This window comes from Pseudodesulfovibrio nedwellii (genome assembly GCF_027923765.1).
Classification (GTDB): Bacteria; Desulfobacterota; Desulfovibrionia; order Desulfovibrionales; family Desulfovibrionaceae; genus Pseudodesulfovibrio; species Pseudodesulfovibrio nedwellii.
Map to the genome: position 1 here is coordinate 230,687 of NZ_AP026709.1, position 52,232 is coordinate 282,918.

General features: G+C 49.1%; 67 protein-coding genes, 1 tRNA gene and 1 pseudogene (2 of these 69 running past the window's edge). 31 read left to right on the forward strand and 38 right to left on the reverse strand.

The window, feature by feature from the left end:
* Positions 1–472, reverse strand: the 5' portion of a protein-coding gene (locus SYK_RS01030) for a hypothetical protein (RefSeq protein ID WP_281761773.1). It extends 26 nt beyond the left edge of the window; 472 of the gene's 498 nt are visible here — the first part of the coding sequence; its start codon is at positions 470–472; its stop codon lies beyond the left edge, outside the window.
* 260 nt (positions 473–732) lie between these two features.
* On the opposite strand from SYK_RS01030, the gene SYK_RS01035 reads away from it, so the two are divergent.
* The 3 genes from SYK_RS01035 (at position 733) to SYK_RS01045 (ending at position 2,857) form a co-directional block, all read left to right on the forward strand.
* Complete coding sequence (locus SYK_RS01035; protein WP_281761774.1) at positions 733–1,185, forward strand: superoxide dismutase [Ni]; 453 nt, start codon at positions 733–735, stop codon at positions 1,183–1,185.
* 332 nt (positions 1,186–1,517) lie between these two features.
* Complete coding sequence (locus tag SYK_RS01040; protein ID WP_281761775.1) at positions 1,518–2,309, forward strand: NifB/NifX family molybdenum-iron cluster-binding protein; 792 nt, start codon at positions 1,518–1,520, stop codon at positions 2,307–2,309.
* A complete protein-coding gene (locus SYK_RS01045; protein WP_281761776.1) occupies positions 2,306–2,857 on the forward strand; it encodes a permease in 552 nt (183 codons plus the stop codon). Before SYK_RS01040 ends, SYK_RS01045 begins: the two co-directional genes overlap by 4 nt.
* 477 nt (positions 2,858–3,334) lie before the next feature.
* Here SYK_RS01045 and SYK_RS01050 read toward each other — a convergent pair whose 3' ends face one another.
* Together SYK_RS01050 and SYK_RS01055 are read right to left on the reverse strand one after the other, a co-directional pair.
* Positions 3,335–4,711 (reverse strand): sensor histidine kinase, encoded by a 1,377-nt coding sequence (locus SYK_RS01050; RefSeq protein ID WP_281761777.1) that lies wholly within the window; start codon positions 4,709–4,711, stop codon positions 3,335–3,337.
* Positions 4,708–5,415 carry a response regulator transcription factor gene (locus tag SYK_RS01055; RefSeq protein ID WP_281761778.1) on the reverse strand — a complete coding sequence of 236 codons (708 nt, stop codon included), beginning with the start codon at positions 5,413–5,415 and terminating at the stop codon, positions 4,708–4,710. The genes SYK_RS01050 and SYK_RS01055 overlap by 4 nt, the downstream gene beginning before the upstream one ends.
* 257 nt (positions 5,416–5,672) lie before the next feature.
* On the opposite strand from SYK_RS01055, the gene SYK_RS01060 reads away from it, so the two are divergent.
* Genes SYK_RS01060 through SYK_RS01070 form a run of 3 tightly spaced genes read left to right on the forward strand, consistent with a single transcriptional unit; the run spans position 5,673 to position 11,471 of the window.
* Entirely contained in the window at positions 5,673–7,022 is a 1,350-nt protein-coding gene (locus SYK_RS01060) for an efflux transporter outer membrane subunit (RefSeq protein ID WP_281761779.1), read from the forward strand.
* 2 nt (positions 7,023–7,024) lie between these two features.
* Positions 7,025–8,317, forward strand: coding sequence for an efflux RND transporter periplasmic adaptor subunit (locus SYK_RS01065; RefSeq protein WP_281761780.1), 1,293 nt, complete (start codon positions 7,025–7,027; stop codon positions 8,315–8,317).
* Positions 8,310–11,471, forward strand: coding sequence for an efflux RND transporter permease subunit (locus SYK_RS01070; RefSeq protein WP_281761781.1), 3,162 nt, complete (start codon positions 8,310–8,312; stop codon positions 11,469–11,471). Before SYK_RS01065 ends, SYK_RS01070 begins: the two co-directional genes overlap by 8 nt.
* A gap of 393 nt (positions 11,472–11,864) precedes the next feature.
* Here SYK_RS01070 and SYK_RS01075 read toward each other — a convergent pair whose 3' ends face one another.
* Positions 11,865–11,987: a hypothetical protein gene (locus SYK_RS01075; protein WP_281761782.1), complete on the reverse strand. Its 123-nt coding sequence runs from the start codon at positions 11,985–11,987 to the stop codon at positions 11,865–11,867.
* A 723-nt stretch (positions 11,988–12,710) separates the two neighbouring features.
* Between SYK_RS01075 and SYK_RS01080 the strand changes: the two genes are divergently transcribed.
* Genes SYK_RS01080 through SYK_RS01110 form a run of 7 tightly spaced genes read left to right on the forward strand, consistent with a single transcriptional unit; the run spans position 12,711 to position 18,784 of the window.
* Positions 12,711–13,865 carry a GGDEF domain-containing protein gene (locus SYK_RS01080; RefSeq protein WP_281761783.1) on the forward strand — a complete coding sequence of 385 codons (1,155 nt, stop codon included), beginning with the start codon at positions 12,711–12,713 and terminating at the stop codon, positions 13,863–13,865.
* Positions 13,862–15,070, forward strand: a complete 1,209-nt coding sequence (locus SYK_RS01085; RefSeq protein ID WP_281761784.1) for a PP2C family protein-serine/threonine phosphatase — start codon at positions 13,862–13,864, stop codon at positions 15,068–15,070. Before SYK_RS01080 ends, SYK_RS01085 begins: the two co-directional genes overlap by 4 nt.
* Positions 15,051–15,605 carry a SiaB family protein kinase gene (locus SYK_RS01090; RefSeq protein WP_281761785.1) on the forward strand — a complete coding sequence of 185 codons (555 nt, stop codon included), beginning with the start codon at positions 15,051–15,053 and terminating at the stop codon, positions 15,603–15,605. Before SYK_RS01085 ends, SYK_RS01090 begins: the two co-directional genes overlap by 20 nt.
* 10 nt (positions 15,606–15,615) lie before the next feature.
* Positions 15,616–16,002, forward strand: a complete 387-nt coding sequence (locus SYK_RS01095) for a DUF1987 domain-containing protein (protein ID WP_281761786.1) — start codon at positions 15,616–15,618, stop codon at positions 16,000–16,002.
* Between the two features lie 10 nt (positions 16,003–16,012).
* Entirely contained in the window at positions 16,013–16,993 is a 981-nt protein-coding gene (locus tag SYK_RS01100) for an AAA family ATPase (RefSeq protein WP_281761787.1), read from the forward strand.
* A 6-nt stretch (positions 16,994–16,999) separates the two neighbouring features.
* Positions 17,000–18,307, forward strand: a complete 1,308-nt coding sequence (locus SYK_RS01105; protein ID WP_281761788.1) for a DUF2201 family putative metallopeptidase — start codon at positions 17,000–17,002, stop codon at positions 18,305–18,307.
* Between the two features lie 15 nt (positions 18,308–18,322).
* Entirely contained in the window at positions 18,323–18,784 is a 462-nt protein-coding gene (locus SYK_RS01110; protein WP_281761789.1) for a hypothetical protein, read from the forward strand.
* On the opposite strand, the gene SYK_RS01115 is transcribed toward SYK_RS01110, so the two are convergent.
* From SYK_RS01115 to SYK_RS01150, 8 genes are all read right to left on the reverse strand, one after another.
* Positions 18,781–19,428 carry an ATP-binding cassette domain-containing protein gene (locus SYK_RS01115; RefSeq protein ID WP_281761790.1) on the reverse strand — a complete coding sequence of 216 codons (648 nt, stop codon included), beginning with the start codon at positions 19,426–19,428 and terminating at the stop codon, positions 18,781–18,783. The two genes, SYK_RS01110 and SYK_RS01115, sit on opposite strands and share 4 nt — an antisense overlap.
* Complete coding sequence (locus SYK_RS01120; protein ID WP_281761791.1) at positions 19,425–20,180, reverse strand: ABC transporter permease; 756 nt, start codon at positions 20,178–20,180, stop codon at positions 19,425–19,427. Before SYK_RS01120 ends, SYK_RS01115 begins: the two co-directional genes overlap by 4 nt.
* Positions 20,177–21,169, reverse strand: coding sequence for an ABC transporter substrate-binding protein (locus tag SYK_RS01125; protein ID WP_281761792.1), 993 nt, complete (start codon positions 21,167–21,169; stop codon positions 20,177–20,179). The genes SYK_RS01120 and SYK_RS01125 overlap by 4 nt, the downstream gene beginning before the upstream one ends.
* A gap of 9 nt (positions 21,170–21,178) precedes the next feature.
* Positions 21,179–23,176, reverse strand: coding sequence for a TonB-dependent receptor plug domain-containing protein (locus SYK_RS01130; RefSeq protein ID WP_281761793.1), 1,998 nt, complete (start codon positions 23,174–23,176; stop codon positions 21,179–21,181).
* Positions 23,177–23,197: 21 nt separating this feature from the next.
* The gene (locus SYK_RS01135; RefSeq protein WP_281761794.1) at positions 23,198–24,073 is read right to left on the reverse strand and encodes an ABC transporter substrate-binding protein; all 876 of its coding nucleotides are present in this window, start codon (positions 24,071–24,073) and stop codon (positions 23,198–23,200) included.
* Positions 24,070–24,828 (reverse strand): ATP-binding cassette domain-containing protein, encoded by a 759-nt coding sequence (locus SYK_RS01140; protein WP_281761795.1) that lies wholly within the window; start codon positions 24,826–24,828, stop codon positions 24,070–24,072. Before SYK_RS01140 ends, SYK_RS01135 begins: the two co-directional genes overlap by 4 nt.
* Complete coding sequence (locus SYK_RS01145; protein WP_281761796.1) at positions 24,825–25,526, reverse strand: GTP-binding protein; 702 nt, start codon at positions 25,524–25,526, stop codon at positions 24,825–24,827. The genes SYK_RS01140 and SYK_RS01145 overlap by 4 nt, the downstream gene beginning before the upstream one ends.
* Positions 25,527–25,672: 146 nt before the next feature.
* The gene (locus SYK_RS01150) at positions 25,673–26,563 is read right to left on the reverse strand and encodes a helix-turn-helix domain-containing protein (RefSeq protein ID WP_281761797.1); all 891 of its coding nucleotides are present in this window, start codon (positions 26,561–26,563) and stop codon (positions 25,673–25,675) included.
* A gap of 363 nt (positions 26,564–26,926) precedes the next feature.
* Between SYK_RS01150 and SYK_RS01155 the strand changes: the two genes are divergently transcribed.
* The 11 genes and pseudogenes from SYK_RS01155 to SYK_RS01205 form a co-directional block, all read left to right on the forward strand.
* A complete protein-coding gene (locus SYK_RS01155; protein WP_281761798.1) occupies positions 26,927–27,271 on the forward strand; it encodes a hypothetical protein in 345 nt (114 codons plus the stop codon).
* Between the two features lie 334 nt (positions 27,272–27,605).
* Positions 27,606–27,965, forward strand: a complete 360-nt coding sequence (locus SYK_RS01160; protein WP_281761799.1) for a hypothetical protein — start codon at positions 27,606–27,608, stop codon at positions 27,963–27,965.
* The gene (locus tag SYK_RS01165) at positions 27,966–28,265 is read left to right on the forward strand and encodes a DUF4198 domain-containing protein (protein WP_281761800.1); all 300 of its coding nucleotides are present in this window, start codon (positions 27,966–27,968) and stop codon (positions 28,263–28,265) included. It begins immediately after the preceding gene.
* A gap of 53 nt (positions 28,266–28,318) precedes the next feature.
* Complete coding sequence (locus tag SYK_RS01170) at positions 28,319–28,489, forward strand: hypothetical protein (RefSeq protein ID WP_281761801.1); 171 nt, start codon at positions 28,319–28,321, stop codon at positions 28,487–28,489.
* 538 nt (positions 28,490–29,027) lie between these two features.
* The gene (locus tag SYK_RS01175; RefSeq protein ID WP_281761802.1) at positions 29,028–29,783 is read left to right on the forward strand and encodes a DUF3450 domain-containing protein; all 756 of its coding nucleotides are present in this window, start codon (positions 29,028–29,030) and stop codon (positions 29,781–29,783) included.
* Positions 29,780–31,204, forward strand: coding sequence for a MotA/TolQ/ExbB proton channel family protein (locus SYK_RS01180; RefSeq protein ID WP_281761803.1), 1,425 nt, complete (start codon positions 29,780–29,782; stop codon positions 31,202–31,204). Before SYK_RS01175 ends, SYK_RS01180 begins: the two co-directional genes overlap by 4 nt.
* The gene (locus SYK_RS01185) at positions 31,191–31,811 is read left to right on the forward strand and encodes a MotA/TolQ/ExbB proton channel family protein (protein WP_281761804.1); all 621 of its coding nucleotides are present in this window, start codon (positions 31,191–31,193) and stop codon (positions 31,809–31,811) included. Before SYK_RS01180 ends, SYK_RS01185 begins: the two co-directional genes overlap by 14 nt.
* Before the next feature lie 8 nt (positions 31,812–31,819).
* Entirely contained in the window at positions 31,820–32,230 is a 411-nt protein-coding gene (locus tag SYK_RS01190; RefSeq protein WP_281761805.1) for an ExbD/TolR family protein, read from the forward strand.
* Positions 32,230–32,889, forward strand: a complete 660-nt coding sequence (locus tag SYK_RS01195; protein ID WP_281761806.1) for an energy transducer TonB — start codon at positions 32,230–32,232, stop codon at positions 32,887–32,889. The genes SYK_RS01190 and SYK_RS01195 overlap by 1 nt, the downstream gene beginning before the upstream one ends.
* On the forward strand, positions 32,886–34,058 hold the full coding sequence (locus SYK_RS01200; protein ID WP_281761807.1) for a tetratricopeptide repeat protein: 1,173 nt from the start codon (positions 32,886–32,888) through the stop codon (positions 34,056–34,058). The genes SYK_RS01195 and SYK_RS01200 overlap by 4 nt, the downstream gene beginning before the upstream one ends.
* Before the next feature lie 107 nt (positions 34,059–34,165).
* A pseudogene (locus SYK_RS01205) lies at positions 34,166–34,530 on the forward strand (transposase); the annotation flags it as partial.
* A gap of 231 nt (positions 34,531–34,761) precedes the next feature.
* On the opposite strand, the gene SYK_RS01210 reads toward SYK_RS01205, so the two are convergent.
* From SYK_RS01210 to SYK_RS01250, 9 genes are all read right to left on the reverse strand, one after another.
* Entirely contained in the window at positions 34,762–36,123 is a 1,362-nt protein-coding gene (locus SYK_RS01210) for a tyrosine-type recombinase/integrase (RefSeq protein WP_281761808.1), read from the reverse strand.
* A 15-nt stretch (positions 36,124–36,138) separates the two neighbouring features.
* Positions 36,139–36,432: a hypothetical protein gene (locus SYK_RS01215; RefSeq protein WP_281761809.1), complete on the reverse strand. Its 294-nt coding sequence runs from the start codon at positions 36,430–36,432 to the stop codon at positions 36,139–36,141.
* A 258-nt stretch (positions 36,433–36,690) separates the two neighbouring features.
* Positions 36,691–36,855, reverse strand: a complete 165-nt coding sequence (locus SYK_RS01220) for a hypothetical protein (RefSeq protein ID WP_281761810.1) — start codon at positions 36,853–36,855, stop codon at positions 36,691–36,693.
* A gap of 24 nt (positions 36,856–36,879) precedes the next feature.
* Positions 36,880–37,185: a hypothetical protein gene (locus tag SYK_RS01225; RefSeq protein ID WP_281761811.1), complete on the reverse strand. Its 306-nt coding sequence runs from the start codon at positions 37,183–37,185 to the stop codon at positions 36,880–36,882.
* Positions 37,186–37,325: 140 nt separating this feature from the next.
* Positions 37,326–37,532, reverse strand: coding sequence for a hypothetical protein (locus SYK_RS01230; protein WP_281761812.1), 207 nt, complete (start codon positions 37,530–37,532; stop codon positions 37,326–37,328).
* A complete protein-coding gene (locus SYK_RS01235) occupies positions 37,525–37,866 on the reverse strand; it encodes a hypothetical protein (RefSeq protein WP_281761813.1) in 342 nt (113 codons plus the stop codon). Before SYK_RS01235 ends, SYK_RS01230 begins: the two co-directional genes overlap by 8 nt.
* A gap of 16 nt (positions 37,867–37,882) precedes the next feature.
* Complete coding sequence (locus SYK_RS01240; RefSeq protein WP_281761814.1) at positions 37,883–38,362, reverse strand: class I SAM-dependent methyltransferase; 480 nt, start codon at positions 38,360–38,362, stop codon at positions 37,883–37,885.
* 25 nt (positions 38,363–38,387) lie between these two features.
* The gene (locus tag SYK_RS01245; RefSeq protein WP_281761815.1) at positions 38,388–38,606 is read right to left on the reverse strand and encodes a hypothetical protein; all 219 of its coding nucleotides are present in this window, start codon (positions 38,604–38,606) and stop codon (positions 38,388–38,390) included.
* A 32-nt stretch (positions 38,607–38,638) separates the two neighbouring features.
* The gene (locus SYK_RS01250; RefSeq protein ID WP_281761816.1) at positions 38,639–38,887 is read right to left on the reverse strand and encodes a hypothetical protein; all 249 of its coding nucleotides are present in this window, start codon (positions 38,885–38,887) and stop codon (positions 38,639–38,641) included.
* Between the two features lie 59 nt (positions 38,888–38,946).
* Between SYK_RS01250 and SYK_RS01255 the strand changes: the two genes are divergently transcribed.
* Complete coding sequence (locus tag SYK_RS01255; RefSeq protein ID WP_281761817.1) at positions 38,947–39,315, forward strand: hypothetical protein; 369 nt, start codon at positions 38,947–38,949, stop codon at positions 39,313–39,315.
* 29 nt (positions 39,316–39,344) lie between these two features.
* On the opposite strand, the gene SYK_RS01260 is transcribed toward SYK_RS01255, so the two are convergent.
* The 14 genes from SYK_RS01260 to SYK_RS01325 all read right to left on the reverse strand — a co-directional run bounded on the left by SYK_RS01260 (position 39,345) and on the right by SYK_RS01325 (position 47,187).
* Complete coding sequence (locus SYK_RS01260) at positions 39,345–40,286, reverse strand: phosphoadenosine phosphosulfate reductase family protein (protein WP_281761818.1); 942 nt, start codon at positions 40,284–40,286, stop codon at positions 39,345–39,347.
* Between the two features lie 386 nt (positions 40,287–40,672).
* Entirely contained in the window at positions 40,673–41,362 is a 690-nt protein-coding gene (locus SYK_RS01265; RefSeq protein WP_281761819.1) for a hypothetical protein, read from the reverse strand.
* A complete protein-coding gene (locus SYK_RS01270; RefSeq protein WP_281761820.1) occupies positions 41,355–41,627 on the reverse strand; it encodes a hypothetical protein in 273 nt (90 codons plus the stop codon). The genes SYK_RS01265 and SYK_RS01270 overlap by 8 nt, the downstream gene beginning before the upstream one ends.
* A 275-nt stretch (positions 41,628–41,902) precedes the next feature.
* On the reverse strand, positions 41,903–42,073 hold the full coding sequence (locus SYK_RS01275) for a hypothetical protein (protein WP_281761821.1): 171 nt from the start codon (positions 42,071–42,073) through the stop codon (positions 41,903–41,905).
* Between the two features lie 114 nt (positions 42,074–42,187).
* Positions 42,188–42,553 (reverse strand): hypothetical protein, encoded by a 366-nt coding sequence (locus SYK_RS01280; RefSeq protein WP_281761822.1) that lies wholly within the window; start codon positions 42,551–42,553, stop codon positions 42,188–42,190.
* Entirely contained in the window at positions 42,550–43,038 is a 489-nt protein-coding gene (locus SYK_RS01285) for a hypothetical protein (RefSeq protein WP_281761823.1), read from the reverse strand. The genes SYK_RS01280 and SYK_RS01285 overlap by 4 nt, the downstream gene beginning before the upstream one ends.
* A 2-nt stretch (positions 43,039–43,040) precedes the next feature.
* Positions 43,041–43,220 (reverse strand): hypothetical protein, encoded by a 180-nt coding sequence (locus SYK_RS01290; protein WP_281761824.1) that lies wholly within the window; start codon positions 43,218–43,220, stop codon positions 43,041–43,043.
* Between the two features lie 71 nt (positions 43,221–43,291).
* Positions 43,292–44,326 (reverse strand): phage recombination protein Bet, encoded by a 1,035-nt coding sequence (gene bet, locus SYK_RS17740; protein WP_281761825.1) that lies wholly within the window; start codon positions 44,324–44,326, stop codon positions 43,292–43,294.
* A gap of 12 nt (positions 44,327–44,338) precedes the next feature.
* The gene (locus SYK_RS01300; protein ID WP_281761826.1) at positions 44,339–45,265 is read right to left on the reverse strand and encodes a DUF1351 domain-containing protein; all 927 of its coding nucleotides are present in this window, start codon (positions 45,263–45,265) and stop codon (positions 44,339–44,341) included.
* Positions 45,266–45,277: 12 nt separating this feature from the next.
* On the reverse strand, positions 45,278–45,910 hold the full coding sequence (locus tag SYK_RS01305; RefSeq protein ID WP_281761827.1) for a YqaJ viral recombinase family protein: 633 nt from the start codon (positions 45,908–45,910) through the stop codon (positions 45,278–45,280).
* A gap of 11 nt (positions 45,911–45,921) precedes the next feature.
* Positions 45,922–46,185, reverse strand: coding sequence for a hypothetical protein (locus SYK_RS01310; RefSeq protein ID WP_281761828.1), 264 nt, complete (start codon positions 46,183–46,185; stop codon positions 45,922–45,924).
* A 76-nt stretch (positions 46,186–46,261) separates the two neighbouring features.
* On the reverse strand, positions 46,262–46,756 hold the full coding sequence (locus SYK_RS01315) for an AP2/ERF family transcription factor (RefSeq protein WP_281761829.1): 495 nt from the start codon (positions 46,754–46,756) through the stop codon (positions 46,262–46,264).
* Positions 46,757–46,789: 33 nt separating this feature from the next.
* Complete coding sequence (locus tag SYK_RS01320; protein ID WP_281761830.1) at positions 46,790–47,053, reverse strand: hypothetical protein; 264 nt, start codon at positions 47,051–47,053, stop codon at positions 46,790–46,792.
* 43 nt (positions 47,054–47,096) lie between these two features.
* Positions 47,097–47,187 (reverse strand) — tRNA-Ser (locus SYK_RS01325).
* Positions 47,188–47,494: 307 nt separating this feature from the next.
* On the opposite strand from SYK_RS01325, the gene SYK_RS01330 reads away from it, so the two are divergent.
* The gene (locus SYK_RS01330; RefSeq protein WP_281761831.1) at positions 47,495–47,737 is read left to right on the forward strand and encodes a hypothetical protein; all 243 of its coding nucleotides are present in this window, start codon (positions 47,495–47,497) and stop codon (positions 47,735–47,737) included.
* 37 nt (positions 47,738–47,774) lie between these two features.
* On the opposite strand, the gene SYK_RS01335 is transcribed toward SYK_RS01330, so the two are convergent.
* The gene (locus tag SYK_RS01335; protein ID WP_281761832.1) at positions 47,775–48,692 is read right to left on the reverse strand and encodes an LAPAL motif-containing putative phage structural protein; all 918 of its coding nucleotides are present in this window, start codon (positions 48,690–48,692) and stop codon (positions 47,775–47,777) included.
* 49 nt (positions 48,693–48,741) lie between these two features.
* The gene (locus SYK_RS01340; protein WP_281761833.1) at positions 48,742–49,458 is read right to left on the reverse strand and encodes an XRE family transcriptional regulator; all 717 of its coding nucleotides are present in this window, start codon (positions 49,456–49,458) and stop codon (positions 48,742–48,744) included.
* Positions 49,459–49,542: 84 nt separating this feature from the next.
* On the opposite strand from SYK_RS01340, the gene SYK_RS01345 reads away from it, so the two are divergent.
* Positions 49,543–49,743, forward strand: coding sequence for a hypothetical protein (locus SYK_RS01345; protein WP_281761834.1), 201 nt, complete (start codon positions 49,543–49,545; stop codon positions 49,741–49,743).
* 2 nt (positions 49,744–49,745) lie between these two features.
* Here SYK_RS01345 and SYK_RS01350 read toward each other — a convergent pair whose 3' ends face one another.
* Positions 49,746–50,015 carry a hypothetical protein gene (locus SYK_RS01350; protein WP_281761835.1) on the reverse strand — a complete coding sequence of 90 codons (270 nt, stop codon included), beginning with the start codon at positions 50,013–50,015 and terminating at the stop codon, positions 49,746–49,748.
* 62 nt (positions 50,016–50,077) lie between these two features.
* Here SYK_RS01350 and SYK_RS01355 point away from each other — a divergent pair, with 62 nt between their 5' ends.
* The 4 genes from SYK_RS01355 to SYK_RS01370 all read left to right on the forward strand — a co-directional run.
* On the forward strand, positions 50,078–50,512 hold the full coding sequence (locus SYK_RS01355) for a phage regulatory CII family protein (RefSeq protein WP_281761836.1): 435 nt from the start codon (positions 50,078–50,080) through the stop codon (positions 50,510–50,512).
* Between the two features lie 81 nt (positions 50,513–50,593).
* Positions 50,594–51,619: a hypothetical protein gene (locus SYK_RS01360; protein ID WP_281761837.1), complete on the forward strand. Its 1,026-nt coding sequence runs from the start codon at positions 50,594–50,596 to the stop codon at positions 51,617–51,619.
* Complete coding sequence (locus SYK_RS01365) at positions 51,591–51,881, forward strand: hypothetical protein (protein ID WP_281761838.1); 291 nt, start codon at positions 51,591–51,593, stop codon at positions 51,879–51,881. Before SYK_RS01360 ends, SYK_RS01365 begins: the two co-directional genes overlap by 29 nt.
* A 199-nt stretch (positions 51,882–52,080) precedes the next feature.
* Positions 52,081–52,232: the beginning of a VRR-NUC domain-containing protein gene (locus SYK_RS01370; RefSeq protein WP_281761839.1), read on the forward strand. 349 nt of this gene lie beyond the right edge of the window; 152 of the gene's 501 nt are visible here — the first part of the coding sequence; the start codon lies at positions 52,081–52,083; its stop codon lies off the right edge, out of view.

The window sequence follows — 52,232 nt, forward strand, 5'->3', positions numbered from 1 at the left end:
CTTGTTGTCGTTGCCGCTCCTTTCCTGCTCGGTAAATTGCCATCATTGCGTACGCCTGTCGCGTGTTGATCGCACCATTTGCCATCATGTTTTCAAGGACAAAGGCGAGTTTTCGTTCATCCGGAGATACATCAAGAGTCTCATCCCAGGCGATAGCGGACACGGCTCGACCTTCACCTTTTTTGTCATGATAGTCTCCATGGTAGCCGCCGCGGACATCAGCCTGTTCCTCTGCTACATCAGCTTCAAATTGAGCTTGGTATGAAGCGTGGTTTGTAATGCCGTTGGAGTATGGGGCGTATGTGTCTATTGCTCCAAAAGAGGCTCCACAACCGGAATTTGCGTCTCGTTCAAAGGCTCCTGTTCCCCCTCCGCCCCCTCCGTATGCCCAGACAAAGGACGCAGAGAATACCATGGCTGTCACAAGGAGGAAAAGAGGCAGTCCTTGAGTCCGAGGTTTGGATGCACGCATAAACTTCTCCTTTTAAAAAGTGAATAATGGATCATGGGTGTGCGCGGCGAAGAAACGTAAAGGTGAGAAAACCCAAGTTACACTATCATTATTAAGAGATTTTCACCAGTGGGGGTATGGAATTATGCATGAGGCAGCATGAAAGGGGGGGCGTTTGTTTGAGCGTGAATGAAATTATGACTTTGAAACTGGACGCATTCACGACAAATCCGTATAAAATAGTGTTTAGGTGTAATAACTTTGTTCAAGGAGATTCGAGTATGAGAATTGTACAAATGGTGGGGATGTGCGTTGTTGTCTGTCTCTCTGTCATGATTCTCCCTCGACAAGCGCAGACCCATTGTCAGGTACCATGCGGTATTTATGACGATAATGCGCGTGTCGTTGCCATGATGGAAGATGTGACGACAGTTCGTAAAGCCGTGACCATGCTTAATGAGTTGGTCGCAAAGACTGACGTTCAATCAAAACAGCAGTTCACTCGTTGGGTCATGAACAAGGAAACTCATTCACAGAGAATAATCAGCGCGATAGCAGATTATTTTTTGACCCAGCGCGTCAAACCCGATCAAAAAGATTATGTTGAGCGTTTAAAAAAACATCATGCCGTCATTGTGGCCGCCATGAAAGTCAAACAGAACGCCACCATGGAACCTGTCGATGTTCTGGAAAAGTGTGTGAAAGCATTGTTGGAGTATTATCCCGAAAAGTAATTTTCAGACGATTTTAAAAATATAAAAAGGGGTTTGTGACGGTTGAGTCGCAAATCCCTTTTTGAGGTGTGCAGACCTTATGGTCGCGAATGAACATACCAACGATGATAATATACTTCGTGATGTGTGTGGGACGTTTCGTGTGACAATAATGCTGGATATGAGCGTGATATATTGGGTTATGGAGTGTCGTAGATGGTTGTTTCTGAGTATCATGGGGAGAAAATGGATTTATTCATGGGCTTACGGGGCTTTGTTTTTATTAAGACACCCCTTGAAATAGATGAATCTGTAAAGTAGCTCTTTGGCAACAACGAGGAATTGGAGTTAGAATGAAAATTGCTGTTCCGAGCACGCTTCCCAATTTGGATGGTCTCGTCGAATGCAAGTTGGGTACTGCAGCCTATTTATTAGTGGTAGATACCGAGGATATGTCTTTCGAGGTGGTGGAAGGCCCTCCTCGTTCTTCCGGAGCAGGGGCAGGGCTCATGATTTTGACGCAGGTGGTCAACATGGGCGTGCAGGTCGTTCTTGTGGAATATATTGCTCAAAATATTATCGGGGTTTTAAAAAAACAAGGTATTAAAGTCGTTCCTTCAGTATCCGGCCCTGTTGCTGAGGCGATAGCTACGTATATGCAGTCGCGATCGTCCTTGGGTGAGAAGGAAGAGACAACGGATGGCGAAGACGCCGTTTCCAAGCAGGTCGTATGGATTGAAGCTTTGCGTAAGGGAGGACAGCAGTTCTCTACACTTTTGCCCCGCCTTGTGGGGGTAATTTTGCTTTTAGGGTTGTTTCGTGGGTTTGTCTCGGAACAAACGCTGCTTTCGTTGTTTTCGAACTCGCCGTTGTATGACGCTGTGTGTGGAGCTTCCATTGGAAGTTTGTTGGCTGGGAATCCCGTGAATAGTTATATCATTGGGAAAAGCTTGTTGAGTGCGGGCGTGGGAGTCGCCGGGGCAGCGGCTTTGATGTTTGCCTGGGTCAATGTTGGAATCATTCAACTCCCGGCTGAAGTGGCGGCCCTCGGCATGCGTTTTGCTCTGGTGCGCAATATCGCTGGGTTTATTCTGGCTATTCTCATGTCGTTACTTTTCCTCCTGTTGGAAGGGGGCGTAGTATGAGCCAGAATTCCATTTTCCCTTTTTCTTTGCCCTCAATGGCCGTCATGAGACCGTGGTTATTTCCTTTGGGAGTTAGCTTGCTCTATGGCCTCGGTTTTCTTTTAGAACCAGAAAACACAGAGCACTCATTACATATCTGTGTAGACATGTTTCAGCAGTTGACGTTGCCCATGCTTTTCGCCGTTGTCATGATGGTGGTCTTTAATAGATTCCTGTCCCCAGCTGTGGTCGCTCGTTTTTTAGGGCGCAGTGCTGGTGCCAAGGGGGTCGTGCTGTCTTCTTTGGCTGGAATCTTATCCATGGGACCAGTCTATGCGTGGTATCCGCTTTTTAAAACGTTGCGGGATAAAGGCGCATCGGTTTTCCACGTTGCCAATTTTGTCGGCTGCCGTTCCATCAAACCGGCATTGCTTCCCATTGTGGTAAGCTCTTTTGGCTGGCGATTTACCATACTCTTTCTCTTGATGAGCTTCGTTATAGCTTTGAGTGTAGCCTGCATCGTGAGTCTGGTTTGCACTGATCATGAGAAAAAGGAATCTGTGAGATGAAATATCTTTAAAGGCGTATGAATCGAAGGAGAAAGAATTTCCCTTATCTGCATAATTTTTCAATATACGCCGTAATAGGGCGTCGCATGAGAACAATTAAAAATAAAAAAGAAAAGGGACTTACGAAAAAATCGTAAGTGCCTTGATTTATCTGGTTGGGATGAGAGGATTTGAACCTCCGATCTCTGCGTCCCGAAGACTGAGGGAGGCTCGTTGTACTTTGAAATTGTTGGATTAGTTTTGTAGTAGTCCTCCCCTTTTGATAATTGTCTTTTAAAAGGAATCGTGAGAGGGGACCGTTTCTTATTAATTTTGGAGTAAAAAAGGTGGGGTTATAGGGAAGGGATTTGACTGTGAAGTTCTGTCCCAGAGAAAGAGCTAAATCTTCATGCTTACTGTTTTATACCAATTGTGTTGAAAATATATTTAACGGCGTGCCACATCAAAAAAGTGTGTGTCGCAGAAAAAAGAAAGCGGTTAACCTGCGGGCAACGTAATTGTCATGTGGAAGCCGGTTTCATTGCTGGCAGCCTGCATGGTTCCTTTGTGTTCTTCGACGATTTTTCGAGCAAAGGCCAGGCCGAGACCGGTGCCTTCCACCGTATCATATCCAAGTCTTTTGAATGGGATGAAAATCGTTTCAAGTTCATTTTTCGAGAGTTGCGGATACGGGTTAGAAATCTTTACGTTAACCGTTTTTTCGTCAGACGTGCAATTGATGGTGATGTCACTATGAGCAGGGCTGTATTTTATAGCGTTGGCAAGGACATTGCCCACGACCATGGTGATATTTTCCCGGTTGCATAGAAGGGGCGTGATTTCAGTTTCGTTGGAAATGATTGAAAGACTTTTTTCATTGATTTGTGGCTGTAGCATTTCCACAATCTGCTTGACCATGTTGGGGATATTAACTGTATCGATACGTGGTGATGCCTTTTGTAAATCAAGTTTGGAAAGTTTGAGAATCTTGTCGATAAGTCCATCCATGTGGTCGATTTCCTGCTCCATCTTGTGAACGTGTTTTTTGATACCGTCTGTTCGTCCCGAAGCCATGCGTTCTTCAATGATCTGTTGGGATATACGAATACGGGCCAGTGGGCTACGTAGTTCGTGAGACAGGTTGGCGGTCAGTTCGCGGCTACCTCTGACTATTTTATCGAGACTGTTGGCCATATGGTTGAACGCCTTGGCCAGTGTGCCTACTTCATCTTTTCGATTGTCGGCCACACGGGGCGAAAAATCACCTTGGGCGATGAGTTCGGCGGATGCTGTCAATTTGTTAATGGGTAGGGTGATCATTCGGGAGACCGGAATGAGCAGGAGTGCGGCAATACCAGACATGAGCAGCAGGCCATGCATGAGCCATACTTCTTCTTTGCGTTTTTTCCATTCATGGAGAATGTGAATAGACAAAGGCTGCATGGCTGATTCGATTGTGCCTACCATATATAGCAATTTTTCGTCTTCGTTTCCCATGAGGTAAAGAGAGTTTCCATTGGAAGTGGTTGTTTCAAATTCTGTCTCTTCTGTTGCGATGAGGGTCACTTTTTTAGGGGAAGGAGCATTGATGACGGTGCCTTGTGCATCCGTCAGCCATGCCTGACCGTTGAAAGAGCCGGCAAAGATATCCAGTACCGAAGCAAGTCGTTGTTGTAATTGTGGCGTCATGCTTTTTGTATCACCTATTTCAAGTAGGATGAGCCTTTTGAAGGCCTCAGTGCGTTCGTCGGCATGTCGAGCGAAGGGTGGGCGGATTTTTCCCAGATGCATCAATATGGCGATGGTCAGGATGGCTGTGCCGAGAACCGCGATAAACGCGAAGAATATTTTGAGATAGAGTCGACTGATCTTCATATTTCTCCCATGAACATATATCCGGTGCCCCAGACTGTCTTGATCCGTTTGGCGTGGGTCTCATATTGTTTGAGCAGGGCGCGTAGTTTGCTGATGTGAACGTCTATGCTGCGGTCATACGCCGTGAAGTCTTTGTCCCAAACCATGTCCATGAGTTGGTCGCGGGTCAGGGCTGTGTCCACTTTACTCATAAGGGCCTTGAGCAGTCGAAACTCTGTAGGGGCCAATTCCAGTTCGTCGGCTTCCACCATGAGTGTTTGGCGAGAGATATTCAGGATAAGCCCTCCTGCGGAAATCGTGGGAGGGGTGGTCTTGGCATTGGTGATCGCACTTGCGTCGTAGCGGCGGAGTACGGCCTTGATGCGGGCCAATAATTCACGGGGGTTGAATGGCTTTGCAATGTAGTCGTCAGCGCCTAGCTCCAGGCCAACAATGCGGTCTGTATCTTCTCCCTTGGCGGTGAGCATGATGACGGGCGTGTCGGATGTCATCCGAAGTTCTCGTAAAACTTCCAGGCCATTTTTCCCAGGCATCATGACATCCAGAATGATCACGCACGGGGAGAGCGTTTTCACAGTCTCTACAGCTTTTACGCCGGAGGGAAGGGTGTGCACAGTGAAATCGTATTCTTCGAGATATTCCACGACGAGCTCGCGAAGTCTTTCATCGTCATCGATAATCAGAACTGGTCCTTTTGCGTCCATGCTTTTTTCTAGTCCGTAAGTTGTACGTTTGGAAAGGGGCCGTGAAGAAGTTTTACATCCTTTAACATCTTTTATCATAAGCTTTATACTTTCTCCATTTTTGTGCCGTAAGCAGTGGGTAACGAAAATACTTTTGGAGAAATGCCTTGAAAGAAATTCGATCAATATCAAAAACGGCAATTGCGGTGCTTTTGACTGCAATTGTGGCCTTTATGGTGGGATGTTCCCCATTTCGACCAGATCCGCGAGTTGAGCCGATGGCTCCATTGCCGGAATCTTTTGCTTTGTATTCCGATTCTGAACAGTTGAGCGGTAAGTGGTGGGAGTCCTTTGGCTGCGAAGAATTGAATGGCATGGTGGAAGACGCTCTGGTTGCTAATTTTGATGTTTTAATTGCCTGGGCACGACTCAAGCAGGCAGGGGCCACGGCTATTCAGTCTCGAGCTGACAAGTATCCGACTTTGAATGTGACGGGAGATTATTCTCATTCGAGTTCGTATACCAAGAAGGCGACGGACAAGGAAACCACCTCTGATACGCATAGTGTCGGTTTGCAGGCAGGATATGAATTGGACCTTTGGGGTCGGATCGAAGCCGAATCCCAGTCTGGCAATCTCGATTATTTGGCGAGTCGTGAAGATTTGAGCACCGCGGCCATGACCGTGGCTGGAGAAGTGGTCTCGCGCTGGGTTGAGATTCAAACTGAGCGGCAAAAGAAAAGAATACTGACTGAACAAGTTAAGACTAACGAGACATATCTTGAGCTTATCGAATTACGTTTTCGAAATTCTCTTGCCACAGCTCTGGACATCTATCAACAACGGCAAACTTTAGCGAAAGTGACTGCCCAGATTCCGCCGGTGGAGTCAAAGGAGCAACTGTTGCTTCACGAATTGGCGCTGCTCATGGGCAAGCCTGCCGGGGCTGTCACCGTAGCTGATGCCGATTTACCCGAGATGGCCGATTTGCCAGGCCTTGGATTACCTGCCGATCTTTTGGCCAATCGTCCTGATGTCAGGTCCGCAGGTTTTGCGCTTCAGTCGGCTGACTGGTCGGTGACGGCAGCAAAGGCCAATCGTCTGCCTTCCTTGAGCCTGACGGGTACCGCTGAATATACCGGTGCACAGTTGGGAACTCTTTTTGATAATTGGATGCTTTCCTTGGCCACCTCGGTGGTGGGGCCGATCTTTGATGGTGGTTCCCGGAAAGCTGAAGTGGAAAAACAGCAGGGTATTGTTGACGAGCGTCTGGCCTCGTATCGAGAGACCGTCTACACGGCGTTCAAGGAAGTCGAAGACGCTCTGGTGAAGGAAAAATGGCAAAAGCAGTATATTACGGCGCGTTTGGCCCAGTTGGAAGCGGCCAAAACGAGTTTGAGTGAAGCCGTTTCCCGGTATGCACAAGGGTTGGATGATTATCTGCCGGTCCTGAGCGCTTTGTTGTCCGTGCAGGAACTGGAAGTTTCCATTGCGGACGAACGGACCGATCTTGTTCTCTACCGCGTAGCCTTGCATCGGGCTCTTGGCGGTAGCTGGACCGACTCCTTGATCACTCCTGATGCAAATAACCAAAAGACAAATGACATCAACGTTAGCAACGAGGGATAATTATGCGTACTTTACTCATCAAGGCACGGGCTATCTTCGGTCTCAAGGTCATTATTCCGGTTTGTGTTGTTATACTTGCTGCAGCCGGTGCGTATGCAACAGTGGTGACAGCTCCTAAAGCAAAGAAACGACCTCCTGTCTTTATTGCTCCTGCTGTAGACACCAAGGTTATTTCCTGTGGAACGTATCGGGTTTGGCTTCCAGTCATGGGGACGGTGACCGCTGCCCGATCCATCACGCTTGAAGCGCGAGTTTCTGGTGAAGTCGAATCAATCAGTTCAATTTTTACACCCGGCGGTTATTTTGAAAAGGGAGAGCAGATTCTTACCATCAGCCCAGAGGATTATCAGCTTGCGCTTCGTGAAGTGCAGGCTGAAGTTACGACTGCCGAGTATGATCTGAAGGTTGAGCAAGGGTATCAGACCGTGTCTGCCCGGGAGTGGAAATTACTCAGTGGTTCCACAAAAGGAACTGAAGCCGAATCCGAACTTGCCTTGAGAAAACCGCATTTGGCTAAAGCTCAGGCTGAATTGCAAGCGGCCCAAGCCAAGCTTCGTCAGGCGATGCTTGATTTGGAACGTACCAAAATTTCTGCGCCGTTTTCCGCCATGGTTCAAGAAAAGAGTGTTGACATCGGAGCTATGATTTCTCCTCAGGAATCCCTTGCTACACTTGTTGGGACCGATGAATTCTGGATCGAGGCGTCTGTGCCGGTGGATCGTTTGCATTGGATCAATATTCCGTCCGCCGGAACCGTGGATGGCTCCAAGGCTCGAATCTCCTCGGGCAGCGGCGTCGGTCTGTCGGTTCGTGAAGGGCAGGTGGTTCGTTTATTGCCTTCTCTGGAGAGCGAAGGGCGAATGGCCCGCCTCTTGATATCGGTTAAGGACCCGTTGAATATTGCGGGGCGACCAAACGTCAAGCCGCTTCTTTTGGGGAGTTATGTTTCTGTTGAAATCGATGGTGGTGTGTTGGAAAACGTGATGACTATTCCGCGTTCAGCCTATCATGACAATGATAAGGTTTGGATTATGACCGAAGCCAATACTCTTGAGATCCGGTCGCTGAAATCCGTATGGCGAGATGAGGGAACCATTGTTGTTGCCGAAGGGCTCGTACCAGGTGAAGTCGTTGTAACTTCAGCGCTTTCGACTCCGTTGCAGGGGATGAGACTGCGGAGTATCTCGACGGCAGTGGATACCAATGTCGTTGAAAAGCCAAACCGTGTCGGTGTTGATGCCGGCAAGGGCAAAGGCCCGGGCAAGGGACAAGGCGGAGGAATGAACAATGGTTAACAATGTTCAGAAACATAAGGGTCCTATCGGTTGGATGGCGGGGAATTCGGTTGCCGCCAATCTGCTTATGGTGGTGCTTCTTGTCGGTGGTCTTGTGTTCGGTTTGCAGATGAAGCAGGAAGTCTTCCCCGAGTTCTCCTTGGATACGGTTTCGGTGAGTGTCTCGTACCCTGGAGCAAGTCCTGAAGAGGTAGAGCAGGGAGTCATACTGGCTGTGGAAGAAGCCGTGCAGGGGCTGGAAGGCGTGAAGGAAGTGACGTCAACGGCATCTGAAGGTGCTGGCAATGTTGTTGTCGAGGCACTTGATGGAACAAATTTGCAAACGCTCGCTCAGGATATCAAGACTGAAGTGGATAGAATCTCTTCTTTTCCTGAAGAAGCCGAGGACCCAGTGATTGCCGAAGCCTCTATGAAACGGCAAGTTCTCACTGTGATGGTTTATGGCGATCAGGACGATACCGTTCTGCGAAGCCTGGCAGAAGAGTTGCGGACGACATTAATCACTGACCCCGGAGTGACTCAGGTTGATCTGAATGAGGTTAGCGATCTTCAGATTTCTATCGAAGTGTCGCAGGAAAAATTGCGCGCTCACAACTTGACGCTCACCGAAGTGGCCAGCCGTCTGCGTGAAGCCTCTGTGGATATGCCGGGAGGAGGCATCAAAGCCGGTTCTGGGGAAATTCTTGTGCGCATGAAAGAGCGGCGTGATTATGGACAGGATTTTGCTCGGACGCCCATTGTCACAGGGAGCGATGGTACACAGGTTTTATTGGAGGACATTGGTACGGTTGTCGATGGATTTGCCGATAATGATATTATCACGACATATAATGGTCAGCCTGCCGTTCGCCTAGATGTCTATCGGGTGGGAGATCAAACTCCTATTTCCGTCTCCGAGGCCGTACACAATGGCGTAGAGGCGTTTTCGACTCGGCTACCCGGTAATGTTTCCTTGAAAATTCTCGATGATAGTTCGGAAGTATTCAGTCAGCGTATGGATTTGCTTTTGAAGAATGGATACATGGGGCTGGGTTTGGTCTTTGTTTTTCTTGCTTTGTTTCTTGAAAGGCGACTCGCTTTTTGGGTCGCTATGGGTATTCCCATTTCCTTTTTCGGATGTTTTTTGATTCTGCCGTTTTTTGACATCAGTATTAATATGATCACCATGTTCGCTTTTCTTATTTCACTTGGAATTGTGGTCGATGACGCTATCGTGGTCGGTGAGAATGTATTTACCATGCGGCAGCAGGGGATGCCACCGCTTAAAGCCGCCATTGAGGGGGCCCGTCGCATAGCCATGCCGGTGACTTTTAGCGTATTGACGAACATTGTAGCTTTCATGCCTTTACTGTTTTTACCCGGGATTATGGGCAAGATATATTGGTCTATCCCCATTGTAGTCATTAGTGTTTTTGTTGTTTCCTTGGTTGAAAGTCTGTTTGTCTTGCCCGCGCATCTTGGTCATTTGAGAGATGGGCATCGCAGTCGTATCATGCGGTGGATTGATAGGTATCAGCAGCGAATTGCAGATGGGCTCCTTCGATTTATTAATAGGATATATAGGCCCATTCTCGACGTTTGTGTGCAGTGGCGCTATTTGACCATGGCTGTGGGCGTTGGTTTGCTCGTTTTGACGGGTGCATATGTCGCCAGTGGCAGGCTTGGGTTTACACTTATGCCCAAAGTGGAATCCGATTATGCTTTCGTGACTGCTGAGTTGCCGTATGGATCTTCGGCAGCCAAGTCAGAGGTTGTTCGAGACCGCCTCATTGCCGCCGCTCGTGTGGTGGCGGACAATAACGGTGGTGGTAGCTTGGTCGAGGGCATGGATTCCAAAATTGGTGGTGCCGGGCGTGATATTTCAGGCAGTCATGTTGTTAAGCTGAAAGTCTATTTAACCGCTGCGGACGTGCGTCCCATTTCTACGGATGAATTCGTGGAGCAATGGCGCAAGGAAACCGGAGAAATAGTCGGTTTGGAGGCCATTTCTTTTGAATCTGATCGTGGTGGGCCTGGGTCGGGGAGCTCGTTGGAATTTGAATTGAGTCATTCGGATGTCACCGTGCTTGAGTCTGCCGCCGCAGAACTCGCGGCGGGATTGTCCTATTACCCGCGGGTTAAGGATGTTGATGACGGCTTTTCGCCGGGCAAGGAACAACTCGACTTTACACTCACTCCCACAGGAAAAAGCCTTGGCTTGACCGCTCAGGGGGTGGCTGATCAGGTGCGCGCTGCCTATTATGGTGTGGAAGTTTTGCGTCAGCAACGTGGTCGCAACGAAATTAAGGTTGTTGTTCGTCGCCCTGAAAGCGAACGTATTTCCGAGTTTGATTTTGAAGAGCTGATGATTATGGCGTCCTCAGGCAGTGAAATTCTGTTGCGGGAAGCGGTGAATATTGAGCGAGGTCGAGCGTATACGGTTATTAAACGCCGTGATGGCCGCCGGGTTTTGTCGGTATCTGCGGACGTGAGTCCTCGTAATCAGTCTACGCAGGTTATGAATAGCGTATTTAAAGAAATCATTCCTGACCTCAAGGCTAAATATCCGGGCTTGTCCTGTGTAATGGATGGCAAACAAGCAGATATGACCGAGTCCACTGAGAGTTTGATGGTGGGGCTGCTTATGGCCATGCTGTGCATCTATGCTCTGCTGGCGATCCCCTTCAAGAGTTATGTACAGCCATTAATAATAATGATTTGTATTCCCTTCGGGGCGGTCGGTGCCGTTTTTGGTCATGTGATCATGGGGTATTCCATCAGTCTGATGAGCCTGCTCGGTATCGTGGCTTTGTCTGGTGTGGTAGTTAATGATTCGTTGGTTTTTATTGACTATGCCAACCGTATGCGTAGTGACGGACAGTGTGCCCATGATGCTGTGATGTCAGCCGGAACAGCTCGTTTTAGAGCTATTCTGTTGACTACATTGACCACTTTTGGCGGTTTGGCCCCCATGATTCTTGAAACGTCAAGACAGGCTCGGTTCCTTATTCCCATGGCATTGTCGTTGGGTTTTGGTATTTTGTTTGCCACAGGGATTACTCTGATTCTTGTTCCGTCCATGTATATGATTCTGGAAGACTTCAAGCAGAAGCTTTCCCGATTTTTTTCCCGGCGGGAGGCAGAACGTCTGGATTCTGTAGAAGATGGTATCTGATGGCGTTTGATGTGTTGAAAGATTGATTCCACAAAAAAAGGATTCCAAATGGATATTTGGAATCCTTTTTTTGTGCCTGGGAAGCGATTTCGAGATGATGTCCGCTATGAGGAGCGTTTTGTGTTTAATAATGTTTTTGTCATGGTTGTGTGTGACACCTGCCATGTTCAACACGGCAGGCGGCGCGGCGGGATTCTCACGGATAGAGAAATCGGCCATGGCTAGATATTTTTGCCCTTCGGCAACCAGCATGGACGATTAGGCAGTGGGCGTGGTTCGCGAGACTGCGTCCACGCTCGCCATGGGCACCTCAAAGTGGCAGCCGTGGAAATGCACGGCGTAATGGCCGCGGAAAACACCCGATAGCCAAAGCAAGAGGCAACAGCGACTTGGTCAAGGCAAAGGCATGAGTGTACCTGCCGCCTTGTTGGTGTCAGTTGTCTGCTGACTGATTTTTTTGAGCGGTGCCGTGATTATGGCGATGGACATAGATGCCATGACGCTGAGAATTTCCATGGAGTCAGAATAGCCCTATGAAAATTTTAGTTCAGGAATTTGTGGGAAGGGTAACGTCTTTGAGCTGAACTAATTGCGCCTGTATTCGTTTGAAGGCCTGGCTGCATGTCCCCGTGTATGCTTGAAGCGGAGCAGGGCGCTCTTATTGTTTTTTAGAAGTTTTCGGTAATCCAAAGTGAGCGAGCAATCCATCCCTGACAGGTTGGCGCACAGAGAATCATCAGAAGTGAAGGTCCCTAGGACCATCCGTGGCGTGTAAAGCTGGAAAGCGAGCTGTTCTTCATATTTGGACGATGTCGTTTGGTCTTTAGGGTGCAAATTCCACCTTAAAGTGTGGCCAGTTTTTAAACCCACTTCTGCCACCTTTACCTACCCATTCTTATTTCACCGAATGTACCATTAATAAACTATTGATTTTGTGGTTGACAATTGAAGGCCACCTTAATATTCGTTGAAAACGATTTTCAATATCATTAATTTGCGATAGCAAGCATGGCTGTATGAGGTGTCAAATAATGATTTCAGACGGAAGTATGGAAACCGTACAGAATGATACGCAGTTAAGGATTTTTCAAAGGGTAAAGGCGCGAGTTCGCCTTGAGTCTAAGCAGATGATTAAAGTTGCATCGGTAGCAGTTCTTTTTATGGTGATAATACATGGGGCCATAATCATTATGCCGGTGAATTAATATGACCGTGATAAACAAATTATACGATTGTAGTATGGAAAAAGAAGGTTTTCAGAAAGAAGAGCGAGTACTTCATCTGGCGATGAAGTCGCTTGAACGAAACGAAAGTCAGGGCCAGAGCAGCGATCCCGCATTTACCGCATTGGTGAAAGGGTACAACAAGCTTTTGCGACAGAGTAGGCGGTTAATTTCAATGGGTGATCGGATGCAGCAGTCTCTTACTGAGGTCAATCGTAACCTTGAGATCAGTGAAGAGAGGTATCGTGGGATATTTGAAAATGTGACTGAAGGTGTATTCAGGTGTGGTTCAGCCGGTGAAATAGTTGAAGCCAACTCGGCCATGGCGGTGATGTTTGGGTATTCCAGTCCTGTAAATTTCTTGGGAGTCGTTAACAACATCCGCGATTTGTTTTGTCATGAAATTGATTTTTCTCGTTACATGAGCCTTTTGGTCTCAGGAGAGGTGCACCGTATGGAGGCCAAAGTGTCAGGCCTGGATGGTGTGGTCTTGTGGGCGGAAATAAGTGCATGCGTAATGCGTGAAGAGAGTGAAGTCATCTCGTGTGGTGGTGTTGTCGGAATACTGGCCGATGTCACCGAACGTAAGCATATGACGGAAGAGATGTGCCGTTTGGCGAGGACAGATAGCCTTACAGGGTTGTGGAATCGAGGGTACTTCATGGAGTTGGCATTGCGTGAAGTCGCTCGTAGTAAGCGAAGCAACAAGTTATCCTTATTGATTGTTGATGCAGACTACTTCAAGGGTGTCAACGACGCGTATGGTCATGATGTAGGAGATAAAGCCCTTGTCGCCATGAGTCGTGCTCTTCTTGATTCTGTTCGAGAAGTGGATGTGGTGGGGCGATTAGGTGGTGAAGAGTTCGTCGTCCTTTTGCCGGATGCCACAGCGAGCGATGCTTGTTGTGTGGCAGAACGTATACTGGAAGGGGTTCGACAAATCGTCGTTGATTCGGTTGATAATCATATATCCATGACTGTGAGTGTCGGGGTGGCTTCAATGGAAGACATTGGAGACACTTTAGATGGATTGCTCAAATTTGCTGATATTGCGCTTTACGCAGCCAAAAAAAATGGTCGCGATAGAGCGGAAGTGTATCGCCGATCAAGTTGTTCTTGCAATGTGGAGCCCCCTGTTTTTGCTGGAGAGAGCAAAGGGGACGTGAAATGAACTTAAAACTCAGTAGGATCAAAGTGAGGCTCAATTGGAGCGTGGAGCGCAAGATGATTGTCCTGCTGTTTTTACCTATCGTTGTTTTTCCACTTGTCATGTTTGTTTTGGTTCACTCTCAAAGTGCTGGGGTTACGACGAATTTTCTTGTTGGACAGGTTGTTCTTTCCATAATTCTGCTTGTGCCTTTTTCGAAGTGGATGAGCCATGTCATTGCTTTAAGGAATATTAAGGAACTCAATGAGCAATGCCAACTCCTTCAGCAAGGGAATTATGATCAGCTTAATTTGCCTGATATAGGTGCCGACGGGCATGACTTTCTTGAACTCAGAAGAAACATGCACAGGATGGGGCACGCCATTGCCATTCGAGAGCAGAAATTACAAAGAGCCATAGCAGATCTTGCGGCTGCTCATAGACAGATTGAAGAAAGTTTGGCTTGTGCCAGCCTGATACAGACTTCTTTTCTCCCTAGTCAGGTAAATTTGTATGATTATATCCCGAATCATTTTCTTGTTTGGGACCAGCGGGATACCGTGGGTGGGGATGCTTACTGGTTGAAGCGCACGGAGAAAGGTTTTTTTCTTGGGGTCATCGATTGCACCGGACACGGCGTGCCTGGGGCGTTTATGACACTTATCGTTATTTCTTTGCTGGAAAAAGCCTCGGCGGATCGGACTGTCAGTCCTGCAGCAATTCTTGGCCGAATGAATCTTCTTATTAAGGATGCGCTTGGGCAGAACGATCAGGATGCGAAATCCGACGATGGTATGGATTGCGCGTTGTGTCACGTTGATATCTCTGGTCGTTCCGTCACTTTCGCTGGTGCGAATTCTCCTCTGTATGTTTTGGGAGATGAGGGGGCCAAGTGCATCAAAGGAGAGCGTTGTGGCCTTGGATACGTCCGGTCGCCTCGGGAATTTGTTTTTACGGATGTTGTTATCCCGTTTACCGGCCGCACACGGTTTTATCTCATTTCGGATGGATATGTTGATCAGGTTGGTTTTGAGAAAGGATTTTCTTTTGGGCGGCGGCGGTTCATGTCGTTCATAGAGAAAAAGTGGGAAGCTCCGATTGCGGGGCAAGGTCATGAACTCATGCAGACATTGGGGAAGTTTCAGGGGAGCGAACCCCGTCGGGATGATGTGACTGTTTTGGGTTTTGAATTCAAAGGGGAAGATCTAAATGAGAACGAATTTATTTAAATATTACGAAGAAATGAAACAAGAAGGTGTGATTCTATATTTTAATGGTCCTGTCTCTCAGTCTATCGTGGAAGGGTTGGCCGAACTTATGCGGTCCAAAATGCGTGCAGAGGATGCGGGGATGGGGTCAGTACAGCGTGTTTTTGCTGTCTTGGTCGAGCAGATGCAAAATATCGTACGGTATTCATCCGAGCGACAAGAGGACAATATGAATCAACAAGGAGAGATCGCCCATGGTCAGATTGTCGTTGGCCGTGAGGAGAATGATCGTTTCTTCGTGGCATGTGGGAATAAGGTGAATTCTGCTGATTGTGAAGAGCTTTCAGAGTATATTCAGACGCTTCGTTCAATGAGCAAGAGTGAGTTGAAAGTTTATTACAGGGAGCGCAGGAAAGGCCCTGATTGTGTCACGAATAAAGGTGCCGGACTGGGGTTTGTCGAGATGGCGCGTAAGGCATCTTCTCCTATGGATTTCGATATTGTCCCATTGGATGGCGAGACCTCATTTTTTTCTATGAAAGTCGTGACACAATAGGAGCTTAGATATGACGAAATATTGCGTTGAGGCGACCAATTCGTCGCCACATATTCGTTTTGATCCTGATGAGATGTCCTTTGAGATCAAAGGAGAATCCTATCCGGAAAATTGCTGGGCTTTTTATAGTCCGATGTTTGAGTGGCTAGAGGGTTTCTTTGATTCCATCAATGGCGATCGTGTCGAGATTGATATGGAGATTATTTATTTTAACTCTTCCTCTTCTAAAACTTTTATGGATTTTTTTGAGATGCTTGATGGCTATGCCGAAAAGGGTAGAAATATCGTTGTGAACTGGCGATATCATGAAGAAAATGAGTCAGCCATGGAGTGCGGTGAAGAGTTTATGGGAGACGTTGAACAGATCAAATTTAACCTTGTCGAATTCGCTAATTAGCGGGGAATATATGAATCCAAAGCAAATTAAGTCTTCTTTGAAGACCCTTATTTCCTTGAAACAGCCTGTCTTTATCTGGGGAGCTCCTGGTGTCGGTAAAAGTCAGGTGATCGCACAGGTTGCAGAAGAGATGAAACGTCAATTGACTGATGTCCGTGCCGTACTGTTGGATCCCGTGGATCTTCGTGGATTGCCATCGGTAAAAAACAATGTGGCCCATTGGAGTCCCCCTTCATTCTTGCCGACAGAAGGTGAAGGCGTCCTCTTCCTTGATGAATTGAACGCTGCACCTCCATTGGTGCAGGCTGCCTGTTATCAATTGGTTCTTGATCGTAAGGTCGGTGAGTATTCATTGCCAGATGGTTGGACCGTGGTTGCAGCTGGCAACCGGGAGACTGATCGTGCAGTGACTCACCGTATGCCTTCTGCTTTGGCGAATAGATTCGTGCACCTTGATTTTTCCGTCGACGTGGACATTTGGCTTGAATGGGCCGAAGGGCAGGGGTTCTCTGAAGAAGTCCTTTCATTCATCAGGTTCAGGCCAAACCTTTTGCATAATTTTGATCCCAAACAGAATGAAAAAGCATTCCCTTCACCAAGATCATGGGAATTCGCTGCCCGTATACTTGCAGCGGCTCCGGCCCCGGAGGTGGAGTTGAGTTTGTTAAAGGGAACAGTTGGTCCGGGTGCGGCTGCTGAGTTTGAAGGATTTGTTCGTATGTTCAGGCAACTACCTGATCCAGACGTTGTCATAGACCAACCTCGCATGGCAGATGTCCCGGAAGAACCTGCAACTTTATATGCATTGTGTGAGGCTTTGGCAAAAAGAGCCGGAGAGGAAACAGCGGAGAGCATCGTTACATATGCTTCCAGATTGCCTTCGGAGTTTGGTGTCCTTTTAGTCAGAGATGCTGCGAAAAAGCATAGAGGCATCGTGGAAACACCAGCTTTTTCGAATTGGGCTACTGCAAATTCGGATGTTCTTTTTTAGGTGATCATGAATACAGCTCGAAAAAAACTCTTGAAAGCTCGTACAAATTTATTGTTGGAGCAGCCCTTTTTCGGTTCGTTGTGTTTGCGCATGGAACCGAAAGAGGATCGGCATTGTGCAACAGCTTGGACCGATGGTCGAACCCTAGGCTACAATCCTGCTTATGTCGCCGGACTGCGTGATGAGCAGGTGCAGGGGCTCATGGCGCATACGGTCATGCATCCAGCCTGTCAGCATCACACCCGGCGGAACGGGCGTAGTCACGATCTGTGGAATATGGCTTGTGACCATGCTATAAATTGGATTTTGCTGGATGCCGGTATTCAATTGCCACCCAAATATTTGGATGCCCCAGCCTTTCATGGTCTGAGTGCCGATGAAATCTATGCTGAACTTCATTCTCATAAGGCAGAAGAGGATCGTCCTTTTTTGTCGGACGGAGAAGGAGAGTCGGATGGCGAAGTGGAATGGGATGGGCTTGAAGGGAAGGCTGGAGATGGCGAAGATTTGGGAGAAGGGTCCGAATCCGGGGCCGGTGAAAGTGACGGCGATGGTTCCATGGAAGAAGGCATGGAAGGTGATGATACCGAAGAGTCAGGGAACGACCAGTCTGGTGATCCCGGAGGGAGTGGTGAAGTTCGTGACGGCGAGCGGGAACTAGAGGGTGGAGCCTCTGACGAATCCGGTACGGATGAATCGTGGGAGCTGGCTCTTGCACAAGCGGCTCAGACTGCGCGGGAGATTGGTGATCTGCCAGGGAATCTCGCACGCCTTGTGGATGATGTGTTGAATCCAAAGCTTGATTGGCAGGAATTGCTTTCGCGGTACATTTGTGACCGTGCTCGGGACGACTATAGTTGGACCCCGCCAAATAAACGTTTTTTATATCTGGATGTGATTCTTCCGTCATTGTCACATCAAAAGCTGCCCGAGGTTGTTTTGGTTTTTGATACTTCGGGTAGTGTGACCGAACCTGAGATGAATCAGTTCGCTGCGGAAGTCTCCGGCATTCTGGAATCCTTCGATACTAATATTCATGTTGTGTATTGCGATGCACAAGTCACGGGATCGGATTTTTTCGGGCGGGTTGATTTGCCATTGAATCTCGCTCCTGAAGGTGGAGGCGGTACGGACTATCGTCCAGCGTTTCAGTGGGTGGAGCAGGAAGGGATCGACCCGGTGTGCTTGGTTTACCTGACAGATTTGGAGTGCATACGTTACCCCGAGAATGAACCGGAATATCCCGTTTTATGGGCGCAAATCGGCCAAGGGGGCAAGGTTCCTCCTTTTGGCGATATTATTGACATTATTTGATGATAAGGAGGCAAGATGAAGATTGAATGGACTGTGCAAAAAAAAAGGGGCAACCATCGCCCTGTACTGAAGTATTCTATCGAATTGGAATCGTTTGAAGTGGATTTGGCCGTTCCTCATGTGGTCGTAGACGCTGCCATTGCCCGGCCACCTTCTTCTTGGCGTTCGTTTTGTTACCCAGGTGAAGATGAACGAGGTAATGGGACACTTGAATGGTATCGGCTTATGACCCCATCGCATAAAATGGGAAGAATCTCAGAATCCCTGACGCTGCCTTGGCGTGGGCAATCAAATGATTTTGTTGATGTAAAGGCCGCTTTTGAACGTCTTCGACATAGTTTTGAAACGATGTTGAAGAATGCTTATGAAAGTGCTCCTTTGCAGATTGTTGAAAATTTGGATTTGTCCGAAGGAACGCGTAAGCATATTGCCAGTGGTGTCGCATCTGCGAGAATATTGTCAGCAGTAGGATTTTAGTTTTGCATTGTGGCTGAAAGGAGTGGGCCTACGGATGTGGTGGCCCTATTGAGACAATGGGTGATTGGGGCTGTCGTGATTTGAATAGTACGGCAGTTGAACGTTTCGAGTTGGCGGGTTTGGTGGCTGACAAGCAATATGGCACTGCCGTTGGCTCGTTGATTCTCAATGAGGTGTGCGACTTTTTCTTGCCATTCTTCATCCAGAAAGGCGAATGGTTCATCAAGTAAAAGGATGAGTGGATTGATGGCAAAGGCTCGGGCCAGGCTAAGACGCCGCCGCATGCCTCCACTCATTTTCGGAGGTTTCATGTCTGGTGACAGTTCAAAGAATTTCAACCATTGTTCGGCAACGTCCCGAGTGTTTGACATGCGAGAATGCAAAACAAGTTCTATATTGCTTTGCGCCGTAAGCCAGGGGATCAATATGTCATCCTGAAATGCACATCCAATAGTTTTGCTTCCATGGTGAATTGCTCCTGAATCTGGTGTTGTCAATTTGGCACCGATTTCGAGCAGGGTTGTTTTGCCTATACCAGAGGGGCCACATAGGCAGGTTGCCTCTCCTGTGCCGATCGTTAGAGAAAAGTTGCGAATGATGGGTGTGCCGCCTATCTCTTTGGATACGTTTTTGAATTGTATCATGCTTTTTCTCGAATTTTGCCGGTGAATGTTTCTGCGGATGCTCGCAAGGGGGCGATGATCGCCAATTCCAGTGTGACGCCAAGGATAATGACAATGCAGGCCCATGCAAAGAGTCGTGGTATTTCGAGCATGCGGTAAGACCAGAATATTTGTGCGCCTATTCCTGTGGATGAACCAAGAAATTCAGCAACCGCCGTTACTTTCCAACTGGCTGCAGCCGCATAGGATATGCTGGCCAGAAGGTATGGGGCCAGGCCTGGAAGAAGTATTTTTATCAATACGTGAAAGCGTGAGATTCGATAAAGTCTGGCCATGTCGAACAGGCGTCTGTCAATGGTAAGACATCCTTGGGCAACATTGGCAAAGAGTGGTGGAAAGACTGTTGCGAAAACAACGGCCACGGGAACTGTCGAGCCTGTGCCGACCCAGACCATAAGCAATGTGATCCATACTATGGGCGGGCAGGACTGAAGGCCCGCCACCAGAGGATTTATCAGTCGCATGACCATGGGGTTGCTGCCAGCAGCAACACCGAGGATCAACGCGCAAACAAAGGCTGCTGTTAATCCGGCTACCCCTCGAGCCACAGTGATGGCGAGAGTAAGCCATGTCTGGGGTTTTAGACCCATGTGCGCCAATTCCGTGCCGACCTGCATGGGAGACGGCAGGAGGAGGTTGCCGAAAAACATGGAGCAGAGCCACCAGCTAGTGACGGCGATGATCAGTGACGCCAGAAGAGGAAGTCCTCTCACGATGCACCTCCGAAAAATGCCTCGGGAAGGCTGATGTCTTTGGCGGTCATTTTTTTGTCCGAGAAGACAATATTCAAGTAGTCGAGAATGAGGGCTTTTGATTCTCTGGCCGAACGAACTTGAATGATGTCGCGTTCAAGGGATGATAAAATCATTTGTCGGGGAATGAATTTCTCGAATTCCTTTGGAAGCGTATCCAGTCCGGTTGCGGGATTCTTTTTGAGACTGGTTTCCTGATGTTTCAGGGCCTTTTCAATCTGTTCTGCAAGCATGGGATGCTGTTTCAGGGTCTCGGTATTTACGGCGACACCAGCGATCGGAAGCATTGCGGGCTTGCCGGTGAGCAAGCCGTATTCTTCTTCAATGCTTGCCACAATGTGCAGGTGGGGAGCCTTTTTTAAAAGGACAGTGACCAACGGCTCTGGCAGGATCAATAAGTCAACTTTTTTTTGCATTGCCATGAGCGAGAGTTGTTTCGGCTCATATGGGGCATAAGAAAAGCTGGGTAGGCCATACCCTTCCAGCGCACGCATGATTGCCACGCCTGGTGAATGTGGCGGGGCTGATGCTATTTCACTTCTTTTGGAAAGTTGGGAGATGTCTTTGAAAGAACGAATATCCTCGCGACTGGAGAGAAGATAAAATTTCTTCCATCCTGTGACGCTAACCAGTCGGATTGGTGCGCCTCGCATCGCTGCCTGGGCAAAACCGTCGATATGTCCAACCCAGATGTCTCCTTTGCCGGACAGGAGTAAGCCGCGTAGGTCATCAAGATTCTTCCAATAATGTATCTCTGGTGTAAAATTGAGTTTTCCTTCTGCCAAAGCTTTCCAAAGGGGCATTTGTGGTGTGGTGGCCTGTCCTGTGGTGTAGACGGAAAGGACCGTCCGCCCCGGTGTGGGGGCGGACGGAGTGTCGTTCAGGGTCAGATGCAGGCCGCCCCAGACCGCCAGTACGATAAGTGCGGTCAAGGCGAGTATCTTTTGCAACAGGGCCTCCTAGAATGCGATTTGGTAGTTGATTGCGGCACTGATGCCAGGTTCAAGAAGTTCAACCCCACGTGAGTTGGCAAGGTAGTTCTGATATTTTTTGTCGAAGATATTGTTCACCGAAAGTGAAACGCTGTTGTCGATTTTACCCATCGTAAAATCGTAGCCGGCGGCGGTGTTGCACGTTATCCAACCGTCAGAGCGTTCGGTCCCATGGGGAACTTCACTTTGACGAAGCGCCCATGGTGTTTCCAGGCGAGCCCAGAATCCATTCCCCATGGTATACCGGATACCACCGAGACCATTGATGGGGGCTACGCTTCGCAAAGCTTCTTTGTTTTCAAGGTCACGCCCGTTGGCAAAGGCTATGTTGCCGTAGAGATCCCAGTGTTCGGCAAATCGCCAGTTTGCATCCATTTCGAGTCCGTATATGCGAGCTTTTCCCACATTTTCCATTTCATACAATGCGGCCGTTTTCTGTTTTTCTTCAATGTAGTTGTTTATATAATTTATGTATGCTGCCCCTGTGACACTCAAAGTGTTTGTTGTGTAATGTAGTCCATACTCAAAGTAGTATGAAGTCTCGGGATCCAGATTTGGGTTGCCGCGTGAAATGATGCCGGGGGCAAGATTGATGTTTTTGAAGCGCTCAAGAATGTCTGCGGCTCGATAACTGCTGGCAACTATGACAGTGTGAGACCAGTTTTTGGCAGGCGTCCATGTCAATCCTGTGTGGATGTTCCAGCCGAGGTCCTCTTCAGTTCCCTTGTCATAAATGGCATTGGCCTTGTTGGACACTTCAATGCGATCTAATCGTGCACCCAGATTGAGAGTGAAGGCCTCGTTAAGTTTCCAATCATCTTCGGCAAAAATGCCCATGGATAACATGGTCGATGTTGGCGTGGGTTTATCCTTTATGACTGGTCCAGCGACCAGATGTTTTGCCCGTTTCGAGACCATGTGCCAATTCCAGGCATCAAGACCGGTAACAATATTATGATTGCCTATTCCGAATTCTCCCTGAATTTTTCCACCAAATGTTTCGTGGTCAGCCATGGGGGAGACGTAGGCGATAGGTGGTGCCGGTTTGTCGATCCGAACTCTGCGGTCATTTTTTGTGTAATAGAGGTTGAACAGCACTTCCTGCACCACATCTGATTTTGGTGTGAACACTGTGTCCAGACTGACGAGACTGTTTTTTGAACGGGGATAGGTAATGGCTGCGTTCTGGGGCATGGTGGCAGAACCACCTGGGATACCTATGTTGTTGGCCTCAATGTTCATGGCTTGGAATCGAGTGGTGAGGAGGTCTGACCATTTTTTCTCGCCCGCGAGTCGCAGGTAAACATCTTCGTATTGACTGTTTGAGATTCGGGTGCCGTCACCTCCATAAAAGCTCTCGTGGTCGCGAATGCCCATGGAAGCTTGAATCCACAAGTCTTTCAGACTAAGGACAGCACGGCCGTATCCATCAGGTCCTTGAGGGTTGGTTGACCAGTTGAGGATGGCTTCACCTGACACGTCGCTTTCTGAAGTGAATTTTCCTTTTTTGGTGATGACATTGATGACACCGCCAGTGGACCCGGAACCATACAGTGAGCTGACGGGGCCTTTGAGGACTTCCACTCGTTCGACATCCATGGGGTTGATGAAGCCGAGACGGGCATTGATTTCCGTGGCCGTGTTAATTCTCATTCCATCAATGAGGACCACAACTGAGGAGCCCGTCAAGCCGCGAATGCTGACGTCCTGGCCCCAAGGAGAATCTCCGGTTTTCGTCAGGCCGGAAATGCGGGAAATCGAGTCTGCGATACTTGCTGTGGGGGCAAGGATGATTTCTTCTTTTTCCACAACTCCTGTGCCGCCGGGAGTTTGTGATTGCAATCTGTCGGAACCTCGCGCCGAGACAATAACTTTGTCCAGCGTGACCTCTTCGGCGTGAGCCATCGAGGCAATGCCCGCGACGAGAAGCAGGGTGAAGATGAGCGTGCCAAAATGTCGTTTCATGTGAGTAAATTCCTTTATGGGCTAGGCGGCTTGCGGTGCGCCGAGTGATATGAGTGCATCCCATCCGGGCCATTGTAGTCGGCCGTCATTTTCCGCCATTTCAGAGAACCAGGGGATACCTTCCACGACCGGAATGAGTGAACCTGTTTCAGCTAGATATGATTGATATTTATTGGAAAGAAGATAATTGAGGAGCACCATGGCTTCATCCGGGGCATCTGCCCGAACAGTCGCTATCAGAGGAACGGGCCATGCTCCTGATTTTGGCCATACCATGTGTCCATTGCCGTCACGGTAAGTTTTGCTGAAGGCAGGGATGCTGACCCCCGCAAGAAAGTCACCGGCATCCACATGTTTGTTGATGTCCAGAGGGGTGTACGTCGTGTTTTTTCCTTCGATGGCTCCGGTCGCTTTGTTGCCGTAGTTCGCAGTCATCATTGTATCGAACAGAGCCGGAAGAGGAGTGTCGTGCGGCGGAACGGCAATGGCGTTGCAGATGTCTGGGCGGCATAAATCTTCCCAGTCTTCGATGGGAGGGGTGACGCCTTTTGCCGCTGCAATTACAAATGGTACAAAGGCTATGACACGAAAGTACTGGGAAGGTTCTGCCATGCCCAATGTCGTGAGTTCCTTGCGCATGGGGGGGAGTGATCCTGATAGTTGCGCGAGTTTTCTCTGTTCCTGATGCTGAAGAAGATTATATATGAACTCGGGGTAGGCGCAGAGAGTTACACCGGGAATGTCGCCGTTCAAACCGAATTGCTTGGAGAAATCTTGCATTTCCTGATGTGTTTGCGGTGGGATAAGCTCCAGAGGGAGATCTAGGCGAGACAGATCTTGTACGGTTTTTCGGAGAATGTTTGGGGCGATAGCCAGATAGACTGAATTTGGTGTCATTGTGCGATCTCCTGTGCGTTCAGTGAATATCCCATGCGAAGGTCTTCTCTTGCTGCCATGAGAGTGTCGTCCATTTTTTTAAGGTCTTTTGCATACTCTCGTTCTTTATTGTTGGCAGAGAGAAGAGAACTCATCGCCCCGTTTTGCATGACCAGACGAGTGTCGTTCATGAGAATGAGAACGGGGTCATGTGTCGCTGATATGACGATTTTTTGATGCCCAGCCAGCATTTCAAGAGCTTTGAATTTGTGGATTCCTGCATTTTCAACTTCATCAATCAGCACGATGGGAGTCGCAGAAAGCATGGCTATGTCGGCAATCATCAATGCGCGAGATTGCCCGCCACTTAACACTTGAAGCGACATGTCTGGCGTCACAGGTTCACCGCAAAGGCTGTTGGCCATTTCAAGAAGGGGGCCTAAGAGGTGTGCGCCATCACGTCCTTTGCTTTCCGCATGCAGCAGGATGAATTCTTGAACCGTGGCATCCATGACGAAGTTGGTCTTCTGAGAAAGTGTAGCGACCATCCCTGCCGGGGATTCATAGAGAGGAACATCATTTATGAGGATGGTCCTGCCGGAGCGGGTATCGTCGAAAGCCGCTTGTTCGATGTCAGAAAGAAGTTCGCTTTTTCCGGACCCTGTAGGGCCGACCAATGCGAGAGAATCGCCGGGGTATAGGGAAACGTCCTTAATGGCTTCCGGTTGTCCTTGTTTATCGTGTCCAGCCAGTATGGTGACTTTTTCAATAATCATGCTGCGTTTTCCTCAAGCAAGAGTTTTTCGACGTTACCGGACTGGAATCGACGTCCTATGCGTGTTTCTCCGGTACAATATGAGCAGATTGAAGCGGGCATGGAATATCTGAGCTTCAACCCCTCAAGTTCATCGGCGTCTGACCATGTGTCGCAAATTCGTTTGAGATGGAGTGCCCCCGTGCCGGTCAGGCCGTTGACATGAACAACGCGAGCTGCCGGATTCACTTGAGATATCCGGTGAGCGAAAACTTCTTTTTCTGCTTGGGAAACAAGGTCACTTTTGGTCACGACGACCACGTCCGCCAGTGTCAGAGCGGGACCCATTTTGCGTGGGGCTTCCATACCTCCAAGGTTGTCGATGATGGTGATGGCCGGGATGTCAGTGACGTGTGGGGCGCAACGATAGCAAAGCCCTGCTGTTTCTATGAAGAGATAATCGGCTTTTTGTGCCTTGCCCCACTTACATGCTTCTTCAAGATTCGACACAAAGTAATGGTCGGGGCAGAGATAGTCTGACAACCCCTGTATGGCAGGGATGCCGAGGCGTTCGCGATATATCTGGTCATCTGTGGTGCTGAGTGTGTCGAACTTCACTGCTGCCGATTGCTTGCCATCTTTTGCGAGTTGTTTGATGAGGTGCAGGGTTACTACCGTCTTTCCGGCGCTGGGCGTTCCTGCAATCGTAATAAGTTTCACGGGATAGTCCTTTTATGATAATGAGTTTCTTTATCAGTCACTGGCTTTAAAAAAGCCCGACAACACGTCGGACACTGTTTGATTAGCTGTGTGGAGTGAAAAGGACCACCCGGAGACGGTCTAAAATAACCCGAAACAGGTGAAGTCTACTTTTGGGAGAAATTGGCGACAAAGAAGTTGTCTTTTCTATAGCGGGACGGGGTTACTCCATGACGTTCCTTGAATGCTGCGCTGAAATGACTGATGTTCGTGTATCCGACGCTACTCGCCACTTGGCTAATGGAGCAAGTTTCGTCGAGGAGGCGTTGGCGAGCCAGTTCTATTCGATATGTTTTGAAATAACCATAAACGGTCTGGCCGAAGAGTGCTTTGAATCCGGTTTTGAGTTTGGTCTCGTTTAATCCTACCATGATGGACAATTCCTTGAGGGTCGGAGGATTTTCTACGTCAGCAATAAGTATGTCCTTGGCGGTTTTCAGGCATTCCATTTCGTAGGAACTTAAACGTGTTTGACATGGCGTGGGGGAATGCACTGCGAGGACATGAGAGAGAAGCTCAAGAGTTTTGCTTTTGAGGAACAAAGTACGGGCGGCATGTGTGTACGGGCAGTGAGCGAGTTGTGTGGCAGCTACGAATTGATCAGGCGTCATTCGGCGGCTGTCGCAGGGGATGTGGGCGACTTCTTCTAAGACCACCTTGCGGATACTTTCTGGCAGGTGCGCACTCTCTTCGGGAAGGGCCAAGTCCAGGAAGGAGGGAGAGAGAACAATATCCAGCCATTTATGCGATTGATGAGCAGCTAGCCTTATCTGGCCGGAGTTCGCATGGAAAAAACGCATTTCAATCAGTTCTTTGTGACGGGCGAAATCTTTTTGTTCGTCAGCGCTTGAAATGCTTTCACCTTCTAAAATGAAGGAAAACCGCAGGACGGGTGTGTCAAAGGTGATTGTGTATTCTTTGGGGGTGTTGGTTGTGCATTCCCAGAAGCAAACGGCCATATCCGGCCGAAGTAAATAGGCATTGACTGGTGCATCCATGTTCGCGTTAAGGAAAGGTGAGTTTGTGTTCGCAATTTGGCGCATACAAGGATCTGCATGGGCAGTGGTGACTTTCATTTGCATATGTCCCTCTCTCAATAAGCATGACTACAAACACGCGGGTCACTGTCTTTTGTAGGTAAGTTTTAACGGTGGTATTGAAAATGAAAATCAAAGTCAAGCAGGGTGGGTGATAATTGTGAGATGGAGGTCACCGGCAGGTCGGAAGGCCTAAATTATCATGATGTATAATAACAGCCCCTTTTGAATTAGATTTCAATATTAATCCTATCCATAGTGCGACATGAGTTTGGTTTCAAAATCTCCGGCCCACGATCCAGTTGTACTTATTCCGCGAGTGAAATGTTTATTGTGATTGAAAATGGTGAACCATTTTTACGCCCAAATGAACCTCGTGAAGGGTCGAAAGTGATTTGGTTTGTAGCGGAATGTGACGTTGAAAACGGGATTAAATCGCTCGATTATGAGGGCTTTCCTCTATTTGGATATGATGTATTGGTTGCAATTAATTTTGATCGGCCAATTTTAGAAATCCAAGCTCAAATTGAAAACACCAAATATCTTGAAATATATGATAAAATTCTGAATGGCGAAAGCGGTTTGAATTTAATTTGTTGGAAATTGAGAAAATTGGAATTGAAAAGAATTTCAAAATTCCAACTCCAATTGAGACCGGCTGAATACTAAAAGTCAAGACCCGTATTGCCTGCTAAACATGCGGGTTGGCTACGCCAAGGACGAGTGGGAGGTCTACGCTTTTGGTGAAAATCTTACCAATGAGTAAAAGTTTACCGACGCCGTTGACCTTTTTTGCGGACGGAAATTGGTATGGTAACCTTATTCCCCCCCCCCCATGCGTTTTGGTTTAGGTGTCAACTTTAACATATAACGAAACAGGAGCGGGCTCGGAGTAGCTGAGCGTGATGTATAACTTCTCGTAGTTTTTTTTATAATGACGATGATTATGACTGTATTATCTTCAATAATAGTACTGTAAAAACTAATAACAATTGGAGTTAATATGAAACGTATCCTGTTTTCTCTCAGTTGCTTCATGCTGTGTTCGGCAGTGAATGCCAATGCACATTCGGTCTGGATCAATAATTTCTTTTCCGATGCCCATTTCCCGCCTCATACCATGGTTTCCATTGGGTGTGGACATACCGTGCCCATGGACGACATTCCGAATTCTCCCAATGGAAGCATCCTTCTCGACCGGTTTGAGGTGGTTGGTTTTGATCTGAAGACCGTCCAGTTACAAAAACCTTCTCCCGAGGAAAGCAAGGCCACGCTCACCAAGGCTGATTTTGACGTGTATCCCGGTGATCTCGTCGTGCAAAAAAATGTCTTGAAGAAGGATAGCAAGCAGGGCGTCTACTAGTTGAGCGCTGTTTCTAAGCCGACCTTTTATACTCAGTACATCGATAAGAAGGGGCGGCAGCGTCTTGCACTCAAGTTCCACGATCAGGTTAAGGACATCGACAAAGTGCTTATGGCCGTCAAGTTTCAGGTTTTTGCCAAATCGTACATGACTCTTGGCAAGTGGACTCAGCCTGCAGCACTTGGTCATGGTCTTGAAATTATTCCGCTGACCGATTTGAGTGACGTGCGTGTTGGCGATCTGATTAAGTTCGAGTTTTTTTCAACGGCAAGCCAGTTACTTGTTCTGCCAAGGGCGTAAACTACATTACGGCTCACAGCTCGTGCTTTGGCCAGAGCGAAGGGTTTTCTTTGATGTCCAACGTGATCGAAGGCAAGGCCCAGTTCCGCGTTCAGGGTTCTGGACAGTGGCAGATGGGTATCAATACCAAGGAAGATGTGACCAAGAACGGTCCCATGAAAGCCCTCTATGGCAAAGTAAATCAGGTTTACAACGCCGCAAGCCTGACTTTCATTGTTGAGTAGCATCTCTTCCTCTCACAGTCGGGGGCCTCTTGCCTCCGGCTTTATTTGGGAACTGAAGATAAGGCGATTTTGGGGGCATGTTGAAATTGTTCGGCCGGGACATAATGGTCTTGGTGGGCGATACCATTCATTTCATCAATCACAGTCAGTGGAATTCGAGGGTGCGGCAACTACACGGAGAGCAATCGGAGAACTTGTCTTTTTGTGAGGAGCGTTGCTTATGACGACCATGGTTCTACGTTGCATTTTTTCGCCTGTCTTGTTTCCGTGGTGAAGATATTTGTGTGCATGAGCTTCGTGGTTGGTTCAAATTTGTTTGTCGCACTGATCATTGATTTTTTTGGGCTCGTTCGAAGCCCATTGGGAAAGAAGAACAAGCGTGAGTTTGGAGGCTTTACAGTCCGGGAATTTAAGTGTAGTTGCATTGAAGTTGAAAATCATATTCATTTTCAACCAATAAAAATAGTAGCCATGCAAATTTATTTAATCGTTAAAAAAAAGAGCAATTGGCTGTTCGTATGCAGCTATGAGGTGAAATATGTTGAGAAGGATGGTGTTTGCGACAGTGGCGTTGCTCGCATTGCCCGTTTGGGCCATGAGCGCCGCCACACCGGAAGAGGTTCAGTCGAATCTTGCCAAAGCGGTGGCGGTCGAAGCGAAGGCGCAGGCGTCCTATGGCAAGTGGACGGATGCCAAGGCTGGGATAGCTGATGATATTCGCGATATGAAAGCCATGGACGAATGGCTTGAGTTTCAGTCCAACAAGTATTTGAAGTATATTGAAAAACAGAAGTCCGTGATTGCTGAACTCGAACGGCGCAAAGAAGAGGCGCAGTTGATTCGCATGCGACTCGAGCCGTTTCTTGCAGACATTGTCGACGCTCTTGAGGATTTTGTTGAGGCTGACCTGCCGTTTTTGTCGGAAGAACGGAAGAAGCGAATTTACTTTCTTCGGGCCTCACTTGATGATTATCGGTTGAGTTTGAGTGAAAAGTTGCGTCAGGTTTTCGAGGCTTTGCTTATCGAGACAGAGTACGGGCGGAATGTTGCCACCACGACACGTGAATTGGATTTGAATGGTTCTCCTACTCAGGTATCCGTGTTTCGCCTTGGGCGGACAGCCTTGTTTTACCAAGCTGCTGACGGCTCAGCCGCCGGTATTTGGGATAAGTCCTCCGCATCATGGGTATCTCTTGATCATGAATATGTTCGTACCTTGCGTCGTGCACGGGACATGGCGGAACGGAAACGTTCTGTTGAATTGCTCGAACTGCCTATAGGAGCCATGCGATGAGAACCTTGATGCTTACTCTTTTCACCATTGCGGCACTTGCCGTACCGGTTTGCGCTCAACAATGGCAGCAGGTGGCGCAGCAGGTGACAGCCACGGCCAGTCAGGCTCGTGAGGATGCACGTCAGACAGAGAGGCTTATTATACATGAGCGCAAAGGGATTATGGCTGAGAAGGGCACTTTGCAAAAGTCCATTGCCTCGAAGCAGAAACGGTTTGATGCGCTCAAAGGGCAATACGAAAACCTGCTGGAACAGGAAAAGGTGTTGCAGGATGAACTGGCCGCACAGGCTCATGAAGTCAAGACCATTGACGGCACCATTCGAACAGCGGCCAAACAGGCTCGCGATTATTTTCATGAAAGCCTGACTACCCCCGAGTTTTCAGAGCGGGAGGCCGTGTTGGCCGAGGTGCTTCAGCCTGAGAAATTCCCCGGATTGGAAGGTATCCAGAATCTGCTCGCACTTCTTATTGATGAATTGGGTGTTTCCGGTGCAGTTGTTCGCCGAACTGGTAATTTTATCGGTGTTGATGGCAAGGACAAGACTGGTGATCTTTTGCGGGTTGGTGCTTTTACCATGGCGTACCGTCTCCCTGATGGTTCGCTCGGCTTTCTGCGTCCCGGCAGCAACGGAAGCAAGCTCGTCGCCGTGCAGGGTGATCCTGGGTGGAAGTTATCCAGTCTGATGGGTGATTATTATGATGGAAAGAATTCCGTTTTTCCTGTGGACATCTCCAACGGTGCCGCTTTCACACGATTGGCTCAGGAACAGAAGGGCATCTACGAATGGTTGAGCGCGGGTGGACTTCTTGTGTGGCCTATCATTCTTGTGGGTGTTGTTGCTTTCGTGCTTGTGGTGGAGCGGTTTTATTCTCTGAGCAGGATTCGTGGTAATTCTGATCGCAATATGGTTGCGATTCTGGACATGGCGAGCAAAGGTCAGTGGAAGGAATGCCGTCAGTTCTGCCGAGATCAACCCAATTATCCCACCTGTCGTATCATCGGCCACACGCTTAAGTATATCGGGAATACTCGCGAGATCATCGAGAACGCTTTTCAGGAAGGGCTTCTTCGGGAATTGCCCATGCTGGAGCGTTTCTTGCCGACCCTGAATGTGCTTGCGGCCGTTGCGCCGCTCTTGGGGCTGCTCGGTACAGTGACCGGAATGATCAACACTTTTCAGATCATTACCGTATACGGTACCGGTGATCCGCGCATGATGTCTGGCGGAATTTCCGAGGCGCTTGTTACAACGCAGCTTGGTTTGGCCGTGGCTGTTCCCATCATGATTTTGCACCATGTGCTTGAACGGCGTGTGGATAAGATTATCGGTGATATGGAGGAGAAGGGTACTGGGTTTGCTGTGGTTCTCATGAAAAACGGCAAGATGAAGAAACGGGAGGAATTCGATGCAGCTGCATAATCTTGTTGAAAGAATGGCGGATTATTTTCAGGCGGGTGGAGACACCATGATTCCTTTGTTCGTGATCTCTTTGGTCATGTGGACTTTGGCCATCATCAAGGCGTCCCGCTTCTTGCGGGAACGGCGTAGGGAAAGTTCGCCAAAAAAATGCCTCCATTTGTTTCAGGGTGAGAGTAGCGTCTGCAAAGCCGGTTTGGCGCAGTGGCAGTGGGATATCTTGAATCAGTATATGGAACAGCGCTGCGAAGATCAGGAACTCAACCGTGATATGCTTGAGGCTATGCGTATGCGTCAGGAATTGAAGGTCATGCGCTATATCGGAACTATTTTGATTTTGGCAGCCATCGCACCCTTGCTCGGTTTGCTTGGTACGGTGGCCGGCATGATTACCACGTTCGACGTTATTTCCGAATTTGGTACGGGCAATGCGCGCGCTTTGGCTTCTGGCATTTCTGAAGCTCTGGTGACAACGCAGAGCGGGCTGGTCGTGGCTGTGCCCGGCCTGTTGCTTGGTGGTTTTTTGTTTCAGCGTGCCCAGAAATTCAAAAGTCGGATGGAATTGTTTTGCATCGGTCTGCAACAGCAGACCGATGAACCGGCACTGTAGGGGGAGGAATGAAAAGTATTCGTTACACCCGCGGGGCCAGATCACGTAAGAGCGATATCAATATGACGCCGTTGATCGACATGGTGTTTATATTGCTCATTTTTTTTATCGTGACCACGAGTTTCGTACGAGAGTCCGGTGTTGAGGTTCAACGTCCTACGGCACAGTCGGCACAGACCAAGGAGCAGGCCAATGTTTTGTTGGGACTGACCAGCGACGGGCAGATTTTTGTGGAAGGTAGGGCACTCGATATTCGATCTGTTCGAGCTTATATGGAGCGTTTTCTGGCGGAGACTCCAGATGGCTCGGTGGTTATCGTGGCTGACAAGGAGAGCATGACCGGCAATACCGTACAGGTTCTGGATCAGTGTCGTCTGGCCGGTGTCAAGAACATCAGTATTGCGGCAAGGAAACAATGATGATTGTGAGGAACAGAGGGGTCGGTGAATTTGCGGCCTCCTGCATGTGTGCTGTTCTTGTGGCTGGGCTGATCTATATTGGCGTTTTGATGCTTAACGATGCTCCAATACCTAAGGGAATGGAAGTCGTCGAAGGGGCCATTCGTCTTGCTCAGCCGCAACATGACAAGGCGGAGCCGGAGTTGAAGCGTAAAAAACTCGATGAGGTGGAACCGCCCAAGCAGTTGCCCAAGACATTTACGGCCAAGGTGAAAAGTAGACCTGCCAAGCCTATCATGCAGGTGAATACCCCAGCATTTTTTGCTGAGATGCATCCGGGGGTGTCGGGCGGGATAGCCCTTCCCTCGGGAGATTTCGGTGGCGTTGGTTTTTCCATGGGCGAAGTGGATGATACTCCTCAGGTCATGCGGAGCGTGCCGCCGGATTATCCCTATGTTGCCAAGCGAAACAGGGTTGAAGGCGAGGTTGTTGTGCGTATGTTGGTGACGGCTGAAGGCGTGCCGCAGAACCTGACCATTCACTCCTCAACCCCGGCGGGCGTCTTTGACGAGTCTGCATTGCGGGCTGCCAAGCGGTGGCGTTTCAAGCCGGGCAGATATAAAGGGCAGAGCGTGGACACCTGGGTTCTTCTTCCTTTTGTATTCGAGTTGACGCTATGATTGTAAAAAAAATTATTTTCTGCCTTCTTGCTGTCCTTTTGCTGGCGGCGGTTGCTCATGCCGCAGACCGTTTACCTCCCCTTGCTCGGCAGGCGTTGCACAAGGCGCAGGTGAACATGGATGATTCCAGATTTGAAGACGCTGCGGCTGTTTTGCGTGAATACATGGTGCAGGCCGAAGAGAGTGTGCCCGTTCAGGTTTATCTCATGCTTGGCGGCGTATATCACAAGAATCGTGACTGGAAGCGAGCATATGCAACGTTTCGCGAGGGACTGGATGCGCATCCGTCCGATTCGATGTTGACCCGAAATTGTGCTGTTTCCTGCTACGAGCTGGAGCTATATGCAGATGCTGGAAGGTTTTTCGAAAAGGCTTACAAGCTTTCGATGCCGTCCCAGCCAGTCCTACTCTTCCATGCGGGCTCAGCTTATTATAGCGGCGAAGATTTCAAGTCGGCTACGCGTATCCTGCTCAATTTGATTTTGCAGGAAAAGAAACCTGAAAAAGATTGGGTTCGTCTTGCCATTCACGCATGTCTCGAATGCGGGCAACCGAAAAAGGCCGAGTCTGTGCTGAGGAAATTCCTTGCGAGCAATCCGGGAGAGGCTCCGTATTGGGAGTTGCTCGCCAAGTTGTATTTGGATAGTGAGCGATATGAAAAGGCGGCCAGTGCCTTGGAGATATGCTATCGGGTACGAACTCCGACCACCAAGGATCTTGAACGGCTTGCATCCTTGTATACGTATTCAAATGCACCAATGCTTGCTTCAGCCACGCTCAAGCGAGCGCACTCCGGCGTTGCGGATACAAAAAAAGGAATCAAGGTTGCCTCCTTGTATGCCAGCGCAGGCAGGATCAACGAGGCCGTGCAACACCTTGCTCGGCTTGGATCTTCCTATGCCGTCGAGCGGAGTAAGGGGAATATTCTGTATAATGCCCGTCGTTTTAATGAAGCAGAAAGTGCCCTGCTGGCGGCTGTGGAACGTGATCCCAAAGCACCGGAAAGTTTGTATCTGCTCGGCATGTGCGCGTGGGAAAAGCGCGATTGGAAGGGGGCCAAAGTCATATTTTCAAAGTTGGCCGGAGACAAGTCATTTGCACGTCGAGTCAAAGCACTGCTCTCAGTGATTGATGATCTGGAGGCGACTCGAAGGGAAGCATCAATGTAGCGAAGCAGGTTGTTCGCTTTACGTACTTTGCAAGAACAGGGAATCGGCTTTGTGTCGTTTGGGAGGGAGGAACGAAGGCTTCGAAAGCAAGAGGGAATCCGTCAGGCTGGTGCATGGATATTACGTATATCCCCATGAAACGCGGTTTTCTGTACCTCGTGGCAATTATGGACAGGCATAGCCGAGCTGCATTGGCGTGGCGATTGTCGAATACAATGGATACGTATTTCTGCGTGGCAGCATTGGAAGAGGCCATAAATCGCTATGGCGCGTCAGAAATATTCAATACCGATCAAGGCTCACAGTTTACTAGTTCACGAGAGACTCTTAGGGATGCTGGCATACGCATTTTTATGGACGGTCGTGGCGGTGGATGGATAACGTCATGATCGAACGACTTTTGAAGTCTTTAAAATACGAATGTGTTTACTTGCGGGAATTGGAGACAGGAAGTGAACTGCGAAGTGCCTTGGCCTGGCCCCGCCAAGCAGCGTAACTTGTAAAACTGTCCACCTTAAAAACGCTCTTCAGTGGTCCAACAAAGTGGACCCATTTCTGATGTCGTGGGTAGCAATGGGGTAGCAAAAGAGAAAAGGGTTTATGACTTTGTCATAAACCCTTGATTTATCTGGTCGGGATGAGAGGATTTGAACCTCCGATCTCTGCGTCCCGAAGGCAGGGCTCTATTTCTTAGATGCCGTTATTACTGGATATTATTTTTATCGGCACCCTGAAAATGGGTCGAAATGTTCTTTGAGGGGTGCCGTTTTGGGGTGCCGCGTTTTTTGGGCTTCTTTTCCTTGGTGTCCAAGGTCGGAACAGCTTTCGCCGCGTCTGATTCCATCTCGCCGACAACATGCTGATACCGGCGCAAGATCATCGTCTCATCTGCATGGCCTGCCAGCTTGCCAACGGCCTTCATGTCGGCACCCTGCTCAAGGGCATAGGTAATGAAAGCGTGGCGGAGATCGTAGGGGCGAATGTCGTCACGAACCTTTGCCCGTGCCTTTGTGGCCTTCCATGCTTTTTTGAACGTGCTGATACGTTTTCCATTGAAATGGATTACCCAGGGGATGCCGCTTTCGGTGTCTTCGTCGCGCCAGCGAATAACCATAGGAAGAATAGAGCCTTCAATTGGCAGTTCACGCCATGGCATTTCATCGTTCTTTAAAGCAGCCATGATTCTGAAACGGCCTCGCACAGGCTTATCTGCGGCCGTTCCCATGTGTTCAACAACGTCTTCACGAATAAGCAGAGCGTCGTCGCTTTCCTCAAGCCATTGAAGAACACCGGCTCGCTTTAAGGTTTTCTCGGCAAGCAAGCCGTCGGCTATCCATTGATAGATTGCCTTTTGATAGACCTTGGCCGAAGCATAGTCCGGTAAGGCCTCTTTGACTGAAATAGTAATGAACCTAGACCACTCCATCTTGAGTAGTTCGCTTGGCCCGATTCTGACACCCGTATGCCAACCAATAATGATTGCGCGGCGGACATGGGGAGATGCTTTTTGGAACAGTTTTTCCGTTTCTTTTCTGGTCGGTGGTTCGAATTTCTTGTCCTTGCCGCGTTTGCATACATATCCATCAATGGGGTTTTCTTCGATCAAGCCTTCCTCTGCGGCCCAGTTGAGGGCAGAGCGGATAATTGAAACCTTTCGGTTGATGGTGTTTTGTTTTAGCTCACGCTCAACGCGAAGGTACTTTTCCAGCGCCTTCATGTACTTTTTGTCCAACTCTGAAACGAATACGTCACCAAGGAAAGGGGTTACAGCCTTGACATGATACCATGAATCGCGGCGAGTAGAGTCGGTCATTTCTCCGCCTTGCATATAGGCAAGACAGACCTCGTTTACGGTGAGATCATCAGAGTTGGCCGGGCCTTCTTCGATTTGCGGTTGGAAATATTCTCGTTCGTATTTAAGGCGGTGGCCCATAAGTGAATCGAGTTTTGAGGCATCAGCTTTTTCACTTTCCCACGGGCCATACTCCTTCTTTTTTGTGAAGGGGTTCTTCCAATAGGCACGGTAGACGATGCCAGATTTACGCTTGGTTTTTTGGACGCCCATACTGCCTTTCTACTGCTAAGAAGCCTTGTCCGTCAATCGGGCTTTTGGTGGGAAAGGGCAGGGGCCGTCAAATAGGTGGGATGTTTTGCGAGGCTTCTTTGTCTTTGTTTCTATCTGGCTTTTGGGTTTGCCGCCTCTAAGTGTCAGAAGTCCTTCTTCTACCTCCTCACGAACATACCTATTCCCCAAAGACCTACCATTGCCGAAACAAATGGGCTCTACGCCCAATTGCTTGGCTATCTTCTTGGCTGCCTTATTTGTAGGCAGACGCAGGAAGTCTTTGAGCTCTGATGTTGTGAGGAGGTTCACTGTTTACAGTCTCACTCTGTCCACTTCAATGGCAAGACGTCCTTGCATGAGGTGAGCATTGAATTTTTGATTATAATCAGTCATATTATTTTTTGCCGTTGGGGTTGGCTCGATGGTAACGCGAAGTATGCCGGGGCCGTGTCATTGGATGATGCGGCCTTGTGCGTTGGTGAGTGCCACGCCCGAACGACTCCGGGGAGTTGCCGCCAGACGCGGCACTCGTCCTCACAGGGGGGAGGAAATTTATATTTTTGTTGCTCATGATCGTTCGTAGGTTGTCTTGACCCAACTGAAGGCGAGGCAAAGACCTACGTTGAGTACCAAGACCTTCAAGCCGACAAGAAAACCCATTCCTACGGCCACGCCAAACGCTGACCCTATTACTAATCCGTATGTCATGCCGTTTCTGAATGTCTTTTCCATGGTCGTGCCTCTACTTGTTAGTGGTTATCCAATCTTCGGGTTGTAGACCCAGAGTGTTGAAGCCATCACACACCCATTCATGATGTGGGCATAGGCACGGCCAAGGTCCATGGTTCCGTTTGCCAGTTCGCCATTATGGAGAAAGAAAACAAACCGCTTGATCTCTTCATTCTCGGTCCACCGATAAAGCGGGAACTCGTCAAAATCAGGGTCAATCTTCCGCAGGACCTCACCAACGTCGTATACCTCTTTAGGTTCAGCGCATGGGTTCGGCTCTGGGGAAACGCGGTCAATGACCTCTTGTGGAGATAGTTTCTCTATTCCTTTCATCCTGATTCCCTATCAGTTGCTCAACTATTAAGTATTACTTACAAGTTGCTGTCTGGTTGTGGGGCGCGGGCCTATACTCAACGCACGTCGTCGTCTGCATCGGGTAGACCGGGCAATCCACGTCTGCGTGGATACATGTGTCACATAGGGTCATGGTCGCCTCTGTCTTCATTCGTGGACTTCGGTGTCCATGCGTCACACTTCATATCTGGGAAAGATGATGCCGCTTCTTTGAAAATCATGTTTTGTGTGGATGACTTGGCCCATTTGGGTAATGGAAATTTGCATTTTCCAGCGTTCTGAAACCAATCGGGTTCATAGACGCATGTCGTACAATTCTTATCCATTGTTGCCTTCCTCGTTCATATCCGTAGTTATTGCCCTAATACCGTCCGCGTTAGCCGCTCCAACAACTGCCGTCACATTGCACAGTATCTGCCATCGTCGATTATCTACGGCCTCGATAACCTTCCGCGTGTAATCAACGTCTCCAACGTGGGTGATGATGATTGACGGGTCTTGCCGACCATGCCCACAACAACAGCACCCGGTTGAAATGCCAGCGTTCCAGACTGCTCTCATCGTGTCGGCGATACATGCGTCAACGGATATCCCGTTGATAATGACAGGCTCGTCCATCTGGTATGGCTCTGGCAGGTTGTAGCTAACGCAATTGCACATCGTGGATTCTCATGTTCTAAGACATTTCTGTCTTGTGGAATAAAATCCAGTGCGTTTTCAGGTTCACTGTAGTCGTGTGGCCACAAACCGGATGGGCCGGAAAAAGCGGCCGCAAATCTTTCAATTTGAGTTGCGTCTCGTTCCATTTGAAAACGAGAGTGCCGCCCGGTTTGAGGACTCGCCAACATTCGGCAAAACCTTTCTGGATATCATCCTCCCAAGTGTCGGGATTGAGACAACCGTACTTGGCCTTCATCCAAGACTTGTCACCAGCACGGCAAAGGTGCGGCGGGTCGAAAATCACAAGGCTGAAAGCCTCGTCTTCAAACGTCATGGACCGGAAGTCTTCAATAGTATCCGGCGACACGGTGAAGGGGCGACCATCGCAAAGCGTATGATCTTCTTCCCTGATGTCGGTGAACAGCACTTCGGGATTCTGTTTGTTGAAGTGGAACATTCGCCCTCCACAACATGCGTCGAGTATTTCTTGCTGCATTGGTCTACCTTTGCTGAGTGAGCAGTTATTGGCCGTAGCCAGCCTCAAAAGCCTTGGCGAGTTCACGCCTGAGTCGGTCTATTTCCATGTCCCTGACGGCAAGCTCTGCCGCGATATCAGACTTGTCATGCAGACTCTCGGCGGTCATGGCTTCAACGTGTCGGCAGTAGTAGTTCCCTGCCTTGTCAAGTGCCATAGGGTTGCGCTCACGGTACTGTTTGCCGTCCATAAATTGCCAAGTCATATCGTCCCCCAAAGATGATTACAGATACGTGGTTACTTGCCAAACAACTCAGCCAGTTTGGGATTGTCTCGCGACATGATGTCAATGACAGTCATGTTAGAGGTCAGAGCCTCAATGTTTATATTCCAGCCACGGACAGCACCTTCAGCTTGAGGTTCAAGTGGTCCAGAGCATCCACAAGAGGCGCACTTAATCTGCTGTTTGCCGTTTACCTCAACCAGAGTAGGTATGCCGCCACACACGCATGTGCTGCTGGCCTGATATGCTTCGATTGCGTTCATTGATTTCTCCTGATTGCGGATTGGTTGACTTCTTTCATTGTTCTGCCGATGCTACGCGCATGATCGAATCAATAGACTTCACGCGGATCGGCCTCGTTATTGACATCGTTGGGGCGTCCTTAATTGCGCTAGACCTCTTTACCAAAGCACACCATGAGCATTGTAAAAACAACGCTATTCGTTTTGGGAACAGGCTCGCAGACATGACCAACTGTGAAAAAGAGGAAAAGAGGTTAAAAGAATTGGGCGAGACAAGGTCACGGCTTGAAAAGGCAATGTTTAAATCAAAAACAAAATTGAAGTTCTTAATCATAAAAGCGCACGCAAAATACTGGAGTTTCACGGAACACCTTGAAAATCCTCGAAGAGTTGGTTTTCTTGCCATACTCGTGGGCTTCATTTTCCAGCTTATAGCTACATTCATTTGATGCACTCCACTTCCTGCTGATAGTAATATTTATTCACAAAGCCCGTACTGGCTGGCGCATTCTGCTGGGGCTTCCATTGCCTTGAGCATGTCATATTGCCCATAGCGGTCAGTCTTAGACCACTTGGCGGCGTTCCTGATATGTGATCGCGTGTCGCCTCCGCCTCTATTGGGAATGGTTCTGGCATGAAAGAATGTCGTTACACCTTTCTTGCTACACAGCATTACAAGCCGTTCCCATTTGGCGATCCGGTCAATAACTTCTGGGAATTGCTTTTGAATCTGGTAGAGTTCTTCCTTTCTTGTGTTGACGCAGGGCATGCAGCCCACGCGGGTCATCCCAAGAGAATAAAGGGGGTTCGGCTTCACGGCGTGGCGACGGTGCATGGCAAAAACTTCGTCAGTAGTCCATTCCACGATGGGGCGATAAATAAAGAATCCTTCCCATCCGTCTCGGCTTGCCTCAAAATGGCTTGCAGTGGCACGGGCGGCTGACTCTTCGCGACGAACTCCCTGCCATGACCAAACCTCTCGATCAGCTTCAAGAAGCGGTTCCGTAACAAGCGTGTTAATCGGGACTTGCTTCAAAAACTGTGTGCAGAACTTCCGCTTAGTAGAAGGGAAAAAGCCCTTGATAAGGCACAAGTCGAGAAATGGGATACCGGTTGGCTTCAAATGGCTGACAATGCGCTCAACCATGGCGGGTGTATAGCCGCGACGGGGACCGACTTCACGAACCCACGCCCGTCTTTTTGCCATCCATTCGGAAAAATCAGGCTTGATTCGCTCAATAGTGATGCAAAGCCGATCTTCAAGGTAGTCGAGATATTCGTAGGTAAGTTGGTGCTCATTCCCGACATCGGCGAACACGTAACGCGCTTGGATGCCCAATTCCCTTGAGCGCAGGATGGAAGCGGTGGAGTCCTTGCCCCCTGAACAGGAAACGACATGGACTATTCCGCTATCATGCATCTGGTGTTCCAGGGGCGTGATGTTTGATAAGCGTATGATGTCTTGTGTGTTCATCTTGTCTGCCTATTTTGAAATCAAAGATTATGCGTGGCTACTTGCAAGACCCCATTTAAGGGTGCATAGTCTCCGCAAAAAAAAAGGGAGGACGGCACATGGCAAGTTGGGCACACAAAAAGGTTGATGATCTGTTTGGTGGCTTCTTTGGGTGGCATGAAGGGTGTTGCCAAAGCGGATTGTGTCGATTGTTTTGGAAGCTGTTTTGGCATTTAACTGTCCTTTTGTTCGCTTGCGTCCCACCGTTTCTTCTAGCTCTCGCCTTGGCGTTCTTTGTTGACCCTGTGAAGTTGTGGATACTGGATTTGTTCCAAAGTTAGCCAAACCTACTATCAATTTGTCGGCCAGTCGGCGGGCTTGTCGGTGCGCTCGAATTCGTAGACCCACACCCACGGGTTGTCGGACCATTCGAAGCCTTTCTTCGCGAGGTCGTTCCACAGGTATTGGAATTGTTCGACTGGGGTAGGAAGCAACCTGTCTTCGTCTTGCGTGTCCATGCCTTCGGCGAGAGCATCTGCTTTGGAAATACAGGCCACGCGCTCGACACGAACATTGACGATCTTGACGAAGAGTCGAGCAGCTTCTTTAAAAATGCCGTTGGGGATACCTTGCTTTTTCCAGACCCAATCCGGCGCACCATATGGGTACTTCTGTCCGTTGCCGTCCCAAACATCAGACATGCGCCATGGGGTGTTTATTTCCACATCGTGCCCATCCGCCATGTATTTGATTCGCATCCATTCATACTGACAATCTGCGGACTCTTCGTAGGCTACGACGCGACCCGGTTCGCGAACCCAAAGGATATCGCCAGGAAGGTGAGGCGGTATAAATCCTGTCTCGGCTGACAAGTTCATGACCCACCAATGACGATCAATACCGTCTTCATCCATGGGATACTCGCCGAGGTATTCAACCGGGTAATATTCGGCAGGCCATTTGATAACCCGGCGTGTCTGCGTTTTCTCGCCATTCAGTATGGCGCAGGTCATGGCTACATTGAAGGGTATAGCCTTAATCATCAGAGTTCCCTCCAACGGTTTGGCCTTCGGCCCGAGTGATTTCTTCCGTCAAAATCGTAATTATCTGCCGCCTGGAGAGTTTCTGAAACTCCAAGGATGCACAGAGGTGCTTGATCACGGCCAACATCTCTGGGGCTGCTGCTATCAAGTTGGCATCCTCTTTCTCGACGACTCCAACTTGTGAGCCGTTTTCGTCAAAAATGATTGCCATGTTTGGGAACATGTTGTGCGGTCTGACTTCCCATTTCATCGTACTACCTCTCATAATTTGATTCCAAAAAGTTCTTTCAACAGTCCTTTGATAAACGAGGCACCAACTTGGATGAGAATGACGAACAACGATCCGCAAATGATCGCGCTGACCAACCGTCCAAGCTCGTAGAAAAAAGCGTCCATTGCTTACCAGCCTCTCTCAAATGTTTACGAGACGATAATTCGTCCACATGCTCCAAAACCCATCAGAACAAGGCAAAGGCCGATAAATGGATGGTCGCCAAGGACCAACAAAATCCCGAAAAAGATGAGCCAGCCTTCCATCCCTCACTCCTTGTTCCAAAGAAAACCAACACACGCGCAGACGCCCATCCAAGTCCCGAACTCCAGCGGATTGGTTTTGTGTCCGGTAATAAACGCCCACGTTCCAGCCATGCAGCAGACGGATGCGCAAATCCAAGGCCACACCTCGCTAAACTTTTTGAATATTTTGCCCATGACTTACTTCTCCTAGTTGTATGAGAGGGACCGGGCCTAATGGGTTCACAATATGAACCTTGTCGCACTGCGCGACCCCGGCCCCCTCGATTCGGGGCCATTCCCCAAAATTTGCTATACGTCCACGATGCCTTGAGCCGGTTTGTTTTCTGGCTGAGCGGGAGGCCATTGAGCTAACGGTTTGCCGCACGGACCGTGGAACGGGTTGAAATCTGCGCTCTCTGGCGTGATCCGACGGTCGTTGAGGCCGAAGGGGTAGACGCGCAAAGAATTGAACTCAAGGCGGACAGGGTTCGGTGTGCCGTTTGGGACATACTCACCTCGTCTTTCTCGACGGATCGCGCTGTTATTGTTCCTGGCATTGAGTATCCGTCCACATTCTGGGCTGCACGTCTTGGCACACCAGTTTCCCGGAATAAATTCTGCCTTGCAGATTGCACAAATTCGTTTGTTCATTACTGGCTGTGTTGTTTTGGTCATTGTGTCCTCGGGCGTATTTGCGTCAGTGATACCGGGGCGCGGCTACCCATGACATATGCTTTCCATTCGTTGTGCTCGTCCTGAAACGGTTCGGTGCGGGTGAATGTCTCGATCATCGTTTCACCGCCCGTGTCGCAGTCCATGACGCCGCTGCCGTCTTTTTCTGCCTTGAACCACCAAACCTTTGCCCCTCGGGGTAAATCTGGCGTGGTCGCCGTTTCCGGCCATGGTCCGAGCAGGCCGAGCAGGGCAAGGGCGTGTTGTTGAATCATCCACTCCACGGACTCGCGGGAGAAAAATATAAACTTGCGTTCGCTGGTCCTGTAATACTGGCCATTGATCGCTACGCGGAAGTTGTCGCGGGTGCCGCCGTGCTTGGTCCATGTTTCCCGACTGTTGCCGGGGAAAAAGCGGAGCGTGAAAGCTCGGTTTTTCCCTGCCTGTTTCGGGAAAACGGCGCATGGTGTGGCGTCAAAGTCTGGCATAACTACGCGGCGTCCTCGGTTTCTTCCTGGTAGGACTCGACCTCACGAGCTATATTGCACGTCGCTTCGTTGATGCATTCAGCGTCCAGATCGTACTTCAGTACGTGATGTAACGCTTCCTTGCGGATCGCGTTTTCGAGAGACTTTTTACCGCGACTTTTCAATGCTTCTTCATTTGTCATTGTCTTGTTTCCTTTTGCTGGCCGGGGAGGGAGAGGGTTATCCCCGACCAGCATGTTTAGGAGGGTATGGTTTATTGTGTCGGGAAAACGATTGCCGGATCTTCGCCAAAAGCCAAAGCGCGGTAGGCTTTGAGTAGGGCGATGCGTTCTTTCAATGCCCACTGGCCGTAGGTTTTGCCGACCAGTTTTTCCATGTCATTCTGGTTTGCGCCGTATGCCTTGAGAGACTTGAGGAGTCGTGCCTTTTTATCGGCAGCGGAACCGCTGTTGTATTTGTCTGCGGCGTCGTCAAAGACGTTGATGGCGAGTTCATCTTCGGTTGGTTCGGTGTTGTCGCCGGTGCCGTCAGAGTCGAAGAGGGCATCCTCTGGGGAGGGCTGGTCTTGAGCGGAATGTTGAGTTTGTGTCTTTGTCTTAACGGGTTTCGTATCGATGGCCTTTGGCATGTCGCGATTCATGCCAACAACACGAGCCTCTGCGATGTGCTTGGCCTCGTCTTCTTCATATATTCCAGAGAACCCGAAGGCGGTCCGTGCGCCTTGAATCAACGCCTTGTGACGCAAGAAACGGCTGGTGTGAGACTGCCACGGGCCAGCGATTTTACCGTATTTACCGTCGAACGCAGGACGATAGCACTCGGCCAGATATTCACGTATTTTTATGGGGCGCGTCCGGTCGGTGCGGTAAACCACGACTTCGATCCATGCCGGACAGGGCTTGGCGTCGGCGTCAATAGTCACGATATCTTCGGAATAGTTAAACTCCATACCATCAAAGGCCGGGTGTTCGTTCATGATCCGGGTCCAGCCGTCCACACCGACGATGGGAACAATTCCCTTACCCTTGTCGGGGAAGGCGTAGATTTCCTTGGTAAACGGATTTAAGCCATACTGGTCGGCAACGATAAGCAACGCAGCCATTTGCTCGTTGGTCACATCTGCCGGTGGCTGTCCTTTCTTGGAAGACTGCTTGAAGCAAGTAGCCTTCAAGATGCCTGCAAGCTGGTTCTGATCGACGCCAAACTTTTCAGAAAATTTGGCTATAAGTGCGCCTTTGTTGCCGTTTCCCGCCTGTTGCGGGACGAGTGAATTATTTACCTGTGTCATGCTCATATCTCCTTATGCGGCCTGTTCGTTAGTGACGCGGCCGTACTTGATGCCCCTGGACTTCATGTAGCGTCCGAGTTCTCTGAGTTCGTCGGTGGTTGCCCACACACGGAAGTCAACTTGATGGACGGGATTGGATTCAGGTTGTGCCTGTTGCTGGATCTCGACCGGCTGAGTCGGTTCGGGCTGCGGTTCAGGTTCGACTATTTGAGAAGCGGCGGCTTCTTCCTGCCGACGTTCTTGGGCCAGTGCTTCGGCTTCGGCCTTGGCCTTGGCCGCGGCTTCTTCTTGCTGACGTGTGTATTCTTCACGCTGCGCCTTTTGCTCGATCAACGCCTTATTCTCGGCCATAGCCTTGGCAACGTTGAATTCTTTCAGGTACATGCGGACTACCTGATCGGAAAACTCGGTATCTAATTCCTCGATCAAAGCCAGTTCGCTTTCGACCTTTTCAAAAAAATCGGTGATTGCGGTTTCAACCTTGGCCATGGAATAAGTCACATTGAGCCAACGCTTGTCGAAGATGCGGTCCAATTGCACCAGTGTTTTGACGTTTGACTCCTGCGCGTCCCAATAAGCCTTGATCTTGTCGCTTTTCTCGGTGCGCTTGCGTTCTTCGTAGCCCTTTACTTGAGAATCGATTGCCAACATTGGCTGATCCACCAAGCCGGTCAGTTCCTTGATCTTGGCTTCAAATTCATCGTATGGAGCAAGGCAACGCTTTTTGATTTCAAGACGCTTGGCATTCAATGCCTTTTTGAGTGTGTTTAGCGTCGCCCGGTCTTTCTTGGCTTCCTGAATAGTCTCGTCGGTGTAGGCGAGTCCCTGATATTTCTCCAAACTGGAACCCAGGCCGGTCTTGAGTTCGTCAAAATTGAACTCAATGCTCTTGATATAGCCGTCCTCTGACGGGCTGATGATCTTCAATTCCATACCCATTTTCTCAACCTCCTATATTTCCGGCAGAAGCAAGTTCGGCCTTGTGTCTGTTTCGACCATTCGCCAAAAGGCGAGTTCTTTTTCGATCAGGTATTCAACGTCTTCTTTTTTGTCAGCGTGTTCGATGCGGTAGTCTTTTTCGGTGATAAACAGGTCCCCATCCCATTGGCTGATAAGACGGGCTTTCAGGATTCCGAAGTCGGCACCAATCACAAACATGTTGTGGAGCAACTGCGTGTAATAGTGTTGCGGCATGCCACCTTTCCACTTCTCGCGGTCCATCCGGCTGTTGATGAACGAAACCTTGATTTCCAAGACACCAGTGCATTTGGTCGCCGTTTCAAAGAGCCGCCCATCGAGAGAGGCGCGGAGTTGCGGGTACTTGCGATGCTGTTCAGAAAGGTTCTCGGTGTGTGAGACTTCGTATTGCGGAAAATCGAGCGCGAACAGGCCGCGAATGTATGTCTCAGCGGCAACGCCGTACTGAACATATGGGTCGTCAGAGATATCTTTCTCTTCCCTGCGGCCTGTCTTTTCTTCCCAAAGTTCGACGTTAGTTTTCCATGGGCTGATTCCAAGGACTGCGGCGGCGTCGCTGCCACCTATGCCGAGCTTGCGTTGGGCAAGCCATTGTTCACGGGACATGGACATGATGATTACCCAACTAAAGCCAAGGTCAGAATCCCGACGAGAGCCAAGCTCACGCCGATCACAATCACTATGTTCACGAATTCGTTGTGTGGGTCCGAGCCTTGGCAGTTGGCGCATATGTCGCGCTCAATCATCGTGCCAGTAGAGACATTTGTTTCCTGAGTGTAGACCTCTCCTTTGGGGAGAGTGTTGCCGCACAGGGCGCAAACGGTGTCGCCATCGCTGGTTCTGGCTCTTCGATCAATGGTTTGAAGCATAGTCTCTTGCATGGTTCTCTCTCCTTTGTTTAAAAGCTTGCCGGTTTCCGGGGCCACCACCGGCGGGGTGGGGATAAGCAGAAATTTATTACACACCGTTTAAGCGAGCGAATTCGCCATGATGCTTCATAGCCGCCTTGTCGTATGCACGGGCCGCTTCTTTAGCGGAGTCAAACATTCCAAGGTATATTTTCCTTCCGCACACCTCTATGCGTGACTGCCATTTCTTCCCGCTATTATCGCGAGAAACACCTTTGAACCCACTGCTGTTGGATAAACGTCGGCGACTGTTGTGCATATTTTGCTCGCAGGTACACAACCGCAGGTTTTTGCGAGTGTTATCGAGTCCATTCCCGTTGATGTGATCGACCTGTTGTCCTGGTCCAGCACCAACTACTTCTCGATGCATCATGATTGAAAGACATTTGCCTTTTTCCCATTTGCTACGCCCGGCATAAACAGTACGAATACTTCCATCTTTGCGCTTATCTTCGCGTGAACACCACTTGTGTTCAGCGAGCTTGTCGTAGTCTTCGTCGTCAACCACGGCGACATGCCCTTTTGTCAATTCGATGGTTTTCATGTTGCTTATCCTTAGTGTCTCTCGCTTCAAAATTTACGCTGCGCTTTTGTGCGGGTGTCCGGTCGCGGTGCGGCCCATTGTTTCGTCGTGTGCAAGCTCTGCATTGAGCATGTCGCGGTATTCGTCGTTGCCGTCGAAGTGTTCGCACTTGGCGCACTTGGTTGTTTCATGGACAAAGACCGTCACCTTGACGCTGTGCTTCAGTTCGATTTCGTCTTCCAGTGCGTCACACTTGCCGAGGCCGGTAGTGCCGGGTAATCCTTCGAATTGTTCGCAAAGGCCGCATGTCTTTTCCATGATGGTCCTCATTTCCCTGCTGTTTTGTCGTTCGATGTTTTGATGGAGGAGGGTAGAGGAATTGAACCCCCATCGGCTCTTCACCGATGGCACGGTTTTCAAGACCGCTTACTCTCCATTGAGTGCTACCCTCCGTATCAATGAACTTTCCTCAACCTCTCGCCTTTCCCTCCCGTGGCGTGACCTCTCGTTGCCCGGCCTTGCTGTTGCGGTACTTCTGGCGTTTACTTCGCAATGCTACCCCTACTCGCTGGCCGTGGCGCAGGCTGTTCGGGGTTGGTGGTGCGTCGTGTTGAAAATGATGTTTCCATATGAATACACCTATGTCAACAAAATGTTTTCATGTAGAAACATTAAGTGTAAAAAATATTGGTCTGGTGAAAGAGTGCAAGCGGTTGCGACAGGTTAATGTAGGGCGTAGGAAAGGGATGGAGGTGTTTTATGTTTGACGATGAGTTCAATCACAGAACCGACTTGGACGATCTCTCTCGCGAAATCTCGGAAGTGAGGGATGGTGTTTTAGATGTGAAGGAGAGAGTCCTAGATCTGGAGATTGCCAGTGGAGAGCGTCATGCAGAACTCATGAGTGAGCTGCGACCTATCAAGCAGCGTCTTGACTCGATTAAACTGCTTCTGATGTTTGTCGCGGCCGGGCTGGCCGGGGTGGTGTGGAGGTTGTGGTAGGACAAAAGAAAACCCCGCCGGGGCGGGGTGGATGGGGTTACTCTACTGGAAGATATCTTTGTCTATCTCGTTTTATATGATCGAGAATCTTGTCAGCTTCATATTCTGTTTTCAATCCATCTTTGGTTTGCATTTGAATCGTTTTAAGATTTACTTTGAGAGTATCGCCTTTTGCAAAATTTATTCTATTTTCATTCACATCTTGTAAAAACTTTTTGTCGGTTATTTTTACGTTGATTGGCGTTGATCCGTCTGTAAGTCTCCATTTGTTATCTTCCTTGAAACTCAAGGATACGATGGAAAAGAAACGGACTTGTGGTTGCTCGTCTTCATTTAGTAGGACAGGCTCAAAGTCAGGAGGGGTGAAATACTCAGTCGTTTGCTTTTCGGCCAGAGGTGTGCGTGCCTCTTGGTTTTCAAGATATAGTGAATCAATGCCTTCCGTCCGTAATGGCTCTACAACTTTATCTACTGCTTTGCGGACGGAGGTGTTCGCAAAAAGGGCAGCAACGTCTCCGTTGACTATTATCTTTTCTATTTGCCCATTTTGGTCGAAAGTTATTTCAGCCGTGTTGTTTGGTTGTGACTTTATGCGTGTCGCCTTTCGGCCCTTTGCTTTATTTAATAGCCAAAACAATCCAGTACATACTCCGGCTGGGGCAATACCAAGAAGACCAAGTATTTCCAAGGCTTCGCGGGTGCCAGTCCCCGGTTTAAAAAAAGTTGCGACTTGGTTGGCAAAGGATTGAACGACTTCAAAAGATATACCGAAACATCCAGCTTCGAAAGCTTTTATGCTGACTCGGACGGTTAGTTCATCACCATTTAGAACAGTATTGGCGCGTTCAAGTAACTCGCTGACGGCGAGTAGGGCCGGGGCAAGCTCTCGGACCTCCATCCGGCTTCCACGAAGTGCTTCGCCATCATAAAATATTGAAAAATCAGCGGTGCTCATGTCTTGCATTTTATATTAATCCGAATTGAGTTGAAAGTTCTTTGTTGCTTTATATCCCCTGCATTCCCCACATGACTTCGCCGACGAGAAGACCTTCGCGATCATCAATAGATACGTGTTGTGTTGGGTGAATTGGATTCTCTGGCTTCAAGATCAATTCCCCTTTATCTCCGTCCAGGAAAACGCGTTTGATGGTCAGTCCTTCGTAGGGGACGCTAACTGCGTACACCTTGCCGGGGGTGAGGATGTTGGCGTGTTTGTTGATTCCAACGTATGCGCCATCCTTGATAAGAGGGGCCATGGAGTCGCCAACTACCTGGAGAACCATCAGGCCGGGGAACATAAATTTTTGCGGGATGCAGACTTCGCAGAAAGGTTCTGCTTCCTGCCATTCAACGGGCAAGCCACCAGCTGCGAACTGATAGACCGGGACCACGGCTCCGGTAACATCTGGGACAGGCTCACCAGATCGTAGTACTTTCAAATCAGATGAAGCTGTGTGTTGCATCCGGCTGGATTTCATCCCCAAAATGGTATTTAGGTCGACGTTCAAGGCTTCGGCGTATCGAAGCATGTCGGGGAATGAGACTCTTTCTCCTCGCAAAACGTCTCCCCGCCAGTTGCTGATAGCTGCCCGGCCTACCTCCATGCGTTTGGCTATTGATGATTGGCTTTCGCCTGCTTCGATGAGGTTTTCAATTTCGGTAAGTATTTTTTGCCAAGCATCGTTTGAGCGCTTTTGCCATTTTTGCTTTAGTTTCTCCATAATATTTGTCACTTACGCCTTTTTTTGTTTCCATACCATTACACTGATTGACACAATGTGTATTTGTGTGGAAACATTATGGACATGAAAAATGCACTTGAAAAATATCGCACTGACAACAAGTTAACTTTTGAGGCCTTGGGACATCTTGTGGATTATCCGCGTGGGACTGTTCACAAACATTGCCATGCCCAAATTATCCCAGGAGATGCTGCGATCAGGTATCATCGGAAGCTCGGCATACCTTTGGATGTATTGCATCCTGACCCCTTAAAGGCCGCTTGATGTCACGTTGTCAGCACTCCTTGCAGTTGAATGAGTCTCCCTTTTGGCGACGATCCAGTCTGCTTACTCTTGGTCGGCGGCTTCGTTTGGGACTTCAAATACCCGACCGCCTGATTCGCCACGTCTGCGTACACCGTCCATGGGTCAACGTCTGGTTTGATCGGCATGCGGAAAAAGCGGGGCGTACTGCTGCCCGATTCAATCATGACTGCCGTGGCCAGGGTGGAACCGTCGTCCTGTCTTCGAAAGTGAATTGTCAGTTTTGCGTCCATGGCCGTAGTAGGCCCGGTACGTTGATGAGAGACTACTATTATCGCGGAGGAAAATCCTAACCATGTCTACACCTTCACTGACTGAAATTGTTCGCGATATGGTGTTGAACTCAGGCGTTCCGGCAAAGGCTGTGGCTACTGAAATACGCAAGCCCTACACGACGCTTCTCCGAGAACTGAATCCAGATGATGACGGGTGCAAGCTTGGTGTCGATCTATTGGGGCCGATTATGAAGACGTGCGGGAATGTAGCACCATTGCGTTTTCTGGCATCCGCGATGGAGTACAGGATTGTCCCTATGCAGAATGTGGAACCTGACAAGTCGACGCTGGCCGATGAGTTGTTGGACGATCTTCCGGCTCTGGCTGCTTATCACAAGTCTATGCTCGATGGGGAAAACCTTGAAGTCGTCAACCGCAAGATGCACCAAGCGATCATTGAACTTGAAGAAAATTTCGTCATGTATCGCCGTGACTACATGAAGATGGCGGGGTAGGGGCATGGGTTTTCGTCCACAGTTTACACAGCGTCGCGACACGTTTTGGAATCTCAAGCAGAGTAGCAGCAGGGGATAACCATGCATCGCGGTTATTACAAAGCATGGCGTAAGGTTACAGATTCCGTGTCTTGGAGTCGTGGCCTTGAGTATCGCGGACTTATGCACTCCATTCTTGTGCGAGTGAACCGGAAGCCTTCCCCGTTTCGTGGGGAAATGGTTTCGGCAGGGGCATTTGCTGTGGTCGCGTCTGCATGGTGCGAAGAGCTTGAAATTACCCGATTCAAATTGAGCCGTATGCTCAAGGTTTTGGAAGATGATGAGTTCATAAAAACGCGAAACGTGCACAACCGATTTATGGTCGTAACCGTTTGTAATTGGAAAGAATATCAGTCAGACGATGAGTGTAAGCGCTCAACCACTGCAACAACCGGCGCACAACCAGCGCACAACCAGCGCACAATAGAACAAGAAGATAAGAATAAGAATATAAGAGAGAGAGAGAATAATACAGGCGCGGTTGGTCCTCTCTCCGAAGATCCGCAACCACAGGCCGACAAGTCAGACGGTCCGAAGCGAACGCCGTACAAATCAAAGGGCCGACCTTCTCATCGGGTGTTCATGGCCTGTCTTCAGGTTTTTGAAAACAATAATGGCAGGGTTAACGAGGACAGTGCGTGGCGTGCATGGTGCGACATGGAAGATCGAGGCATGTTGGCCGAAGACCTGCCGTACATTCGTGAACAGTTCGTCATGCTTTTTCAGCAAGACGATCAGTGGAGCGACGGATTTTCTCCGAGTTTCACGAATTGCATAAAAGACCGAGCGTGGCGCAACAAGCCATTCAAACGACCGGACAGTGGTGCGGTTTCTCCTGCACAACCCGGCCAGTTTCAAGCTCCACCGAGGGCAACTACCCAAGCGCAAAAGAACAGCCAAGACCGTGAAGGCATGGCTATGGCTTTGCTCAAAGCGAAGGAGGCAAAGAGAAATGCAGAAAGTCAGCAAGGATACAATTCACATGCGCTTAACGGCGTTCGGCCTGAATTACCCGGCGGCAATGATCGGCCCGGCTCAAGTGTTGGTACTCCTGGACGATTGGATTGAAGACCTTGGGCATTTGACGGAATCTCAATTTCTTGCAGCGTGTGTTGAACACCGGAGGAACAGTAAGTTTTTCCCCTGCATCAAAGATATAATCGACGCTCACGCCGTTGTTGTTGACCGAGAACCCAAGCCCAAGCTTTTGGCTTTGTCTGGTTCCAACGAACTGACAGACGAGCAGGTTAAGCGAAATCGTCTGGGGTGTCGGAAGATTTTGGAAATTGTGACCCGTTCTTCAAAAAATAAGAGGGTGCCTGCGGCATGAGCAAACCGGACAAGCCGTGTGACATTGAAGCCTTTCGTAATCGTCTTGATTGCATAAACCCAAGTGCAACGTTGTGTTTTGGCCGTCAAAGGTGGGATCATGAAAAGGGCGTCCCTCCGAAAAAGTTATGCAACATGAGGTCGTGCCCGTGGATCGAGCAGGTCAGAGAGTTTTGGCGAAAGAAGGGATACGGCAAAAAATGAGCGGACAAGAAACATACACCGCCGCGCAAATCCGTGAAATGGGTGGACTGGATAAACTTTTGAAGTCCGAACGCCCCATGGCAAGGCTCAAGGATGGGAAGGCCGTTAAAACAGAAAATACGCCGCCGCTCGAACACGACGAACAGGT

What these genes read in the sequence shown, in the direction of transcription:
- SYK_RS01135 (WP_281761794.1), bottom strand. Translation starts at nt 24,073, where the DNA reads ATGACACCAAATTCAGTCTATCTGGCTATCGCCCCAAACATTCTCCGA.
- SYK_RS01185 (WP_281761804.1), top strand. Translation starts at nt 31,191, where the DNA reads ATGCAGCTGCATAATCTTGTTGAAAGAATGGCGGATTATTTTCAGGCG.
- SYK_RS01180 (WP_281761803.1), top strand. Translation starts at nt 29,780, where the DNA reads ATGAGAACCTTGATGCTTACTCTTTTCACCATTGCGGCACTTGCCGTA.
- SYK_RS01320 (WP_281761830.1), bottom strand. Translation starts at nt 47,053, where the DNA reads ATGGAAAAGACATGCGGCCTTTGCGAACAATTCGAAGGATTACCCGGC.
- SYK_RS01250 (WP_281761816.1), bottom strand. Translation starts at nt 38,887, where the DNA reads ATGAACGCAATCGAAGCATATCAGGCCAGCAGCACATGCGTGTGTGGC.
- SYK_RS01085 (WP_281761784.1), top strand. Translation starts at nt 13,862, where the DNA reads ATGAACTTAAAACTCAGTAGGATCAAAGTGAGGCTCAATTGGAGCGTG.
- SYK_RS01235 (WP_281761813.1), bottom strand. Translation starts at nt 37,866, where the DNA reads ATGTGCAATTGCGTTAGCTACAACCTGCCAGAGCCATACCAGATGGAC.
- SYK_RS01335 (WP_281761832.1), bottom strand. Translation starts at nt 48,692, where the DNA reads ATGAGCACCGCTGATTTTTCAATATTTTATGATGGCGAAGCACTTCGT.
- SYK_RS01070 (WP_281761781.1), top strand. Translation starts at nt 8,310, where the DNA reads ATGGTTAACAATGTTCAGAAACATAAGGGTCCTATCGGTTGGATGGCG.
- SYK_RS01045 (WP_281761776.1), top strand. Translation starts at nt 2,306, where the DNA reads ATGAGCCAGAATTCCATTTTCCCTTTTTCTTTGCCCTCAATGGCCGTC.
- SYK_RS01360 (WP_281761837.1), top strand. Translation starts at nt 50,594, where the DNA reads ATGCATCGCGGTTATTACAAAGCATGGCGTAAGGTTACAGATTCCGTG.
- SYK_RS01355 (WP_281761836.1), top strand. Translation starts at nt 50,078, where the DNA reads ATGTCTACACCTTCACTGACTGAAATTGTTCGCGATATGGTGTTGAAC.
- SYK_RS01080 (WP_281761783.1), top strand. Translation starts at nt 12,711, where the DNA reads ATGGAAAAAGAAGGTTTTCAGAAAGAAGAGCGAGTACTTCATCTGGCG.
- SYK_RS01330 (WP_281761831.1), top strand. Translation starts at nt 47,495, where the DNA reads ATGTTTGACGATGAGTTCAATCACAGAACCGACTTGGACGATCTCTCT.
- SYK_RS01055 (WP_281761778.1), bottom strand. Translation starts at nt 5,415, where the DNA reads ATGGACGCAAAAGGACCAGTTCTGATTATCGATGACGATGAAAGACTT.
- SYK_RS01305 (WP_281761827.1), bottom strand. Translation starts at nt 45,910, where the DNA reads ATGTCCCGTGAACAATGGCTTGCCCAACGCAAGCTCGGCATAGGTGGC.
- SYK_RS01230 (WP_281761812.1), bottom strand. Translation starts at nt 37,532, where the DNA reads ATGGATAAGAATTGTACGACATGCGTCTATGAACCCGATTGGTTTCAG.
- SYK_RS01225 (WP_281761811.1), bottom strand. Translation starts at nt 37,185, where the DNA reads ATGAAAGGAATAGAGAAACTATCTCCACAAGAGGTCATTGACCGCGTT.
- SYK_RS01140 (WP_281761795.1), bottom strand. Translation starts at nt 24,828, where the DNA reads ATGATTATTGAAAAAGTCACCATACTGGCTGGACACGATAAACAAGGA.
- SYK_RS01095 (WP_281761786.1), top strand. Translation starts at nt 15,616, where the DNA reads ATGACGAAATATTGCGTTGAGGCGACCAATTCGTCGCCACATATTCGT.
- SYK_RS01110 (WP_281761789.1), top strand. Translation starts at nt 18,323, where the DNA reads ATGAAGATTGAATGGACTGTGCAAAAAAAAAGGGGCAACCATCGCCCT.
- SYK_RS01090 (WP_281761785.1), top strand. Translation starts at nt 15,051, where the DNA reads ATGAGAACGAATTTATTTAAATATTACGAAGAAATGAAACAAGAAGGT.
- SYK_RS01245 (WP_281761815.1), bottom strand. Translation starts at nt 38,606, where the DNA reads ATGACTTGGCAATTTATGGACGGCAAACAGTACCGTGAGCGCAACCCT.
- SYK_RS01255 (WP_281761817.1), top strand. Translation starts at nt 38,947, where the DNA reads ATGATCGAATCAATAGACTTCACGCGGATCGGCCTCGTTATTGACATC.
- SYK_RS01290 (WP_281761824.1), bottom strand. Translation starts at nt 43,220, where the DNA reads ATGACAAATGAAGAAGCATTGAAAAGTCGCGGTAAAAAGTCTCTCGAA.
- SYK_RS01035 (WP_281761774.1), top strand. Translation starts at nt 733, where the DNA reads ATGAGAATTGTACAAATGGTGGGGATGTGCGTTGTTGTCTGTCTCTCT.
- SYK_RS01310 (WP_281761828.1), bottom strand. Translation starts at nt 46,185, where the DNA reads ATGCAAGAGACTATGCTTCAAACCATTGATCGAAGAGCCAGAACCAGC.
- SYK_RS01100 (WP_281761787.1), top strand. Translation starts at nt 16,013, where the DNA reads ATGAATCCAAAGCAAATTAAGTCTTCTTTGAAGACCCTTATTTCCTTG.
- SYK_RS01315 (WP_281761829.1), bottom strand. Translation starts at nt 46,756, where the DNA reads ATGAAAACCATCGAATTGACAAAAGGGCATGTCGCCGTGGTTGACGAC.
- SYK_RS01195 (WP_281761806.1), top strand. Translation starts at nt 32,230, where the DNA reads ATGATTGTGAGGAACAGAGGGGTCGGTGAATTTGCGGCCTCCTGCATG.
- SYK_RS01340 (WP_281761833.1), bottom strand. Translation starts at nt 49,458, where the DNA reads ATGGAGAAACTAAAGCAAAAATGGCAAAAGCGCTCAAACGATGCTTGG.
- SYK_RS01065 (WP_281761780.1), top strand. Translation starts at nt 7,025, where the DNA reads ATGCGTACTTTACTCATCAAGGCACGGGCTATCTTCGGTCTCAAGGTC.
- bet (WP_281761825.1), bottom strand. Translation starts at nt 44,326, where the DNA reads ATGACACAGGTAAATAATTCACTCGTCCCGCAACAGGCGGGAAACGGC.
- SYK_RS01200 (WP_281761807.1), top strand. Translation starts at nt 32,886, where the DNA reads ATGATTGTAAAAAAAATTATTTTCTGCCTTCTTGCTGTCCTTTTGCTG.
- SYK_RS01060 (WP_281761779.1), top strand. Translation starts at nt 5,673, where the DNA reads ATGGCTCCATTGCCGGAATCTTTTGCTTTGTATTCCGATTCTGAACAG.
- SYK_RS01115 (WP_281761790.1), bottom strand. Translation starts at nt 19,428, where the DNA reads ATGATACAATTCAAAAACGTATCCAAAGAGATAGGCGGCACACCCATC.
- SYK_RS01210 (WP_281761808.1), bottom strand. Translation starts at nt 36,123, where the DNA reads ATGGGCGTCCAAAAAACCAAGCGTAAATCTGGCATCGTCTACCGTGCC.
- SYK_RS01040 (WP_281761775.1), top strand. Translation starts at nt 1,518, where the DNA reads ATGAAAATTGCTGTTCCGAGCACGCTTCCCAATTTGGATGGTCTCGTC.
- SYK_RS01270 (WP_281761820.1), bottom strand. Translation starts at nt 41,627, where the DNA reads ATGAGAGGTAGTACGATGAAATGGGAAGTCAGACCGCACAACATGTTC.
- SYK_RS01075 (WP_281761782.1), bottom strand. Translation starts at nt 11,987, where the DNA reads ATGGAAATTCTCAGCGTCATGGCATCTATGTCCATCGCCATAATCACG.
- SYK_RS01275 (WP_281761821.1), bottom strand. Translation starts at nt 42,073, where the DNA reads ATGGGCAAAATATTCAAAAAGTTTAGCGAGGTGTGGCCTTGGATTTGC.
- SYK_RS01175 (WP_281761802.1), top strand. Translation starts at nt 29,028, where the DNA reads ATGTTGAGAAGGATGGTGTTTGCGACAGTGGCGTTGCTCGCATTGCCC.
- SYK_RS01265 (WP_281761819.1), bottom strand. Translation starts at nt 41,362, where the DNA reads ATGATTAAGGCTATACCCTTCAATGTAGCCATGACCTGCGCCATACTG.
- SYK_RS01050 (WP_281761777.1), bottom strand. Translation starts at nt 4,711, where the DNA reads ATGAAGATCAGTCGACTCTATCTCAAAATATTCTTCGCGTTTATCGCG.
- SYK_RS01260 (WP_281761818.1), bottom strand. Translation starts at nt 40,286, where the DNA reads ATGCATGATAGCGGAATAGTCCATGTCGTTTCCTGTTCAGGGGGCAAG.
- SYK_RS01155 (WP_281761798.1), top strand. Translation starts at nt 26,927, where the DNA reads ATGTTTATTGTGATTGAAAATGGTGAACCATTTTTACGCCCAAATGAA.
- SYK_RS01285 (WP_281761823.1), bottom strand. Translation starts at nt 43,038, where the DNA reads ATGCCAGACTTTGACGCCACACCATGCGCCGTTTTCCCGAAACAGGCA.
- SYK_RS01345 (WP_281761834.1), top strand. Translation starts at nt 49,543, where the DNA reads ATGAAAAATGCACTTGAAAAATATCGCACTGACAACAAGTTAACTTTT.
- SYK_RS01130 (WP_281761793.1), bottom strand. Translation starts at nt 23,176, where the DNA reads ATGAAACGACATTTTGGCACGCTCATCTTCACCCTGCTTCTCGTCGCG.
- SYK_RS01170 (WP_281761801.1), top strand. Translation starts at nt 28,319, where the DNA reads ATGTCCAACGTGATCGAAGGCAAGGCCCAGTTCCGCGTTCAGGGTTCT.
- SYK_RS01240 (WP_281761814.1), bottom strand. Translation starts at nt 38,362, where the DNA reads ATGCAGCAAGAAATACTCGACGCATGTTGTGGAGGGCGAATGTTCCAC.
- SYK_RS01220 (WP_281761810.1), bottom strand. Translation starts at nt 36,855, where the DNA reads ATGGAAAAGACATTCAGAAACGGCATGACATACGGATTAGTAATAGGG.
- SYK_RS01150 (WP_281761797.1), bottom strand. Translation starts at nt 26,563, where the DNA reads ATGGATGCACCAGTCAATGCCTATTTACTTCGGCCGGATATGGCCGTT.
- SYK_RS01190 (WP_281761805.1), top strand. Translation starts at nt 31,820, where the DNA reads ATGAAAAGTATTCGTTACACCCGCGGGGCCAGATCACGTAAGAGCGAT.
- SYK_RS01160 (WP_281761799.1), top strand. Translation starts at nt 27,606, where the DNA reads ATGAAACGTATCCTGTTTTCTCTCAGTTGCTTCATGCTGTGTTCGGCA.
- SYK_RS01350 (WP_281761835.1), bottom strand. Translation starts at nt 50,015, where the DNA reads ATGGACGCAAAACTGACAATTCACTTTCGAAGACAGGACGACGGTTCC.
- SYK_RS01300 (WP_281761826.1), bottom strand. Translation starts at nt 45,265, where the DNA reads ATGGGTATGGAATTGAAGATCATCAGCCCGTCAGAGGACGGCTATATC.
- SYK_RS01280 (WP_281761822.1), bottom strand. Translation starts at nt 42,553, where the DNA reads ATGACCAAAACAACACAGCCAGTAATGAACAAACGAATTTGTGCAATC.
- SYK_RS01105 (WP_281761788.1), top strand. Translation starts at nt 17,000, where the DNA reads ATGAATACAGCTCGAAAAAAACTCTTGAAAGCTCGTACAAATTTATTG.